The sequence below is a fragment of the Streptomyces sp. NPDC102360 genome, from assembly GCF_044766085.1.
Lineage (GTDB): Bacteria > Actinomycetota > Actinomycetes > Streptomycetales > Streptomycetaceae > Streptomyces.
Window position 1 is genome coordinate 1,250,965 of the sequence record NZ_JBIWLG010000001.1, and the last position, 57,135, is coordinate 1,308,099.

The 57,135-nt window shown below is 71.3% G+C and carries 46 protein-coding genes (2 of these 46 cut by a window edge); 21 read left to right on the forward strand and 25 right to left on the reverse strand.

From position 1 onward, the window contains the following. Positions 1–1,233, reverse strand: the 5' portion of a protein-coding gene (locus tag ACIRHA_RS05690; protein ID WP_403842113.1) for an ATP-binding protein. Its footprint begins 423 nt before the window's first position; the window shows 1,233 of its 1,656 coding nt (coding positions 1–1,233); its start codon is at positions 1,231–1,233; its stop codon lies beyond the left edge, outside the window. 222 nt (positions 1,234–1,455) lie between these two features. On the opposite strand from ACIRHA_RS05690, the gene ACIRHA_RS05695 reads away from it, so the two are divergent. The 3 genes from ACIRHA_RS05695 (at position 1,456) to ACIRHA_RS05705 (ending at position 4,254) form a co-directional block, all read left to right on the forward strand. Next, the gene (locus ACIRHA_RS05695) at positions 1,456–2,280 is read left to right on the forward strand and encodes an ABC transporter ATP-binding protein (RefSeq protein WP_403840234.1); all 825 of its coding nucleotides are present in this window, start codon (positions 1,456–1,458) and stop codon (positions 2,278–2,280) included. Further along, positions 2,270–3,133, forward strand: a complete 864-nt coding sequence (locus ACIRHA_RS05700; RefSeq protein WP_403840237.1) for an ABC transporter permease — start codon at positions 2,270–2,272, stop codon at positions 3,131–3,133. The genes ACIRHA_RS05695 and ACIRHA_RS05700 overlap by 11 nt, the downstream gene beginning before the upstream one ends. 62 nt (positions 3,134–3,195) lie before the next feature. After that, positions 3,196–4,254: an ABC transporter substrate-binding protein gene (locus tag ACIRHA_RS05705; RefSeq protein WP_403840239.1), complete on the forward strand. Its 1,059-nt coding sequence runs from the start codon at positions 3,196–3,198 to the stop codon at positions 4,252–4,254. A gap of 28 nt (positions 4,255–4,282) precedes the next feature. Here ACIRHA_RS05705 and ACIRHA_RS05710 read toward each other — a convergent pair whose 3' ends face one another. Beyond that, on the reverse strand, positions 4,283–7,462 hold the full coding sequence (locus ACIRHA_RS05710) for a cytochrome P450 (protein ID WP_403840242.1): 3,180 nt from the start codon (positions 7,460–7,462) through the stop codon (positions 4,283–4,285). 132 nt (positions 7,463–7,594) lie between these two features. Here ACIRHA_RS05710 and ACIRHA_RS05715 point away from each other — a divergent pair, with 132 nt between their 5' ends. Then, positions 7,595–8,272, forward strand: a complete 678-nt coding sequence (locus ACIRHA_RS05715) for a PAS domain-containing protein (RefSeq protein WP_403840244.1) — start codon at positions 7,595–7,597, stop codon at positions 8,270–8,272. A 58-nt stretch (positions 8,273–8,330) separates the two neighbouring features. On the opposite strand, the gene ACIRHA_RS05720 is transcribed toward ACIRHA_RS05715, so the two are convergent. The 8 genes from ACIRHA_RS05720 to ACIRHA_RS05755 form a co-directional block, all read right to left on the reverse strand. Beyond that, entirely contained in the window at positions 8,331–9,755 is a 1,425-nt protein-coding gene (locus tag ACIRHA_RS05720) for an MFS transporter (RefSeq protein WP_403840246.1), read from the reverse strand. A 164-nt stretch (positions 9,756–9,919) separates the two neighbouring features. Beyond that, positions 9,920–11,362, reverse strand: a complete 1,443-nt coding sequence (locus ACIRHA_RS05725) for an aminopeptidase P family protein (RefSeq protein WP_403840248.1) — start codon at positions 11,360–11,362, stop codon at positions 9,920–9,922. Continuing rightward, positions 11,359–12,228: an ATP-binding cassette domain-containing protein gene (locus ACIRHA_RS05730; protein ID WP_403840250.1), complete on the reverse strand. Its 870-nt coding sequence runs from the start codon at positions 12,226–12,228 to the stop codon at positions 11,359–11,361. The genes ACIRHA_RS05725 and ACIRHA_RS05730 overlap by 4 nt, the downstream gene beginning before the upstream one ends. Next, positions 12,225–13,118, reverse strand: a complete 894-nt coding sequence (locus tag ACIRHA_RS05735; protein WP_403840252.1) for an ABC transporter ATP-binding protein — start codon at positions 13,116–13,118, stop codon at positions 12,225–12,227. Before ACIRHA_RS05735 ends, ACIRHA_RS05730 begins: the two co-directional genes overlap by 4 nt. Beyond that, positions 13,115–14,110: an ABC transporter permease gene (locus ACIRHA_RS05740; RefSeq protein WP_403840254.1), complete on the reverse strand. Its 996-nt coding sequence runs from the start codon at positions 14,108–14,110 to the stop codon at positions 13,115–13,117. The genes ACIRHA_RS05735 and ACIRHA_RS05740 overlap by 4 nt, the downstream gene beginning before the upstream one ends. Further along, complete coding sequence (locus ACIRHA_RS05745) at positions 14,110–15,069, reverse strand: ABC transporter permease (protein ID WP_403840256.1); 960 nt, start codon at positions 15,067–15,069, stop codon at positions 14,110–14,112. Before ACIRHA_RS05745 ends, ACIRHA_RS05740 begins: the two co-directional genes overlap by 1 nt. Positions 15,070–15,075: 6 nt before the next feature. After that, positions 15,076–16,779 (reverse strand): ABC transporter substrate-binding protein, encoded by a 1,704-nt coding sequence (locus ACIRHA_RS05750; protein WP_403840259.1) that lies wholly within the window; start codon positions 16,777–16,779, stop codon positions 15,076–15,078. Positions 16,780–16,850: 71 nt separating this feature from the next. Further along, positions 16,851–18,812, reverse strand: coding sequence for a glycoside hydrolase family 127 protein (locus ACIRHA_RS05755; RefSeq protein WP_403840261.1), 1,962 nt, complete (start codon positions 18,810–18,812; stop codon positions 16,851–16,853). A gap of 151 nt (positions 18,813–18,963) precedes the next feature. Here ACIRHA_RS05755 and ACIRHA_RS05760 point away from each other — a divergent pair, with 151 nt between their 5' ends. From ACIRHA_RS05760 to ACIRHA_RS05790, 7 genes are all read left to right on the forward strand, one after another. Next, entirely contained in the window at positions 18,964–19,596 is a 633-nt protein-coding gene (locus ACIRHA_RS05760; protein WP_403840264.1) for a helix-turn-helix domain-containing protein, read from the forward strand. Positions 19,597–19,699: 103 nt separating this feature from the next. Beyond that, the gene (locus ACIRHA_RS05765) at positions 19,700–20,893 is read left to right on the forward strand and encodes an NAD(P)/FAD-dependent oxidoreductase (protein WP_403840266.1); all 1,194 of its coding nucleotides are present in this window, start codon (positions 19,700–19,702) and stop codon (positions 20,891–20,893) included. Then, positions 20,890–21,222: a (2Fe-2S)-binding protein gene (locus ACIRHA_RS05770; RefSeq protein WP_403840268.1), complete on the forward strand. Its 333-nt coding sequence runs from the start codon at positions 20,890–20,892 to the stop codon at positions 21,220–21,222. Before ACIRHA_RS05765 ends, ACIRHA_RS05770 begins: the two co-directional genes overlap by 4 nt. A 91-nt stretch (positions 21,223–21,313) precedes the next feature. Continuing rightward, the gene (locus tag ACIRHA_RS05775; protein ID WP_403840270.1) at positions 21,314–22,810 is read left to right on the forward strand and encodes an FAD-dependent oxidoreductase; all 1,497 of its coding nucleotides are present in this window, start codon (positions 21,314–21,316) and stop codon (positions 22,808–22,810) included. Continuing rightward, positions 22,807–23,763, forward strand: a complete 957-nt coding sequence (locus ACIRHA_RS05780; protein ID WP_403840272.1) for a dihydrodipicolinate synthase family protein — start codon at positions 22,807–22,809, stop codon at positions 23,761–23,763. The genes ACIRHA_RS05775 and ACIRHA_RS05780 overlap by 4 nt, the downstream gene beginning before the upstream one ends. Then, on the forward strand, positions 23,763–24,764 hold the full coding sequence (locus ACIRHA_RS05785; protein ID WP_403840275.1) for a proline racemase family protein: 1,002 nt from the start codon (positions 23,763–23,765) through the stop codon (positions 24,762–24,764). The genes ACIRHA_RS05780 and ACIRHA_RS05785 overlap by 1 nt, the downstream gene beginning before the upstream one ends. A gap of 107 nt (positions 24,765–24,871) precedes the next feature. Continuing rightward, the gene (locus ACIRHA_RS05790) at positions 24,872–26,263 is read left to right on the forward strand and encodes an amino acid permease (protein ID WP_403842115.1); all 1,392 of its coding nucleotides are present in this window, start codon (positions 24,872–24,874) and stop codon (positions 26,261–26,263) included. Here ACIRHA_RS05790 and ACIRHA_RS05795 read toward each other — a convergent pair. Both ACIRHA_RS05795 and ACIRHA_RS05800 read right to left on the reverse strand, forming a co-directional pair. Then, complete coding sequence (locus ACIRHA_RS05795) at positions 26,251–27,594, reverse strand: 6-phospho-beta-glucosidase (RefSeq protein ID WP_403840277.1); 1,344 nt, start codon at positions 27,592–27,594, stop codon at positions 26,251–26,253. The two genes, ACIRHA_RS05790 and ACIRHA_RS05795, sit on opposite strands and share 13 nt — an antisense overlap. Further along, on the reverse strand, positions 27,591–28,340 hold the full coding sequence (locus ACIRHA_RS05800; RefSeq protein WP_403840280.1) for a DeoR/GlpR family DNA-binding transcription regulator: 750 nt from the start codon (positions 28,338–28,340) through the stop codon (positions 27,591–27,593). Before ACIRHA_RS05800 ends, ACIRHA_RS05795 begins: the two co-directional genes overlap by 4 nt. Before the next feature lie 166 nt (positions 28,341–28,506). Here ACIRHA_RS05800 and ACIRHA_RS05805 point away from each other — a divergent pair, with 166 nt between their 5' ends. Both ACIRHA_RS05805 and ACIRHA_RS05810 read left to right on the forward strand, forming a co-directional pair. Further along, entirely contained in the window at positions 28,507–30,621 is a 2,115-nt protein-coding gene (locus ACIRHA_RS05805; protein WP_403840282.1) for a phosphocholine-specific phospholipase C, read from the forward strand. 112 nt (positions 30,622–30,733) lie between these two features. Further along, positions 30,734–31,630, forward strand: a complete 897-nt coding sequence (locus tag ACIRHA_RS05810; protein ID WP_403840285.1) for an aminoglycoside phosphotransferase family protein — start codon at positions 30,734–30,736, stop codon at positions 31,628–31,630. A 6-nt stretch (positions 31,631–31,636) separates the two neighbouring features. On the opposite strand, the gene ACIRHA_RS05815 is transcribed toward ACIRHA_RS05810, so the two are convergent. The 3 genes from ACIRHA_RS05815 to ACIRHA_RS05825 form a co-directional block, all read right to left on the reverse strand. Continuing rightward, positions 31,637–32,728, reverse strand: a complete 1,092-nt coding sequence (locus tag ACIRHA_RS05815; protein ID WP_403840288.1) for a mechanosensitive ion channel family protein — start codon at positions 32,726–32,728, stop codon at positions 31,637–31,639. 206 nt (positions 32,729–32,934) lie between these two features. Next, the gene (locus ACIRHA_RS05820; RefSeq protein ID WP_403840290.1) at positions 32,935–34,104 is read right to left on the reverse strand and encodes a hypothetical protein; all 1,170 of its coding nucleotides are present in this window, start codon (positions 34,102–34,104) and stop codon (positions 32,935–32,937) included. Continuing rightward, a complete protein-coding gene (locus ACIRHA_RS05825) occupies positions 34,101–35,312 on the reverse strand; it encodes a hypothetical protein (RefSeq protein ID WP_403840292.1) in 1,212 nt (403 codons plus the stop codon). The genes ACIRHA_RS05820 and ACIRHA_RS05825 overlap by 4 nt, the downstream gene beginning before the upstream one ends. A 279-nt stretch (positions 35,313–35,591) precedes the next feature. On the opposite strand from ACIRHA_RS05825, the gene ACIRHA_RS05830 reads away from it, so the two are divergent. Further along, positions 35,592–36,503: a YceI family protein gene (locus ACIRHA_RS05830; RefSeq protein ID WP_403840294.1), complete on the forward strand. Its 912-nt coding sequence runs from the start codon at positions 35,592–35,594 to the stop codon at positions 36,501–36,503. A 237-nt stretch (positions 36,504–36,740) separates the two neighbouring features. Here the strand turns inward: ACIRHA_RS05830 and ACIRHA_RS05835 are convergent, their stop codons facing one another. Next, positions 36,741–36,917 (reverse strand): hypothetical protein, encoded by a 177-nt coding sequence (locus ACIRHA_RS05835; RefSeq protein ID WP_403840296.1) that lies wholly within the window; start codon positions 36,915–36,917, stop codon positions 36,741–36,743. A gap of 134 nt (positions 36,918–37,051) precedes the next feature. After that, complete coding sequence (locus ACIRHA_RS05840) at positions 37,052–37,876, reverse strand: SAM-dependent methyltransferase (RefSeq protein WP_403840298.1); 825 nt, start codon at positions 37,874–37,876, stop codon at positions 37,052–37,054. A gap of 136 nt (positions 37,877–38,012) precedes the next feature. On the opposite strand from ACIRHA_RS05840, the gene ACIRHA_RS05845 reads away from it, so the two are divergent. Continuing rightward, a complete protein-coding gene (locus ACIRHA_RS05845) occupies positions 38,013–38,873 on the forward strand; it encodes a GNAT family N-acetyltransferase (RefSeq protein ID WP_403840300.1) in 861 nt (286 codons plus the stop codon). Between the two features lie 60 nt (positions 38,874–38,933). Here the strand turns inward: ACIRHA_RS05845 and ACIRHA_RS05850 are convergent, their stop codons facing one another. Both ACIRHA_RS05850 and ACIRHA_RS05855 read right to left on the reverse strand, forming a co-directional pair. Next, positions 38,934–39,710, reverse strand: a complete 777-nt coding sequence (locus ACIRHA_RS05850; RefSeq protein WP_403840303.1) for a crotonase/enoyl-CoA hydratase family protein — start codon at positions 39,708–39,710, stop codon at positions 38,934–38,936. 14 nt (positions 39,711–39,724) lie between these two features. Then, positions 39,725–42,007: a glycoside hydrolase family 3 N-terminal domain-containing protein gene (locus ACIRHA_RS05855; RefSeq protein WP_403840305.1), complete on the reverse strand. Its 2,283-nt coding sequence runs from the start codon at positions 42,005–42,007 to the stop codon at positions 39,725–39,727. A 189-nt stretch (positions 42,008–42,196) separates the two neighbouring features. Between ACIRHA_RS05855 and ACIRHA_RS05860 the strand changes: the two genes are divergently transcribed. Together ACIRHA_RS05860 and ACIRHA_RS05865 are read left to right on the forward strand one after the other, a co-directional pair. Next, positions 42,197–44,080, forward strand: coding sequence for an ABC transporter ATP-binding protein (locus ACIRHA_RS05860; protein WP_403842118.1), 1,884 nt, complete (start codon positions 42,197–42,199; stop codon positions 44,078–44,080). Between the two features lie 275 nt (positions 44,081–44,355). After that, complete coding sequence (locus tag ACIRHA_RS05865; RefSeq protein WP_403840306.1) at positions 44,356–47,118, forward strand: AAA family ATPase; 2,763 nt, start codon at positions 44,356–44,358, stop codon at positions 47,116–47,118. A 229-nt stretch (positions 47,119–47,347) separates the two neighbouring features. Here the strand turns inward: ACIRHA_RS05865 and ACIRHA_RS05870 are convergent, their stop codons facing one another. Genes ACIRHA_RS05870 through ACIRHA_RS05880 form a run of 3 tightly spaced genes read right to left on the reverse strand, consistent with a single transcriptional unit; the run spans position 47,348 to position 50,559 of the window. Further along, positions 47,348–48,547: an FAD-dependent monooxygenase gene (locus ACIRHA_RS05870; protein ID WP_403840308.1), complete on the reverse strand. Its 1,200-nt coding sequence runs from the start codon at positions 48,545–48,547 to the stop codon at positions 47,348–47,350. Between the two features lie 16 nt (positions 48,548–48,563). Next, on the reverse strand, positions 48,564–49,814 hold the full coding sequence (locus ACIRHA_RS05875) for a DUF3500 domain-containing protein (protein ID WP_403840309.1): 1,251 nt from the start codon (positions 49,812–49,814) through the stop codon (positions 48,564–48,566). Between the two features lie 22 nt (positions 49,815–49,836). Next, entirely contained in the window at positions 49,837–50,559 is a 723-nt protein-coding gene (locus ACIRHA_RS05880) for a FadR/GntR family transcriptional regulator (protein WP_403840310.1), read from the reverse strand. 91 nt (positions 50,560–50,650) lie between these two features. Here ACIRHA_RS05880 and ACIRHA_RS05885 point away from each other — a divergent pair, with 91 nt between their 5' ends. Beyond that, positions 50,651–51,520, forward strand: a complete 870-nt coding sequence (locus ACIRHA_RS05885) for a fumarylacetoacetate hydrolase family protein (protein WP_403840313.1) — start codon at positions 50,651–50,653, stop codon at positions 51,518–51,520. A gap of 10 nt (positions 51,521–51,530) precedes the next feature. Here ACIRHA_RS05885 and ACIRHA_RS05890 read toward each other — a convergent pair whose 3' ends face one another. The 3 genes from ACIRHA_RS05890 to ACIRHA_RS05900 form a co-directional block, all read right to left on the reverse strand. Next, positions 51,531–52,793, reverse strand: coding sequence for a hypothetical protein (locus ACIRHA_RS05890; protein ID WP_403840316.1), 1,263 nt, complete (start codon positions 52,791–52,793; stop codon positions 51,531–51,533). Positions 52,794–52,963: 170 nt separating this feature from the next. Then, positions 52,964–54,355: an MFS transporter gene (locus ACIRHA_RS05895; protein ID WP_403840318.1), complete on the reverse strand. Its 1,392-nt coding sequence runs from the start codon at positions 54,353–54,355 to the stop codon at positions 52,964–52,966. A 10-nt stretch (positions 54,356–54,365) separates the two neighbouring features. Further along, entirely contained in the window at positions 54,366–54,977 is a 612-nt protein-coding gene (locus tag ACIRHA_RS05900) for a hypothetical protein (protein WP_403840320.1), read from the reverse strand. A gap of 123 nt (positions 54,978–55,100) precedes the next feature. On the opposite strand from ACIRHA_RS05900, the gene ACIRHA_RS05905 reads away from it, so the two are divergent. From ACIRHA_RS05905 to ACIRHA_RS05915, 3 genes are all read left to right on the forward strand, one after another. Then, positions 55,101–56,015 (forward strand): LysR family transcriptional regulator, encoded by a 915-nt coding sequence (locus ACIRHA_RS05905; protein ID WP_403840323.1) that lies wholly within the window; start codon positions 55,101–55,103, stop codon positions 56,013–56,015. Positions 56,016–56,096: 81 nt separating this feature from the next. Then, complete coding sequence (locus ACIRHA_RS05910) at positions 56,097–56,441, forward strand: GNAT family N-acetyltransferase (RefSeq protein ID WP_403840325.1); 345 nt, start codon at positions 56,097–56,099, stop codon at positions 56,439–56,441. 44 nt (positions 56,442–56,485) lie between these two features. Further along, positions 56,486–57,135, forward strand: the 5' portion of a protein-coding gene (locus tag ACIRHA_RS05915; protein ID WP_403840327.1) for an aspartate/glutamate racemase family protein. The gene runs 40 nt beyond the window's last position; 650 of the gene's 690 nt are visible here — the first part of the coding sequence; the start codon lies at positions 56,486–56,488; its stop codon lies beyond the right edge, outside the window.

Here is a 57,135-nt window from a genome sequence, read left to right on the forward strand (position 1 = left end):
GCCCGAGGGCAGGTGGGTGCGGTCGGAGAGCCGCAGTGTCACGCCGCGTTCCGAGGCGATCGCCGACTTTCCAGCCAGCAGGGCCGAGACCATCGGCATTCGGATGCGCTCCGCGACCTCTCCGGCCGAGGCCCGCCGGGCGCGGGTGAGGCCGGCGACGTAAGCGCGGGCCCGCCGCGACATGTCGAGGTCGAGGTAGCCGAGCACGGTGTGCAGACGGTTGGCGTGCTCGTGGTCCTGAGCGCGCAGCGCGTCCAACAGGCCCTTGATGGAGTCGAGTTCGCGGCCCAGCAGTTCCACCTCGGTACGGTCCCGGAGGGTGACCACCGAACCGCCGTCGGGCGTCGGCATCCGGTTGGCGATCAGCACCCGGTTCTCCCGGACGGTCAGCAGGTCCCGGCCGGTGACCTGCCCGGTGATGACATCGCGGGAACGGCCGGGCGGAAGCACGTCCTTGAGGTCGCGGCCCTCCGTGTCGTCCTCGAGCGCGAGCAGCCGGGCGGCCTCGTCGTTCACCAGCCGCACCTGTTCGTGCTCGTCCAGCGCGATGACGCCTTCCCGTACGGCGTGCAGCATCGCCTCCCGCTCCGACAGCAGCGCGGAGATGTCACCGACCGAGACACCATGGGTGCGCTTGCGCAGGACGCGGGCCACCACGAGCGCGGCGCAGGCACCGACCGCGAGCGCCGCGCCCGCGTAGCGCAGCAGCCCCGGCAGAGCGGCCATGAGCTGCTCCTGCACACCGGAGTACGCGATGCCCACCGACACCGCGCCGATCACCTCGCCTGCGCGGTCGCGCAGCGGCACCTTCGCGCGCGCCGAGGTGCCCAGGGTGCCCCGGTCGATCTGCAGCACCACGTGCCCGTGCAGCGCGAGGGACGGGTCGGTCGACACATGGTGGCCCACCTTGCGCCCGTCGGTGTGCGACCAGCGGATCCCGCGCAGATCCATGACCACGACGTACAGCGCGCCCGTGGCCTCCCGGGTGCGTTCGGCCTGCCGCTGCACCGGCCCCCGGGGCTCCGGGGCGCTCGTCAACAGGCCGGAGGCGATGGCCGGATCGGCCGTCGTGGTCTCCGCGATGGCCAGGGCCTGGTGCTCGGCCTGATCGTCGAGCTGCGTGCGCAGTGGCTGCAGGAAGAGCCCCGTCAGCAACAGCAGGACGCCCGTGGTGATGAGGAGCTGCGCGAGCAGCACCTGCGCGAACACCTTCCTGGGCCAGCCGATGCGCATGCGGGCCACGATGACACCTGCCTTCGGGAACTCTCCCGCGGGATCGGACGTTTCGCGGGGCGAACGCACCGTAACCTCAGGTGTTTTGGCCGGGGAAGGCCCCGGGCGCCGGCTCGTGCGCGAGCCGTCGGCACAATGAGCAGAATCCCCCGCAACAGGCACAAGCGGCGGTTGCGGGCCAATACTTCCCGGCCGGCGTCGCCGTTCCTAACGTTCCGCGGCATGACAAGCGTGCCAAGTCCATCGAGTCCGGCCATCGAACTGCGCGGTGTCCGCAAAGCCTTCAGTACTCCGTCCGGTGCCCTGCACACCGCGGTCCACGACCTCGACCTGACCGTCGAGCAGGGCGCGTTCGTCGCCGTCGTCGGCCCCACCGGCTGCGGGAAGTCCACCACCCTCACCCTGGTCAGCGGCCTGGAGGAACCGACGGAGGGCGAGGTCATGCTGTCCGGCTCGCCGGTGCGGGGCATCGACGAGCGGGTCGGCTTCGTCTTCCAGCAGGACGCCGTCTTCCCCTGGCGCACCGTGCTGTCGAACGTGATGGCAGGTCCCCGCTTCCGCGGTGTGCCGAAGGCGGAGGCCAAGGACAGGGCCCGTGAGTGGCTGGCCCGTGTCGGCATGAGCGCCTTCGAGGACCGGTACCCGCACCAGCTGTCCGGCGGCCAGCGCAAACGCGTCGCCCTCGCCTCCACCTTCGTCAACGACCCGTCCATCCTGCTCATGGACGAACCCTTCTCCGCCCTCGACGTGCAGACCCGCGCCCTGATGTCGGACGAGCTGATGGAGCTGTGGGCCGGCACCGGCGCCTCGGTCGTCTTCGTCACGCACGACCTGGAGGAGTCCATCGCCCTCGCCGACCAGGTCGTCGTCATGACCGCGGGCCCGGCCACCGTCAAGGAGATCTTCACCATCGACCTGCCACGGCCCCGCCGCGTCGAGTCGATCCGCCTGGAGCCGCGCTTCGTCGAGATCTACCGCGAGATCTGGTCCTCCCTGGGCGAAGAAGTCCGCATCACTCGCGAAAGGGGCGCCCAGCATGCCGCCTGACACGACCCTCGCCCCCGCCGCCCCGGCCCTCAAGTCGGCGCGCGCCGAAGAACGCGCCCGGGCCGCACGGCGGCGCCGCGGCATCGTCCTGCTGTCGCGGGCCGCGCTGCTCGTCTTCGTCCTGGGCGTGTGGGAGTGGTTCTCGCGGGCGGGCGTCATCGACCCGTTCAACTTCTCCATGCCCTCGAAGATCTGGGACCAGATCCAGCAGTGGGCCCTGCACGGAACCCCGCAGGGATCCCTGCTCGAACAGATCTGGTACACGCTCTACGAAGCCCTGCTCGGCTGGGTCATCGGTGTCATCGGCGGCGTCGTCCTGGGCATCGCGCTCGGTCGCGTCCGCTTCCTCGCCGACGTCATGGGCCCCTACATCAAGGTCCTGAACGCGCTGCCCCGCATCGTCCTCGCCCCGATCTTCCTCATCTGGTTCGGCCTCGGCCCGGCCTCGAAGGTGGCCTCCGCCGTCGTCCTGGTCTTCTTCCCGGTCTTCTTCAACGCCTTCCAGGGCGCCCGCGAGGTCGATCGGCACATCATCGACCACGCCCGCATCCTCGGCGCCCGCGACCGTCAGGTCACCTTCCAGGTCGTCATCCCCGCCGCCACCTCGTGGATCTTCACCAGCCTCCATGTCAGCTTCGGCTTCGCCCTCATCGGCGCCATCGTCGGCGAGTACATCGGCGCCACCAAGGGCATCGGCCTGCTCGTCTCCGCCTCCCAGGGCACTTTCAACTCCGCGGGCGTCTACGCGGCGATGGTCATCCTCGCCGTCGTCGCGCTGCTCGCCGAGGGCCTGCTCACCTTCCTGGAGAACCGGCTCTTCCGCTGGAAGCCGGCCAGTGACGACGCCCGCTAGCAACCGCCCCCGGCGCATACCCCCGTCCCCCGCATCGCCCGTTCATCCGTCAGGAGCCGCACATGTCCCGTCGCACCCTCACCACCAAACTCACCGCCGCCACCGCGGTCCTCGCGGCCCTCGCCGCCCTGAGCGGCTGCGCCGACGAGGTCTCCTCGAAGTCCGCCGACGCCGGCGGGGGAGGCGGCAAGGGCGGCAAGGTCAAGATCATGGTGGGTGGCATCGACAAGGTCATCTACCTGCCCGCGATGCTGGCCCAGCGCCTCGGCTACTTCAAGGACGAGGGCCTCAACATCGAGCTGCTGAGCGAGCCCGCCGGTATCGACGCCACCACCTCGCTCGTCGCCGGGAACGTCCAGGGCGTCGTCGGCTTCTACGACCACACCCTGGACCTGCAGACCAAGGGCAAGCAGGTCGAGTCCGTCGTCCAGCTCGCCAGAACCCCCGGTGAGGTCGAGGTCGTCTCCAACAAGGCGGCGGGCAGCCTGAAGTCGCCCAAGGACTTCGCCGGCAAGAAGCTCGGCGTGACCGGCCTCGGCTCCTCCACCGACTTCCTGACCAAGTACCTCGGCGTCCACGACGGTGTCTCCACCGACAAGTTCACCAACGTCGCCGTCGGCGCCGGCCAGACGTTCATCTCCGCCCTGAAGAAGGGCTCGATCGACGGCGGCATGACCACCGACCCGACCGTCGCCCAGATCCTGGACAAGAAGCTAGGCAAGGCCGTGGTCGACATGCGCACCCCGGAGGGCTCCCAGAAGGCGCTCGGCGGCCTGTACCCGTCCTCCAGCCTGTACATGAACACCGACTGGGTGAACGAGCACAAGGACACCGTCCAAAAGCTCGCCAAGGTGTTCGTGCGCACCCTGAAGTGGATGTCGGCGCACAGCGCGAAGGAGATCGCGGCCAAGATGCTCAGCGACTACGCGCAGGGCGGCGAGGGCCTGTACGCCCAGGCCATCGACAGCACACTGCCCATGTTCACCCAGGACGGCCGGATGCCGGCCGACGGACCCGCCACCGTGCAGCGGGTCCTGAAGTCCTTCAACCCGAACCTGAAGAACGCCACCATCGACCTGAAGAAGACGTACACGACCGAATTCACCGACAAGGCCAACTGAGCGGCCGCCCCCGGGAGGACGTGAACGCTCAGCCCCCGTACACGTCCTCCACGTAACGGCCCTCCGCCATCAGCGTGGTGAGCCACTGCTCCGCGGCGGCCTCGTCGGTGTCCGGTGTGCGGCCGCGGTGCAGTGCGCGGAACGCGGCGCGCACGCCGGGCGCCATGCGGGCGCCGTCCCCGCACACGTACACCCGCGCCCCCGCGTCGAGGAGGCGGCCGATCTCGGCGGCCTCGGCGGCGATGCGGTGCTGGACGAAGGCGTGGCCGTCCACCGGGGCGTCGCTGAAGACGGGGCGGAGCGAGACCGCTCCCGAAGTGTCGGCGGCGCGGAGTTCCTCGGCGTGCATGAAGTCCCGTTCGGGGTGGTCGCAGCCGAAGTAGAGGAGAGCGGACGGCAGTTGGGTGTGCTGTGCCGCCCGGTCGGCGACCACTCCGCGGAACGGGGCCAGGCCGGTTCCCGCGGCGATCATGATGACCGGCTCGGTGGTGTCCGGCCCGATGCGGAAGGCGTCGCGGCACGGCTGGATCCGGCCGAGGACGGTGTCGCCGGGGCGAAGGGACGCCAGGTGGTGCGAGCCCGTGCCCCGGTAGCGGCCGGTGCCGGAGGCCGCGGGTGCGTCGAGCACGGACACCATCAGGTCCACGTGGCCGGGGAGTTGGACCGGGCTGGAGGAGACGGAGTAGTGGCGCGGGCGCAGCGGCGGCAGCAGCCCGAGCAGCAGGTCCCAGCCGAGGACGTCGCGCAGCGCCGGGTGGTCCTCGACCAGCTCCAGGAAGGTGCGGGGGTCGTCGGCGGGCAGCTCCCGCAGCGCGGCTGCCTCCGGCGGGCAGGGGTTGGCGGCGGCGAGCGCGGCCACCTCGTCGGGGCCGGGACGGTGCTGCAACTCGACGTAGTGCGTGAGGAGTTCGCGGACGGTCACCGGCCGGTCGAGGGGCAGGGCGGCGCGGCGCGGGCGGGCGTCACGGATGTCGAGCAGCGTGTCCGGGTCGAGACCGAGGACCTTCAGCGCGCGGTCGACGAGCCCGTCCTCGTGCGCGGGCAGGACGGCAAGGTGGTCGCCCGTCCGGTACGACACACCATCGGGCAGCGCGAGCCGCACGAACCGCTTCACGCGGGGATGGCCGGGCGCCGTGAGGTCGCGCGCCTCGGTGACGGTGAGCGGAACGAGCCCGTGCCGGGCCGCCGCCGTGTCCAGCGGCCCTCCGGCGATCTCGCGGATCTCGTACGGAGTGGTGGGCCCGGCGGGGGCGTTCGCGGCGGTGGCCTCCGGGTCGCCGTACCGCTCAAGGAACGCGGTGCGCAGGTCCGTAGTGAAGGTGCGGACGGTGCCGCCGAGGTCGCCGGAGGCGTCGGCGGCGGCCCGCTCGCACAGCCGCTCGGCGCCGAGCGCGGCCAGGCGCTCGTCGATCCGGGTGGGGAAGTGCTGGTAGGTGGCGGCCCAGTTGCGGTCGCCGACGCCGAGCACGGCGTACGTGACACCCTCGGTGGGTGTGCCGGAGTCGAGCAGCCGGGCGGCGAACTGTCCGGCGTCGTCGGTGGGCCGGCCGTTGTAGGACGCGGCGACGATCACCACGGGCCGGTCCGTCGGAAGCCCGTCCGCGTACGTGTCCAGCGGGGCGACCTCGCTCTCGCAGCCGAGCGCGGCGGCCTCGTCGGCGAGCTGGGCGGCGAGCCCGGCGCAGGTGCCGTAGTTGCTGCCGTGCAGGAATAGGGCGCGGGTGCCGGGGAGTACGCGGGCCGGCAGTGTGTCGTTGTGCGTGCCGGGCCGTTCGGTCGCGGCGGACGCGCCGGGCAGCGGTGCGTGGACACGGTCGGCCGGGGTGCGCGGCGCGAGGGTGAGGGTGAAGCCGTCCGGCTTCAGGGTGAGGGTCTCCTTCACCGTCAGCTCGTAGTCGGCGTGGTCGACCAGGCGGTAGCGGTGCACGAGCATCGCGAGCAGCATCGTCGCTTCGTGCAGTGCGAACTGCCTCCCGATGCAGGCCCGTTCACCGGTGCCGAAGGGCTTGAAGGCGTGCGGGGAACGCGCCGCCTCCGCCTCCGGCGTGAACCGGTTCGGGTCGAAGCGCTCCGGGTTGTCGCCCCACACCGGCTCCCGGTGCAGCATCGGCGCCAGCACGGTCACACCCTGCCCGGCGCGCAGCGGGATGCGGCCGCCGAGCAGTGTGTCCTCGCGGGCCTCCCGGCTGAACGCGGCGGCCGTCGGCCACAGGCGCAGCGCCTCGTTGAGCACCTGCCGGGTGTACGTGAGCCGGCCGATCTCGTCGAAGTCCGGCTCCGGGTCCGTGGTGTCACCCCACAGGGCGTCCACCTCGCGGCGTACGAGATCGAGGACGGCCGGGTTCTTGGCGAGGTAGTACAGCGCGAAGGACATGGCGCCCGACGTCGTCTCGTGCCCGGCGATCAGGAACGTGATGACCTGGTTGCGGATGTTGGCGGTGTCCAGGGTGGAGCCGTCCTGAGGGTGCTCGGCCGTCAGCATCAGGCCGAGCAGGTCGTCGGTGTGCCGCTCGCCGCTCTCGACGCGCGCGCTGATCACGTCGTCCACGACCTGCGCGAGATAGTCGGCGTCGGCGCGGAACGCCGCGTCCGCGGCCTCGTAGTCGCCGCCGGGCACCCGCGCCAGGCGCTTCATGCTCCACTCCAGGCAGCGCACCATCGCCTCGACGAAGGGGTGCGGCTCGCTGCTGTCGAAGGACGCGAAGTCGTAGCCGAACCCGGCGAGCCCGATGGTGTCGAGCGTCATCCGGGTCATGTCGCCGGGCACGTCGACCGGGCTGCCGTCACCGGCGGCCACGTCCCAGGACTCGACGAGGCGGCGCGCGACCTTGTACATCACCGGGTGGTACGTACGCATGGAGCCGAGCGCGAAGGCCGGCATCAGGATGTCGTGGGCGCGCGCCCAGTTCGGCTCGTCGTTGTAAGCGGTGAACAGGCCGTCGGCGGCGAACTCGCGGACGTTGCGCAGCGCGGGCCCGATGCTCTTGGCGAAGCGGGTCTCGTCGGCGAGTTCGGTGACGAGGCCGAGGTCGGAGACGAACAGGGCGTCCCGGCCGTGCATCCGCCGCACCAGCTGCGGACCGTGTTCCCGCATCAGGCCCATGATCTGCTGCAGCGGTCCGGGGCCGAGTCCGGTGGCGGTGACGTCGACGACGGGTACCCCTGCGGCGGCGTAGGCGCTGTCGTCGGGTGTGGGGGAGACCGGCATGGTGGGGGGCCTTTCACGGAAGGAGAGCCTGCGGCTTCCAGCTTGATCCGCTCACCCTGCTGGTCAGGGCCGGTTCACTACATGATTGTGTAGTGGCTGACGGTGTATCGGACTTGTGCCGGGGCGCCGTCCATGGCATTGCCGCGAGGCGATACGTACGGACCGCGGGAGGCGACGGTGGACACCGGGGATGCGGTGGTGTGGCGCAATCGCGCGATGGTGCTGTTCGACCGGATCCCGATGCCGGTCGCGGTGTGCGATCCGCACGGCACCGTACGGCTGGTGAACGCCGCGTTCGCCCTGGAGTGGGGCACCACCGCGGGCCGTCTGAAGGGCCGCCCGATCCTCGACCTGTTCGCACCGGTCGATGAGGCGCAGGTCGACCGGATCGCCCGGGCGCAGAAGGCGCGCCGCCGCTCGCGCTACACGGTGGTGGTGGACTGGCTCGGCGGCGACGGGGTGCGGCGCCGGGGCGAGTTGATCGTCGACACGGTGAGCGAGACCGCGCACCGCGTGCCCGACCTGCTGGTGACCGTACGGGTCTTCGACGCGGCGGCCGTGCCCGACCGGACGCCGCCACCGGCCACGCGGCCGCACCCGCAGGAGGCGCGGATCCTGGCCCTGCTGGCCGCGGGCGCCACCACGGCCCGCGCGGCCCGCGAGACCGGCCTGACGACGGACGGCGTCACCTACCACCTGCGCCAACTGTCGCGCCGCTGGGGCGCGTCGAACCGTACGGAACTGGTGGCGCGGGCGTATGCGGAGGGCGTGCTGGTGGCGGGGGTGTGGCCGCCCAGGGCCGCGTCGTGACACGCGAAAGCCCGGGCCGCCCACGATCGGGCGGTCCGGGCTTGTACGCAGACGGTGGCTACGCTGGGCTCTCGCCCGCCTCCAGTGCCCCCAGGTCCACGTTCTTCGTCTCCTTGCTGCACAGCAGCGCGACGAGGGTGAGGACGGCCATCGCCGACAGGTAGACGCCGACCAGCCACGGAGAGCCGTCGCCCGCGTCCCACAGCGCCACCGCGATGAACGGGGCGACGGCCGCGCCGAGCACGGAACTGACGTTGTACGAGATGCCGGAGCCCGTGTAGCGCACGGACGTCGGGAACATCTCCGGGAGCAGCGCGCCCATCGGGCCGAAGGTCAGGCCCATCAGCGTGAAGCCGAGGACCAGCCACAGCACCACGCCGAGCGTGCCGAGGCCGATCAGTGGCACCCACACCAGGCCGAACACGAAGATGCCCGCGGTGATCCAGGCCAGCGTCTTGCGGCGGCCGTACTTGTCGGCAAGCGGGCCGGAGATGAGCGTGAACGCGGCGAAGAAGACCACGCCGAAGATCAGCATCAGCACGAAGGTCGTGTAGCTGTAGCCGAGGCCGGGCACGGCGGCGCTCTTCGCGGTGCGGCCGTAGCTCAGCGAGAACGTCGTCATCAGGTAGAAGAGCACGTACGTCGCCAGCATCGCGAAGGTGCCGAGGATCAGCTGCTTCCAGTGGTGCCGGAACACCGTCGCCAGCGGCAGCTTGCGGACCTGCTTGGTCTCCTGCGTCTTGGTGAAGACCTCCGCCTCGACCAGGCGCATCCGCACCCACAGGCCGATCGCGACCATCACGGCCGAGAACAGGAACGGGATCCGCCAGCCCCACGACAGGAACGCCTGCGACGGCTGCGAGGGGTCGGCGCCCGCCGCGGACGGCAGGAGGGCGGCGATGAGCAGGAAGAGGCCGTTGCCGACGATGAACCCGAGCGGCGCGCCCAGCTGCGGGAACGTGCCCCACAGCGCCCGCTTGCCCGGAGGCGCGTTCTCGGTGGCGACCAGCGCCGCGCCGCTCCACTCGCCGCCGAGCGCGAAGCCCTGCGCGAGCCGCATCAGTACCAGGAGCGCCGTGGCGGACCAGCCGATCGACCCGTACGTCGGCAGCACGCCGATCAGGAAGGTGGCGATGCCCATCGTGAGCAGCGAGACGACCAGCGTCTTCTTGCGGCCGAGCCGGTCACCGAGGTGCCCGAAGAAGGCCGCACCGATCGGCCGGGCCACCATCGCCGCGCCGAACACGGCGAACGACGACAAAAGCGCGGTGGTCGGGTCGCTGCTCGGGAAGAACAGTGCGGGGAAGACGAGTACGGCGGCGGTCGCGTAGACGTAGAAGTCGTAGAACTCGATCGTCGTCCCGATGAGGCTGGCGATCAGGACCCGCGAGCGCGGGTTGACCGGCGCGGCCGGATTCGGGCCGGAGGCGGGTGACGGCGCGGCGGACGTGGCAGGGGCCGGGCCGGTGGCAGAAGCGGACATCTTCGGGTCAATCCCAGGGGTGTTGCGGTGTGCGTCCACCGGCGCTCGAACGCCGGCGACCCTCGTACCGGTCGGACGGTACGAGGATCGCAACCCTTTCACGTGTCTCACTCACCGGTAATCGGTGTTCGATATATGAGACATATAAACGAGGGGTGGCCCGCTTACGCCGCCATCCAACGCTCCAACCCGGCCGCGTCCAGCGGCAGTTCCGCCGACAGCACCTCCGAACCGGACTCGGTCACCAGGATGTCGTCCTCGATACGCGCCCCGATGCCCCGCAGCTCCGGCGGCACCGTCAGGTCATGGGCGTGGAAGTACAGGCCCGGCTCGACCGTGAGCACCATGCCGGGGGTCATACGGGCGCCCTGGTACGCCGCGTAGTCGGCGCGGGCGCAGTCGTGCACGTCGAGGCCGAGATGGTGGCCGATGCCGCACACCAGATAGCGGCGGTGGTGCTGGCCCTTGGGGGAGAGCGCCTCGTCCACGGAGACCGGCAGCAGACCCCAGTCGTCCAGGCCGCGCGCCACGACCTCCATCGACGCCGTGTGGAAGTCGGCCCAGTCCCGCCCCGGGCCCACGGCGTCGAGCCCGGCCCGGTGCGCGCGCTCCACCAGGTCGTGCACGGAACGCTGGGCGGAGCTGAAGCGGCCGGAGGCCGGGAAGGTGCGGGTGACATCGGCCGTGTAGTAGCTGCGGGTCTCGACGCCCATGTCCAGGAGCACCGCGGCGTCCTCGGCCACGGGCCCGTCGCAGCGCACCCAGTGCAGGGTCGCGGCGTTGCGGCCGCTGCCCACGATCGTGGCGTAGCCGGGACCGTTGCCGTACGTGCGGGCGTAGCGGTCGAAGGTGCCCTGGAGCCAGCGCTCGCCGCCGCCGCGCACGGCCGCGGGGAACTCGCGGACCACCGCCGCGAAACCCTCGACCGTACGGTCCACGGCCTCGCGCAGCTGACCGATCTCCCACGCGTCCTTGACCATGCGCAGCTCGGAGAGCGTGCGGCCGAGGTCGGGGGAGGCCGCGATGCCGTGGCGGCGGGCCGTGTCGGCATCCAGCGGTCCTGTGAGCAGCGGGCCCTGCTGAGTGCACGCGACGAGCGCTTCGTCCAGGGCGCCCAGCGGCGCCGTCTCCACGCGCAGCGCCTCGCGCCAGTCGTCCAGACCGGGGGCCGGGCCCACCCACAGTTCGCCGTGCGCCGCGTCCGCGAAGAAGCCGCTCTCGCCGGGGCGGGCCGGCGGCGGCAGATACAGCACCGCGTCGTGACCGCCCGGCGCGGGACGCAGCACCAGAACTGCGCCCTCGACCGCGCAACCGGTCAGCCAGTAGAAGTCGCTGTCGGGCCGGAAGTCGTACGCGGTGTCATTGCTGCGTACCGGGGCCCGTCCGGCGGCGACCACGAGCGGCCGCCCGGCGAACTCGGCACTCAGGCGCGCACGGTGCGCGGCGGCCGCCTCCGCGACGCCCGGCACGGTCGGCGGCGTACGGTCGGCCTCGGCCCAGCCCTGGCCCATGTAGGCGGTGAAGCCGGGCAGCTCGGCCAGGCGCGGCATCCGGGGGTCCGGGGTGCTCGACCTCGGCACGGAGGTGGCGGGGGTCGTCTCGGTCATGCCGACTCCACTCCTTGGGTGGTCCGGGGAGCGGCACGCCGGCGGCGGTCCCACTCCGGGTTGATGCGCGGGATCGCCCCGAGCAAGGTGCGGGTGTACGCGTCCCGCGGCCGGTCGAAGACGTCCGCGGCGCGGCCGGACTCGACGATACGTCCCTGGTGCATCACCGCCACGCGGTGGGCGATCCGGCGGACCACGGCGAGATCATGGGCGATGAACAGGTACGAGAAGCCGTTCTCCCGTTGCAGGCGCAGCAGCAGGTTCATCACCTGGGCCTGCACCGACACGTCGAGCGCGGACACCGCCTCGTCGCAGATCACCAGCCGCGGTCCGACCGCGAGGGCGCGGGCGATCCCGATCCGCTGCGCCTGCCCGCCGGAGAACTGCGCGGGATAGCGCAGCGCGTGATCCGGATCGAGGCCGACGCGCTCCATGAGCTCGCGGGTGAAGGCGCGGCGGCCGCCCGGGACCGGCAGGTGCTGGTAGTCGAGCGGGGCGGTCAGGATGCGTTCGACGGTGTGCCGGGGGTTGAGCGAGGAGAACGGGTCCTGGAACACCACTTGTACGTTGCCGCGGAAGCGGGCGAGCGCGGCGCCGTTCGCGTGTGTCACGTCCTCGCCCGCGAACTGAAGGGTTCCGGCCGTGGGCTCCATCAGCTTGGCCACCAGGCGCGCGGTGGTCGACTTGCCGCTGCCGGACTCGCCGACCACGGCGAGCGTCTCGCCGGGGTGGATGTCGAGGCTCACGTCGTCGACCGCGGTGGTGACGGACGTACGGCCGAGTGAGCCGCGCGTGGTGAACGTCTTGGTCAGCCCGCGGGCGCGCAGCAGCGGCGCGGGTCCGGAGCCGGAGTGGTCGGGGGTCACCGGGGGTCCTCCTGTGCCGCGCCGAGAGGTGTGAGGTCGGCGAGCGTGCCGCCGGGCTCGGCCAGTTCGTCGTCGATGCGGGGGATCGCGTCCAACAGCTTGCGCGTATAAGCGTGTTGGGGGGTGCAGAAGACGTCCTCCGTCGTCGCGTACTCCAGTTGCTCGCCGCCCCGCATCACCAGCACACGGCCCGCCAGGTTGGCGATCACCGCCAGGTCGTGGGTGATGAACAGCATGCCGGTGCTGGTCTGTTGCTGGAGTTCGGTCAGGAGCGTGAGGATCTGGTCCTGCACGGTGACATCGAGCGCGGTGGTCGGCTCGTCCGCGATCAGCAGCGCCGGCTCGCACACCAACGCCATCGCGATCATGACGCGCTGCCGCTGGCCGCCGGAGAACTGATGCGGAAAGTGGTCCACACGCTCGGCGGGCCTCGGGATGCCGACCTGGCCGAGCGCCTCGACGGCCTGTCTGCGTGCCGCACGCCGCGAGCCGCCGCGGTGGCTTCGGTACGCCTCGGCGATCTGCAGACCCACCGTGTAGTAGGGGTTGAGCGAGGACAGCGGGTCCTGGAACACCATCGACATCGCGTCACCGCGCAGCCGACGCAGCTCCCGGTCGGGGCGGCCGAGCAGCTCGCGGCCCTGGAGGCGGACGCTGCCGCTGGTGCGGGCGCCGCGCGGCAGCAGGCCCATCACCGCGAGCGAGGTCATGGACTTGCCGCTGCCGGACTCGCCGACGATGCCGAGGGTCTCGCCCCGCTCCACGGTGAACGACAGATCGCGGACGACGTCGACGGGCCCGCGCCCGGTGGGGAAGGTGACGGTCAGCCCCTCGACCGTCAACAGGCCGTCCGTAGCGCTTCGTTGGTCCGGTATCTCGGTTGTCATCATGACGCGGTGATCCTCACGCGCGGGTCCAGGAAGGTGTACAGGACGTCGACGACGAGGTTGCCGATCACCACGAAGAAGGCCGCGAGGAGCGTGACCGACATGATGACCGGCTGGTCGTTCTTGGCGATCGCGTCGGAGGCCATCTTGCCGACGCCGTTGAGCCCGAAGACGGTCTCCGTGATGATCGCCCCGCCGAGCAGCCCCGCGAAGTCCATGCCGAACAGCGTGGTGATGGGCGTCAACGCCGGGCGCAGCGCGTGCCGGCGCATCAGCAGCGCCGGGCGCAGGCCCTTCGCACGGGCGGTGCGCACGAAGTTCTCGGAGAGCGTGTCGATGACGTTGGAGCGGGTCAACCGGGCGTAGAGACAGGCGTATCCGGTGGCGAGCACGATCCACGGCATCAGATACGACTCGAACCACATCTGCGGGTCGTCGCCGAAGGAGACCGCCGCCGGGAAGGGCAGGATCCGCAGTTTGACCACGAGCACGTACTGCAGGGCGAGCGCCAGCACGTAGTTGGGGATGCTGGAGCCGCCCAGCGCGAGGCTCATCGCACCGCGGTCCCACCAGGTGCCCTCTTTGACGCCGCTCAGCAGACCGCAGGCGACCCCGGCGAGCAGCCACAGCACGGCCGCGCCGACCGCGACGGTCGCGCTCACGGGAAGGCGCTGGATCACCATGTCCCAGACGGACTGGCCGCTTTGGAAGCTGTAGCCGAGGCACGGGGCGTGGCAGTGCACCAGGTTGGCGCCGCTGCCGTAGTCGCGGCCGACGACGATGCCGCTGAGGAAGTCCCACAGCTGCGTGGCGAACGGCAGGTTCAGGCCCAGGGACGACCTGATGGTCTCGATCCGCTCGGCGGTGCAGGTCTTGCCGCAGATCATCACGGCCGGGTCGGGGGAGAGCTGGAAGAAGATGAGATACGTGAAGACACAGACGGCTACGAGGATGAGCGCCACCCAGGCGAGACGCCCGGCGAGGTAACGGGCCATCAGACGGCCTCCCCGGCGTCGAGGGCGTGCCGGATCCGGTCGCCCAGCACGGTCAGCGAGAGCACCGTGCCGAACAGGAAGCAGCCGGGGATCGCGAAGTACAGGGGATCGACCTGGTACCAGGAGACCGAACTCGCGATCATCTGCCCCCAGGACGCCGTCGGCGGAGTGACACCGACACCGAGGAAGGACAGGCCCGCCTCCGTGCCGATATAGCCCGGTACCGACAGCGTCGCCATCACCAGGATCGAGTTGCGCAGATTCGGCAGGATCTCCTTGAACACCAGCGGCCACTTGGCCGCGCCCGACGCCCTGGCCGCCTCGACGAACTCCCGCTCGGCCAGCGCCAGCGTCTGCCCGCGCACCACGCGCGCCAGATACGGCCAGCCGAACACGCTGAGCACGACGACAAGGAGCGGCGCCCGGCCGCTGCCCGGCAGCGCGGACAGGATCGCGATCATGAAGATGAGCGCGGGGAACGCCATCAGGAAGTCCATGAGCCGGGAGATCACCGTGTCCACCCAGCCGCGCAGGAACCCGGCGAGCACCCCGAGCACCGTGCCGATCGCGGTGGTGATCAGCGTGGCCGCGACGGCGATCAGGAGCGAGGTACGGGCCCCGTAGGCGATCCGCGCCAGGATGTCGCGGCCGTTCTGCGGCTCGACGCCGAACCAGTGCTCGGCGCCGATCCCGCCGAACGAACCGCGTGGCAGTCCGCCGATGTCGGTGTCGACGGCCGCGCGGTCGAAGGCGTCGGGACCGTGCCCCGTGATCATGGTGAGCAGCGGGGCGAACAGTGCCATCAGGACGATGAGGAGCAGGAAGGCGGTGCTGAGCACCGCCCCGACATCACGGGACAGGGCTTGCAGCACCCGGCGCCCGGTGGAGCCGGGCAGTTCGGTGCCCGGCGGCGCGCCGGCTGTGCCCGGCTGCGCCTCGTGGAGGACTGAAGTCGACATCGCGGGCTACTTCTTCGGGTCCGCGAGACCGACGGAGACGAGGTCGACGCCGCCGGAGAACGACTGACTCAAGTACGCGCCCGCGATGTTGTCGCCGGTGACGGAGACGACCTTGGTGTAGTGCAGCGGCACGATCGGCGCCAGCTTCATGATCTGCCCGTCGAGCTTGCCGTACGCGGCGTTCTGCGCGTCCGGATCGCTCATCGCCTCGATCGCGTCCATCCGGTCGTTGATCTTCTTGTCGTCGAGCATGGCGATGTTCGGGTTGCCGCTGTCGGAGATGTTGCGGCCGTCGAACAGCGGCGGCAGGAAGGTGCTGCCGCCCGGCCAGTCGGGGCACCAGCCGGTCAGCGCGCCGTCGTGCTGTTGCGAGGGTGTACCGATGACCTCGTAGAACGTTGACGTGTCAATGGTGTTGACCTTGACCTTGATGCCGACCCGCTTCAGGGCCTGTTGCACCGCGACGGCCGTGGCCTGCTCCACACCGGCCGCGCGGGTGTCGAGCGTGAACGTGAAGCCCTTGGCCTGCCCCGCCGCGGCGAGGAGCTTGCGGGCCTTGCCCACATCGCCGGTGCCGCCCTTGCTCGGGTACATGTCGGTGGCGTCGCGGCCCGGCACGACCGGCGGCTCGATGGAGGTGGCGACGGTCGCCAGCGACGATCCACCGTGCGCATCAACAGTTGTCTGCTTGTTGACCGCGTACTCGATGGCTTGACGGACCCGTACATCCTTGAGCGGACCCTTGCTCGTGTTGATGCTCATGTACGAGGTGCATCCCGTCATGCCCGACAGGGTGCGCTGCTTGAGCTGCGGGGTCTGGATACGGGAGACACTCGCGGGCTGGAGCTGGGCGGTGCCGGTGATGGCGTTCGCGTCGGCGCCCTGCCCGGCGATCAGACGTTCGTCGATGGTCGCCGGGTCCAGACCGAAGGTCCACACGAAACTGTCCGGCTTCGCGTCCCGCACCTCGTCCGTCGACCGCTTCCACGCCTTGTTGCGTACGAGGACGAGCTTCGAGCCGTGCTGATAACTCTTCAGCTTGTACGGGCCGGAGGCGATGGGCTCACGGTCGAAGGCCGCCTTGGTGCCGGTGCCCTTCGGGAACGGTGTGAACGTGGGCTGTGCGGCGATGTAACCGAACTGCGCCGTCGCCTTCTTGAGGTGGAAGACGATGGTGTGCTCGTCCGGCGTCTCGATGCTCGACAGGCCACCCGACTTGTACGGGCCCTTATAGTCGGCCGGCGCCTTGATGTACTGCTTCGCGTACGGCGAACCGATCCCCGCGTCCGGGTCCCAGGCGCGCTCGACGCCGAACTTGACGTCCTCGCTGGTGATGCCGGAACCGTCCTGGAAGGCGGTGCCGGACTTCAGCTTGAACGTCCACGTCTTGTTGTCGTCGGACGGCTTGCCCGCGTCGGTGGCCAGGTCACCGACGATCTTCGTCCCCTTGGCGCCGGGGGCGGCCACCTGGGTGGTGAGGGTGCGATAGATGAGGCGATAGAAGTTGTTGACGCCGCCGTCGAACCCGCGCGCCGGGTCGAGATGGGAGAAGTCGGCGTTGGCCAGGACGTGCACGGTGCCACCGGTCGCGGCGGCTGCGCCGGGGTCGGCCTCCTTGGCGGCGGACGCGCCGCCGCCCTTGCAGGAGGAGAGCGTGAGGGCGAGCGCGGTGCACAGGACGGCGGCGGGCAGGGCTATGGCTTTTCTCATGACGCCTTCTGGAGAGGGGGAAGGGTAAGAGGGGCGAGGGGGAGGCGGAGAGGAAGGGGCAGGACCGGCGGTCAGGCGCGCCGGATCCACACCCGCATGGGTGCCGCCTCGCGGTTGCCCCACAGGAAGTAGGGGACGAGGGTGAGCCCGGTGCTCGCGGCGGCGGTGGCCGTACGGGACGGGTCGGTGCCGGTCAGCACGGGATACAGCTCGGCGGACGTAGGGAGTGAGACGCCCGCTTCCGCGTCGAGGACGACGGCGCCCTCGAAGTCCGAGTCGGTCCGGGGGCGGGCGGCCGCGACCTGTGCCACGTCGAGCGTCACGTCGTCGATGTCGACGCCGCAGTCCTGCTGTTCGACGCAGTACACGAGGGGACCGCGGGCGACGGCGATGGAACCGCGCGTCGCATCCAGATAGGGGTGGGAACCATGGGCACGCACGTCCATCGGCAGCCGCAGCACGAGCTCGTCCCCGTCCCGCCAGACACGTCGCACACGCACCCAGCCATCCGCCACACCGGGGTCCACGGCCTCCCCGCAGACGGTGAGCCGCACGGCGCCCGCGTCGGCCCAGCCGGGCACGCGCAGGGTGAGGGCGCAGGGCCGCTCCGGCGCCGCACGGACCGTCAGGCGGACCTCGCCGTCCCACGGATACCGGGTCACCATGTCGACCGCCAGCTCCTGGCCGTCGATCCGAGCCGTGGCATACCCCGCGATCACGAGCTCGTCGGCACGTTCGGCCGCGAGGTGCTCGCCGAGCTGGGACATCCAGCGCACGATGTTGGGCGGGCAGCACGGGCACCCGAACCAGGGGCGGCGCAGCAGCTCCCCGTCGGCCTCGGCGCCGCTGCGCTGCTCGTGGTCGGCGCGGCGCTGCAACGGGTTGTCGTAGAAGAAGGCGCGGCCGTCGGCGGAGGGGCCGACCGCGAACGCGTTGTAGAGAACGGTCTCGAACGTGTCGAGGTAGCAGGCATCCCCGGTGGCCAGGAACATCCGCCAGCCCCACTGCATGGTGGCGATCGCCGCGCAGGTCTCGCTGTAGGACCGCTCGGAGGGCAACTCGTAGCGGTCGCCCACCGCTTCGTCGGAGTGCCGGCTGCCCAGGCCCCCGGTCACGTACAGCTTCGTGGCGGTCATGTCGGCCCACAGCCGCGTCAGCGCGTCGAACAGCGAGTCGTCGCCGGTCTCCAGTGCCACGTCCGCCGCGCCCGCCGCGAGATACGCCATGCGCACCGCGTGCCCGGTCACCGACGGCAGTTCGCGCAGCGGCACCTCGTCCTGGAAGTACGAGGGCGGGAAGACGCTGTGCCGCAGCCCGCTGCGCCGCCCCTGCCCGCGCCGATCGACGAAGAGCCGGGCCTGCGTGAGGTAGGCCTCGTCGCCGGTCTCCCGGTACAGCTCCACCAGGGCCATCTCGACCTCGGGATGCCCGCAGACGGCCTCCTCGCCGCCAGGCCCGAAACGTTTCACCACGAGATCGGCGAAGCGCACGACGACATCGAGCAGCCGCCGGTCTCCGAGGCGCCTGTGGGCGGCGATCGCGGCCTGGGCGAGGTGGCCGAAGGTGTAGAGCTCGTGTCCCCAGGCGAGGTCGGACCAGGGCTCCTTGGCCTGGTCGGGGTCCTGGTAGTAGGAGTTGAGGTACCCGTCGGGAGCCTGCACCCGCTCGAGAAGCGCGACGACCTCCTCGTAGAACTCACGCAGGAGGCCCTCCAACTCGCCACCCGCGCCGTCCAACTCGCTGCGCGTGCCCTCCAACTCACCGCTCGTGCCCGCCAGTTCGTATACGAGCCCCTCCAGCGTCTTGTGGACGTCGGTGTCGAGGAACGGGTACTTCCCGCGGAACGCGAGGGGCCCGCTCTCGTCCGGCAGAAGCCTGCGGAGGTTGTCCACATTGCCCGCCGCGCGGAGCTGCTCCACCGTGTGCGGCAGAGTCTCCTCGCGGTTGCGGCGCTGCCAGTCGGCGAGGAGACCGCCGACGATCGCGACCTGTGAGCCGGGAAGGGGGCGGAGACGTTCAGAGGGGTGCCGCACGTTCAGTCCTCCAAGTGGCGTGTACTTGGGTGCTGTTGCGCCGAATGAATCGCAAGCGTGAAAACGAACGAGAACCGTTCGGGTCAGTAAACGCGTTGTGCGGCATAGTGTTCGTCAAAGCGAACGCTGTCAAGGGAGTCAGGGAGAGGCTATGGACGTTCCTCAGGAGTCGGTCCGCGACATGGTGGCGGCCAATCTCCGCCGTGCGAGGACACAGCGAGGCCTGTCGATCTCGGAGCTCTCGCGGCGCTCCAAGATCGGCAAGGCGACGCTCTCCCAGCTCGAATCGGGCACAGGAAACCCCACCATCGAGACGGTGTTCAGTCTCTCGCGCGCCCTGGAGATGCCCGTCTCCGACCTCCTGGAGACACGGGCGCCGGGCGGCCTGACCGTCGTGCGCGCCAAGGAGGTCGAGGTGCTCAGCGGCGCGGGCGTCGACCTGCGGCCGCTGCGTCGGATGGACTTCGGCGACCTGGTCCTCGAGGTGTACGACCAGGTCGTACGGGCCGACAGCAGGCAGGACTCGCTGGGCCACGTCGGCACCGAGCACACCATCGTGCAGACCGGCCGGCTCCAGGTCCGCGTGGACGGCGACGAGGTCGAGCTCGGCCCCGGCGACTACGTGGGCTTCGACGCCACGCTCCCGCACTCCTACACGGCGCTCGACGGCGACGTGCACTCGGTGCTGCTGCTCCAGTACCGACCGCACGAGCACGCGCACTTGGGGATCCCGCACCCGAAGCCGGGCACCACCGACCCCGAGTCCGCACCCGAGAACGAGTGATGGCTACAAGTATTTTTTGATCACCCCTCCCGAACCCGTTGACACCCGCTGAAGGGCCGTCCTAGCCTCCGAGCTGTTCGATGAAGCGAACGGAGGCGGTTCGATGTACGGAACGCGGGCGGTCATTCTCGGGGCCGGAATCGTCGGAGCCGCCTGTGCGCGGGAGTTGGCCCTCGCGGGCTGCGCCACCACGGTCGTCGACCGCGGCCGCCCGGCCGCCGCGACCACCGCGCACGGCGAGGGCAACATCCTCGTATCCGACAAGGGCCCCGGCCCCGAGCTGGAGTTGGCGCAACTGTCCGGTCGCCTGTGGCCACAGATCGTCGACGAAATATCGGAACACGCCCCCGATGTGCGCGACTTGACGGAATGGGACCCCAAGGGCGGCATCGTCGTCGCCACCACCGACGACGGCGCCCGCGAACTCGCCAAGTTCGCCGCATCCCAACGCGCGGCAGGGGTAAGGGCCGAGCCCCTGGACGCCGCCTCCCTCGCCGCCGCCGAGCCGTACGTCACCCGCGAGCACACAGCGGCGTTCCACTACCCCGACGATGCCCAGGTCCAGCCCGCCGGCGCGGCGGCCGCCCTCCTCTCCGATGCCCTACGCGCAGGAGCGACCCTGCGCACCCACCGCGAGATACACGGCGCGGTCACCCGCGCCGACCGCCTCACCGCCGTCCGCACTTCGGCCGGCGAGCTCATCGAGGCGGACATCTTCATCAACGCGGCGGGCCCCTGGTCGGGTGAACTGTCCACCCGCCTCGGCGCCCCCATCGACGTACGCCCCCGCCGCGGCGACGTCCTCGTCACCACACCCCTCCCGCCCACCGTCTTCCACAAGGTCTACGACGCCGACTACGTGGGCGCCGTCGGCAGCAGCGCCGAGGACCTGCAGACCTCCGCCGTCGTCGAATCCACCCGCGCGGGCAGCGTCCTCATCGGCTCGTCCCGCCGCCGCGTCGGCTTCGACGACCGGCTCCGCCCCGACGCCCTTTCCGCGATCGCCGCCAAGGCGCTGCGCCTCTTCCCGTCCCTCGCGGACGTGTCGGTGATGCGAGCCTACGGCGGCTTCCGCCCCTACGTACCCGACCACTTGCCCGTCATCGGGCCCGACCCGCGCCTCGCCGGGCTCTGGCACGTGGGCGGCCACGAAGGCGCGGGCATCGGCCTGTCCGTCGGCACCGCACGCCTCGTGCGGGACCTGCTCCTGGACCGGCCGACCGAGATCGACGCGACACCGTTCCGGGTGGACCGGCCCGCCGTCCTGGGACGCACGGAGAAAGGCAGGGCGGCATGAGCCCACGACGCATACCGGCGGCGCACGACTCCGTCGGGCGCAGCGAGACACCGCTCACGATCACCGTCGACGGGGAGCCCGTCGCCGGGATCGAGGGCCAGTCCATCGCGGGCATCCTGCTCGCCTCCGGCCGCCGCTCCTGGCGCACCGGGCGCACGGGCGCGCCCCGTGGTGTCTTCTGCGGCATCGGCGCCTGCTTCGACTGCCTGGTCACGGTCGGCCCCGAACGCGACGTCCGCGCGTGCCGCAGGCGGGCGCGGGACGGGGACGAGGTGCGTACGCAGACACGCGAAGCCGGGGCCGGGGCCGGGGCCGAGGAGGGACTGTGACGCAGAACGACGACTGGATGGGCATTTCACGTCACAGTCCCCGAACCGCCACCCTCACCCCAGCCCCCAACCTCACCCCCACGGAGGCCACATGACACGCCACGTAGTGGTCGTAGGCGCGGGGCCGGCCGGGCTCGCCGCCGCGGATGCCGCGCTCGGCGCGGGCGCGCGGGTCACCCTGATCGACGAGGCCGAGCAGCCCGGCGGCCAGTACCACCGGATGCTCCCCGAGGCCTACGCCGCCGACCGGCCCGAGCGCCTCCACCACGGCTGGCGCGCCTTCGACGAACGCCGCCGCCGGGTCCTCGCCCATGCGCGCTGCGCCTGGTGGTCCGAAACCGCCGTGTGGGCCCTGGAGCGCCCCGATCCGGCGGAGCCGGGACCGCCGCGTGTGCACGTGCTGCGCGGCCCGGTCGACGGCGGCGGCCGGGACCGGCACACGCTCGACCCCGACGCGCTGGTGCTCGCGGTCGGCGCTCATGACCGTGTACTGCCCTTCCCCGGCTGGGAGTTGCCCGGCGTGTACACCGCGGGCGCGGCGCAGGCGCTGGCGAAGGGGGAGCGGGTGGTGGTCGGCGACCAGGTGGTCGTGGCCGGGAGCGGGCCGTTCCTGCTGCCGGTGGCCGCGTCGCTGATCGAGGCCGGGGCGCGGGTGCGGGAGGTGCTGGAGGCGAGCACCCCGGCAACCCTTGCCCGTGGCTGGGGTCGGCGCCCTTGGGAGCTGGCCGCGCAGGCCGGGAAGGCCTCGGAACTCGCCGAGTACAGCGCACTGTTGGCGCGGCACCGGGTCCCGTACCGCACCGGACGTACGGTCGTCGAGGCGCGGGGCGACGGGTGTGTGGAGGAGGTCGTCACCGCTCGGCTGCGTGCCGACTGGTCGGTCGTGCCCGGCAGCGAGCGCACCGTTGCCGTGGATGCCGTGTGCGTCTCGCACGGGTTCAGTCCGCAACTGGAGCTGCCGCTCGCCGCGGGGTGTGCGCTGCGCGCCACCCCGGCGGGCGAGTTCGTCGAGGTCGACGGCGACCAGCGCACCACCTGCCCCGGCGTGTACGCGGCCGGGGAGATCACAGGCATCGCCGGCGCGCCCGCCGCCCGCGTGGAAGGCGCGCTCGCCGGGTGGCTCGCCGCGGGTGGCGACCGGAACACCGTCACCGTACGCAGGCTGCGGACCAACCGTGACCAGGGCCGCGCCTTCGCCGCCCGCCTTGCCCGTGCGCATCCCATCGGGGCGGGCTGGTCCGGGTGGCTGCGGCCCGAGACCGTGGTGTGCCGGTGCGAGGAGACGGACTACGCCACCGTGTGCCGCGCCGCCACCGACGAGGCCACCGCCGCTCCGCGCGCCGCCAAGCTCGCCACGCGAGCAGGGCTCGGGCCCTGTCAGGCGCGGATGTGCGGACCCACCGTCGCCGAGATCGGTGCTCGTCTGCGCGGGCCCGACGAGGGCGACCGTGACGTCGCGGGTCTGCCTCCGGCCAGCGAACACCGGCGGCCCATCGCCCGTCCGATCCGGCTCGGCGATCTGGCCGGAGCCCCCGAAACCACTGCCACGTCCCCCAGCAACTCCCTTACAGAGGAGAGCAGTTCATGAGCGGCAAGAAGCAGCAGAAGAAGGGCTCCATCGGTCTCGGTGGCGTCGTCGTCGCCACCGCCCTGCCCTATTACGAGGACGCCACCGCCCCCGCCGGGCTCGCCGTCGACTACGACCGTTACGCCGAGCACTGCCGATGGCTCATCGACAACGGCTGCCGTGGCGTCGGCCCGAACGGGTCCCTCGGTGAGTACTCGTCCCTGACGGATGAGGAGCGGCGGAAGGTGGCCTGTACGGCGATGGAGGCCGTCGGGGACGACGGTGTCGTGGTGGTCGGTGTGCACGGCGTCGGGTCCCACCAGGCGAAGCACTGGGCCGAGGTCGCGGCCGAGGACGGGGCCGACGGTGTGCTGTGCCTGCCGCCAACCCTGTACCGGGCCAACTCGCGTGATGTCATTGACCACTTCGAAGCTGTGGCCTCCGTCGGCCTGCCGGTGATGGTCTACAACAATCCCTTCGACACGAAGGTGGACCTCACGCCGGATCTGCTCGCCGAGATCGCGCAGATCGACAACATCGTCGCCGTGAAGGAGTTCTCCGGTGACGTGCGGCGGGTGCTGGAGATCAAGGAGAAGGCGCCTGATCTTGAAATCATCAGTGGGGCTGATGATGTGGTGCTCGAAAGTCTGCTGATGGGGGCCACCGGGTGGTTCGCCGGGTTCCCGAACGTGTTTCCCGCCGAGTCCGCGCGGCTCTACGACTTGGCGCTCGCGGGCAAGCTGGAGGAGGCGCGGGCGCTGTACGAGCCGCTGGTCGCCGCCTTCCGCTGGGACTCGCGCACCGAGTTCGTGCAGGCCATCAAGTTGGGGATGGAGCAGGTCGGCCGGTTCGGCGGGCCCTGCAGGCCGCCGCGCGGTGCGCTGCTGCCCGAGATGCGCGAGCAGGTCGAGGCCGACATGGCCCGTGCGATCGCCTCGCTGGAGAGCACGTCCGAGAAGCAGGGGGCCCTCTGATGCGGTCCGTCCGCACACTGAGTGCCGTCGACTCGCACACCGAGGGCATGCCCACCCGTGTCGTCACCGGCGGAGTGGGCCCCATCCCCGGTGACACCATGGCCGAGCGGCGTACGTACGCACTGGAACACCTCGACGAGCTTCGCCGGTTCCTCGTCGACGAACCGCGCGGACACGCCGCGATGAGCGGCGCCATCCTGCAGCCGCCGACCCGCCCGGACGCGGACTGGGGTGTCCTGTACATCGAGGTCAGCGGCTTCCTGCCGATGTGCGGGCACGGCACCATCGGCGTCGCCACCGTGCTCGTGGAGACCGGGATGGTGGAGGTGAGCGAGCCTGAGACCGTCGTCAGGCTCGACACGCCCGCCGGGCTCGTCGAGGCGCGCGTCGCCGTACGCGATGGTGTCGCCGAGCAGGTCACCCTGCGCAATGTGGATGCCTTCGCGCTGGAACTGGATGCCACCGTGAAGGTGCCCGGGTACGGGGAAGTGCGCTATGACATGGCGTACGGCGGGAACTTCTACGCGATCACCGAGCTGGATCAGCTCGGTCTGCCCTTCGACCGGGCCCGCAAGGACGACATCCTCAAGGCCGGACTCGCCATCTCCGACGCCATCAACGAGCACAACCGGCCGCGGCATCCGCTGGACCCGGTCATCGGCGGCTGCAAGCACGTGCAGTTCCTCGCCCCCGACTCCACCGCCCGGCACTCGCGCAACGCCATGGCGATCCAGCCCGGCTGGTTCGACCGCTCGCCGTGCGGCACCGGCACCTCGGCCCGGATGGCGCAGCTGCACGCACGCGGCGAACTCCCGCTGCACACCGAGTTCGTGAACGAATCGTTCATCGGGACGCGGTTCACCGGCCGGCTCGTCGGCGACGCGAAGGTCGGTCAACTGGACGGCGTCGTACCGGAGTTCTCCGGTCGCGCGTGGATCACCGGCACGGCCAACTACCTCCTCGACCCGAGCGATCCCTTCCCGCACGGCTTCGTGCTCTGACACCCCAGGGCCGCGCACACCTCCCAGGAGCCACCGTGTCCCGTACGACAACCAACCCACCCCGCGACCCGGCCGGGCCCGGCGGCGGACTCCTCTCCCGCGCCGGCATCTTCCGCCTCAAGCCCGTCGACGACTCGGAGGAGGAGACCAGCGGCGGACTGCGCCGCACCATGGGCCTGTGGCAGCTCGTCGCCCTCAGCCTCGGCGGTCTGGTCGGCGCGGGGGTCTTCTCGCTGGCCGGTGTCGTGGCCAATGAGGACGCCGGACCCGGCGTGATGCTCTCGTTCCTCATCGCCATCGTGGCCAGCGGCGCGGCCGCCCTCTGCTACGCGGAGTTCGCCGGCACCATCCCGAAGGCGGGCTCCGCCTACACCTACTCCTACGCCGCCCTCGGCGAGTTCGTCGGCTGGGCGATCGGCTGGGACCTGCTGCTCGAGTACACCGCGATCGTGGCCGTGGTCGCCATCGCGGTGTCCGGGTACTTCTCGTACATCCTGGAGCACGTCGGCATTGACGTGCCCAGTTGGATGCTGGGCGCTCCCGGTACCGGCTCCGGTCATCGCGTCGATCTGTTCGCGCTGCTGTTGTGTTTGTTGCTTGCCTTCGTGCTGTCCCGGGGGACGAAGGAGTCGGCGCGGTTCGAGACCATCCTTGTCGTCGTGAAGCTGGGGATCGTCGCGCTCGTGGTCGTCGCCGGGGCCTTTCACATCAAGTCCGGTAACTACACGCCGTTCCTCCCCTATGGAGTAGGAGGCGCGTTCACCGGAGCCGCCACCGCGTTCTTCGCCGTCTACGGGTACGACGCCATGAGCGCGGCCGCAGAGGAGAGCGCCGAGGCGAAGAAGGTGCTGCCGAAGGCCATCCTCGTCTCGCTCGGCATCGCCGCGTTCATCTATCTCGCGGTGTGCGTCGTGCTGCTCGGGATGCAGAACTACAAGGACATCGATGTGGCCAGTCCGTTCTCCAGTGCCCTGGGGGCAGTTGGACTCGGCGGGCTCGGGCTCGTCGTGGCCGTCGGCGCTGTCATCGGCATCACCACGTCGGCGTTCGCCAACATGCTTGCCGTGTCACGCGTCTGGTACTCGATGAGCCGCGACGGGCTGCTGCCGCGCTACTTCGCGCGCAACCACCCGCGCAGGCACGTGCCCACGCGGGTGATCTGGCCGGTCGGCATCGGCTCCGCGCTGATCGCCGGGTTCCTGCCCATCCGGGAGGCCGCCGACCTCACCAACATCGGCATCCTGATGGCGTTCATCGTGGTGGCCATCGCCGTTGTTGTGCTGCGCAGGACGCGGCCCGACCTGCCGCGCACCTTCCGTACGCCGCTGGTGCCCTGGGTCCCGGCGATCGGTGTCGCGTTCTCCGTGTGGCTGATCAGCAACCTGGACTGGGTGACGTGGGTCCGGTTCGCGGTGTGGATGCTGATCGGGGTCGGGGTCTACGCGGCGTACGGGTACCGGAACTCGGTCGAGCACCGGGAGGCGCGTCAGCGGAGGTAGCCGAGGCCCGGGTGCGCCTGCCGGTACGCGTCGACCAGGCGGCGCGCCACGTTCGCCGAGTCCACCAGCGGATGCAGCGCGAACGCCTTCACCGCCGTCGCCCGCGAGCCGGAGCGGGCGGCGGCGAGGACCTCACGCTCGACCGCCTTCACCGATGTCACGAGGCCCATGGCGTGTCCCGGCAGCGGGTCGACGGTGACGGGGTGCGCCCCGTTGGCGTCGACCAGGCACGGGACCTCGATCACCGCGTCGGCGTCGAGGCCCGAAAGGGCCCCGCGGTTGCGGACGTTGAGGATCAGCGTGGCGCGCTCGTCGCGGGCGATGGCGCGCATCAGGTCGAGGGCCACCTTCTCGTAGCCGCCGGACTCGGTGAGGGAGGCCTCGTCGCGTTCGCCCGCGCCGGCCGCCTCCCGGTTCTCCGCCATGTACGTGGCCTCGCGCTCGGCCCGCGTCGCGTCCCACGTCTTGAGCGGTGGGGCCGCCGGGTCGCGCATCCGGTCGTAGAAGCGGGACTGCTGCACGTGCAGGAACGCGCCGCGCGTCAACTCCGCTTCCTGGTAGGCGTGTACGGCCTCACGGTTGAAGTAGTAGTAGTGCAGGTACTCGTTGGGGATCGAGCCCAGCTCGCGCAGCCACTCCGTGCCGAACAGCTTGCCCTCCTCGAAGGAGCCGAGGAGTGCCTCGTCGGCGAGGAGGCGGGGGAGTTCGTCGCGGCCGTTCACCTTCAACCCGCGCAGCCAGCCCAGGTGGTTGAGGCCCACGTAATCGACCCACGCGTCCTGCGGATCGGCGCCGAGCGCGCGTGCCACGCGCTTGCCGAGGCCGACGGGGGAGTCGCAGATGCCGATGACCCGGTCGCCCAGGTGATCCGCGAGCGCCTCCGTGACCAGGCCCGCCGGGTTGGTGAAGTTGATGAACCAGGCGTCCGGGGCGAGTTGGGCGATGCGGCGCGCGATCTCCTCGACGACCGGCAGCGTCCGCAGCCCGTACGCGAGCCCGCCCGCGCCGACCGTCTCCTGGCCAAGCACGTCCTCGGCGAGCGCGATCCGCTCGTCCGCCGCCCGCCCTTCGAGGCCGCCCACCCGGATCGCAGAGAACACGAAGTCCGTGCCGCGCACCGCCTCGTCGAGATCGGTGGTGACGGTCACGGAAGGCGCGTCCGGCACCCCTTCGGCCTGCTCGGCCAGGACCCGCGCGATCGCGTCGAGGCGCTGCCCGTCGAGGTCGTACAGGGCGACCTCGGTGACGCGGCCCTCCGCGTGGTCGGTGAGCAGGGCCCCGTACACCAGCGGCACGCGGAATCCGCCGCCACCGAGAATCGTCAGTTTCATACCTGCACTACTTTCACGCCGGCCTCCGTGAGCGCTGCACAAGTGGGCGCCGGGGCGGAGGAGTTGGTCACGAGAACGTCGAGGGAGTCGGGGCCGCACACCTTGGCCATGCCGGTGCCGGGGAACTTGGAGGAGTCGGCGAGGAGCACCGTCCGGTCGGCTGCCGCGATCATGGCCCGCTTGACCGGGACCTCCACCACGGTGGTGTCCATCACCTGCCCGTTCGGGCGGACGCCGCTGGTGCCGAGGAACAGCCAGTCGGCGTGCAGCTGGCGCAGGTTGTCCTCGGTGAGGAAGCCGACCAGGGAGCGGTACTCGCGGCGCAGCATGCCGCCGAGCAGCACCAGGTCGATGCCGGTGTCGTCGGCCAGCTCCTCGTACACCACCAGGTTGCTGGTGATGACGGTGAGCCGCCGGCCGTGCAGCTGGCGGGCCAGGCGGTACGCGGTCGTCCCGATGTCGAGGAGGACCGACTGGCCGTCCGCTATCAGGGACGCCGCATGCTCGGCGATGGTGTCCTTCTCGGGGACCCGTACCTGCGCGACCTCGGCGAAGGGCTGGTCGCCCTCCTCCATGACGGCGCCGCCGTGCACGCGGGTGAGGAGTCCGTCCTCCTCCAGTTTCACCAGGTCGCGGCGGATGGTCGCGGGGCTCACGGTGAGCTGCTCGGCGAGTTCGGCGACGGACGCGGGCCCGCCGGAGCGCAGCGCACGCAGGATCAGGTGGTGTCGTCGCTCTGCCAGCATGCGGCGCACACTACTCGTCAAATTCAAGCAATTCCATGCTCATTTTTGTCCAGAGCTTGATTGTGTGGTGCCGACATGAGTTCATCCGGTGCTCACCATCCGTACTGTCTGCACTCGTAGCGTCCCTGCGTACCCCCCGTCGCCACCGAACCCAGGAGCCGCCGACATGACCGATCCCCTCTCCAGCCCCGTGTCCCGGCGTCGCGCCCTCGCCCTCGGTGCGGGCGCGCTCGGCGCCGCGGCGGCGGGCTCGCTGCTGCCGCCCTCCCTTCAGCGGGCCCTGGCCGCCGAGCCGCCGTCCGGCGGGCTCGACGCCATCGAGCACGTGGTGATCCTCATGCAGGAGAACCGGTCGTTCGACCACTACTTCGGCATGCTGCGCGGCGTCCGCGGCTTCGGCGACCGCAACGCCGTCCAACTCGCCGACGGAAAGCCCGTGTTCGAGCAACCGGACGGCGCGAAGAGAGTCCTGCCGTTCTCCGTGCGCGCGGCCGCCGAGGCGCAGCAGCACGACCTGCAGTACATCGACGCCCTCAACCACGACTGGAACGGCGGCCACAAGGCCTGGAACAACGGCTGGATGAACCAGTGGGTCTCCGCCAAGACCGCGGCGACCATGGCGTATTACGACCGCTCCGACATTCCGCTGCAGTACGAGCTCGCCGACACCTTCACCATCTGCGACGCCTACCACTCGTCCATGCACAGCTCCACCAGCCCCAACCGCAATTACCTCTGGAGCGGAAACTCCGGCGACGAGCCGTCCGGCGTGCGCGCCATCGGCAACGACGCCTACGACGAGGGCACCCACAAGGGCTACGACTGGCCCACCTTCGCCGAACTCCTGGAGAAGGAGGGCCGCAGCTGGCAGACGTACACCGAGTGGGAGAACTTCACCGACAACCAGATCGAGTTCTACGCCTCCTTCAAGGCGGTCGCCCGCAAGGTGCTGGCCAAGACCGGCGGGCACACGTACATGGAGTCGTTCTACGCGCTCGTCCGCAAGGCGGACGACGCCGGTGACACGGCCGAGCGGAAGCGGCTGCTCGGACTCCTGGAGGAGGGCGTCAAGGCGCTCACCAAGGCCGAACGCAGCCTGTTCGAGCGCGCCCTGCGTCGCGTGCCCACCGGCACCCTGGCCGAGCGTTTCGCCGCCGACGTCGCCGCCGGGAAGCTGCCCGCGGTCTCCTACCTGGTGCCGTCCGCGGTCGACTCCGAGCACCCCAGCGTCTCCGTGCCCGCCGCGAGCGCCAGCGTCCCGTACAAGGTGCTCGACGCGCTGGCCTCGCACCCCGACGTGTGGCGCAAGACCGTCGTGCTCATCAACTACGACGAGAACGACGGCTTCTTCGACCACGTCCCGCCGCCCGTGCCCGAGCCGGGCGAGCCCGACGAGTGGTGGCTGGGGCAGCCCACCGGGCTCGGCATGCGCGTGCCGATGCTGGTGATCTCGCCGTGGTCGGTGGGTGGTTACGTGTGCTCCGAGCTGTTCGACCACACCTCCGTCAACCGCTTCCTGGAGAAGTGGACCGGCATCGAGAACCCCAACATCACGCCGTGGCGCCGCCGGATATGCGGCGACCTGACCTCCGCCTTCGACTTCGACACCGCCGAGAAGCAGCCCGCCGTGCACAATCCCGGCCCGGTGCCGCCGGCCGCCGCCCGCTGGAAGCCGAGCCCGCCGGCCGAGCAGAAAATGCCGGTGCAGGAGCCCGGCACCCGGCCCGCGCGCCCGCTGCCGTACCAGACCGACGCGTACGCGCGGATCGACGAGGGGCGCGTCGAGGTCACCCTCTCCAACACCGGTACGTCCAGCGCCCACTTCGCGCTCTACTCGTACGAGGGCGAGTTCGACGTGCCGCAGCACCGCGACGTCTCCGGCACCCGCGCCCTGACCGTGACACCGGCAAAGGACCGCTACCGGTTCACCGTCACCGGCCCGGGCGGCTTCCGCCGCGAGTTCGCGGGCCTCGCCGCGTCCACCGCGGAGGTCACGTCGACCGTGCGCGCCAAGACCCGCGAACTGCGCATCACGCTGGCCAACCACGGCACCGAGGCCAAGGTGTTCACCGTCCGCCCGCAGGCCTACGTGCGCGCGGCCGACGCCGCGCCCCTGACCCGGCAGATCCGCGTCGCGCCCGGCGACCGCACCACCGTGACGCACCCCGCCGCGAAGACCCACGGCTGGTACGACCTGATCGTGCGCTGCGAGAACGAGCCCGACTTCGCGCGGCGCCTGATGGGCCACATCGAGAACGGGCGGCCCTCGGTCTCCGGGTGATACCGGGGCCCTGCGTCCTGCGGGCGGGGAAAACCGATCGTCGGGAACGGACACCAGCGGTTACGCTCGCGCCCGTTCCCGACGAGGTCCGGACCCGCCGCGAAAGGTGACCATGGGCGTACGCAAGCTGCACCAGGACGAGCCGGACATCGACGAGGACCTCGTCCGGGCGCTCGTCGACGAGCAGTTCCCGCGGTGGGCGGGCCTGCCCCTGAAGTACGTCGACTCGCACGGCACGCAGAACGTTCTGTACCGGCTCGGCGAGGAGTGGGTGGTGCGGCTGCCGCGTCTGGCCGGCGTCGAACCCGAACTGGCGGACGCGCGACGGTGGCTCCCGTACCTGGCGGCCCGGCTGCCGGTGCCCGTGCCGGAGCAGGTGGCCGAGGGGGAGCCGGGGCACGGCTTCCCGTGGCCGTGGGCGGTGCACCGCTGGCTGCCCGGCGAGAACCCGGCCGTGGGGCGGCTCGGCGATCCCGAGGCGCTGGCCGGGGATCTGGCGGGCTTCGTCACGGCGATGCGCGCGATCGACACCACCGGGGCACCGGAGGCGTACCGCGGGCGGCCGCTCGCCGAACGCGCCGACGGGACCCGCGAGGTGACCCGCCGTCTGGCCGGGACGATCGACTCCGCGGCGGCCCTCGCCCTCTGGGACGAGGCGGTGCGCACGCCCGGCGCGGTCCGCGACGTGTGGCTGCACGGGGACCTGCAGCCCGGCAACCTTCTGGTGTCGCAGGGCAGCCGGCTCGGCTCGGTCATCGACTTCGGGTGCATGGGCACGGGGGATCCGGCCGTCGATCTGATCGCTGCCTGGTACGTCCTGGGCGGCCCGGAGCGGCGGATCTTCCGCGAGGCCGTGGCGGTCGACGACGACGCGTGGGTGCGGGGGCGCGGCTGGGCGCTGACCATCGCGGTGCACGAGCTGGCGTACTACCGGGACTCGAACCCGTTCATGGCGCGCACCGCGACCCGCGTGGTCGGCGAGATCCTCGCCTCCGCCGACCACGACTGAAGGGCGCTAGACGGGCGGCGCGAGCGGGGCCTCGTGCGCGTCCCGCTGATGCGGGATCACGACCGAGGGGCTGCCCGTCGTCAGCGCCACCGTCCGTGCCGGAGACGGAATGCGGATGCCCTCCGCGCGGAAGCGCGCGTGCAGCCGCTTGATGAACTCGTGCTTGATCCGGTACTGGTCGCTGAACTCGCCGACGCCCAGGATCACGTTGAAGCTGATCCGGGAGTCGCCGAAGGTGTGGAAGCGCACGAGCGGTTCGTGCTCCGGCACGGCGCCCTCGACCTCCTTCATCACCTCGGTGACGACCTCGACCGTCACCCGCTCCACTTCCTCCAGGTCGACGTCGTAGCCGACCCCGGCCAGCACGCTGAGGGTCATCTCCTGCTCCGGGCGGCTGAAGTTGGTCATGTTCGTGCCCGACAGCTGCGTGTTCGGGATGATCACGAGGTTGTTGGAGAGCTGCCGCACCACCGTGTTGCGCCAGTTGATGTCGACGACATAGCCCTCCTCGCCACTGCTCAGCCTGATGTAGTCACCGGGCTGCACGGTCTTGGAGGCCAGGATGTGCACGCCCGCGAACAGGTTGGCGAGGGTGTCCTGAAGGGCGAGTGCCACGGCCAGGCCGCCCACACCCAGGGCGGTGAGCAGCGGCGCGATGGAGATCCCCAGCGTCTGCAGCACCACCAGGAACCCCATCGCGAGCACCACGACCCGCGTGATGTTCACGAAGATGGTCGCCGAACCCGCCACGGCCGCACGGGACTGCGCGACCGCCCGTACGAGCCCCGTGATCACCCGCGCCGCCGTCAGCGTCGCCACGACGATGAGCAGCGCCGTGAGCGCCATGTTCACATTCCGGCCCGTACGCGGGGTGAGCGGCAGCACCTCGGCGGCCACGGCGGCGCCCGCCGTGACCGCCGCCCACGGCACCAGCGTGCGCAGCGCGTCGACGATCACATCGTCCCCGGCCCACCGCGTCTGCCCGGCGCGCACGCCGAGCCAGCGCAGCAGGGCGCGCAGCAGCAGCCCCGCCAGCAGACCGCCGATCAGGGCGACACCGGCGAAAATCAGGTCGTGGAGTTCGACGCCGCGACTCAACGGGCACCGCCCGTGCGGGGGCCGAACGCTGTCAGTAGGGCATCGAGGGCGGATATGTGATGTTTCGTCACGTGATACCTGCTCGGTCGGGGACAGGGGCGGCGGGCCGGAGCCTCACCTATTCTGCACAAGCTTCTCGCATCCCGGACCCAACTCCGTTGCTGCCCCCTTACGTAATGCCGATGATCCGTCCGCCACGCGCGGCCCTACAACCGTTCCACGGCGCGGAACGCAGACAGGCGTGCCAGTAACCGGCGTGCGGGCGGCGTCAGTTCGCTCACTGGCAGCGGGGCGCCGCTGTTCAGGCGGCCGAGCAGAGCGCCCAGTTCGCGCGCCGTCAGGCCGGTGCGTGTGATGTGTCCGCACGCCGCGACGAGGCGGTGCCCGCCGGCCGGCATCCACACCACACGCTCCGTGGCCCGCACCGCGTCGTCGTCGGTGAAGTAGCCGGGCCGGGTGGGCGGCGGCACCGGGCGCAGGCCCCCGTCCGTGGCCTGCCGCAGCACCTCGCGGGCCAGGCGCCGGTGGAGCGGCGCGGGACGGGTCTCCTGGCGGAGGTGGTGCAGCGCCGCGGCGAGGGGCGGCGGGAGGGTGCCGGGCAGGTCTTCGGGTGACTCGTCGGCCGGTACGAGGGTGTCGACCGTGCCCCACGTCCCGTGCGAGGAGGACGGGCCGATGAGCGGTGCGGGTGCGCGCGGGACGGAGACGTGCACGGTCGTGGCGGGGGAGCGGGGTCCGTGGAGGGTGTGTTCGTGGCCGGCGGGCCAGTAGAGCAGGTCGCCGGGGGCGGCCGTAGCGGTCCAGCGCCGCTTCTCCGGTCCCGTGAGGCGGATCCGGTGGTGGCCGTGGAGGACGTAGAGGAACGTTGCTGCGCGGGGCTGGGAGGGCGAGGGGCGTGGTGGCTCGGACGTTCCGTGGCACAGCGTCGTGCCGATGGGTACCAGGGGCCGGCCGACCGCGTCCCACAGGCCGGTGAAGAAGGCCCGCTCCCTGGCCCACAGCGGATGGTGCCCCGCGTGCAGCTCCCGGACGACGAGGGTGAAGGGGGCGCCGCCCAACTGCCGTTGGAGGCGGCGGTCGTAGGCGGCGAAGGAGCCGTCCTCCGGCCGGGGCAACAGATCACCGGGGTCGGTGAGGCGGCGCGGCCCCACGGCGAACCGGACCCGTTCGTCGTCGTCCGCCGTGGTGTGGTGTCCGGCGGCGACGGCGCCCTCGAAGACCTCGTGGCGGTCGAACGGAGCGGCGGGGCCGGGGGTGCGGCTCGGGCGGAGCAGGGCGGGCCGGCGGTCCCAGTGGTCGGCCGCGAGGCGTTGCCAGTCGATCGACCGGTCGACGGGTCCGAGGACGTCGACCGGGGTGGCGGCGCCCGCCGTCACGGGTGCGGCTCCGGTGGCGCGATCGCGACGGCCCGTGAACGGCACAGCTCGCGGAGCACGCCGTGCAGGTGAGGAGAGTCGTCGGACAGCCCCGACGACCGGGCCAGGTCGGCCACGGTGGTGTCCTGGTGTGTCGTGCGCAGGCGGCTGAGCACACGGTCGGCCGCACGGCCCCGCACCGGCCACACCTGCCCGTTCGCCGCCCACAGCGCGTCATCGGCACCGGTGGCGACCCGGATGATCTCGCTGACGCACAGTAATCGGTGCCGGGAGGTGAGGGGCACGGCGGGCCGTGGCGCGGGCGCCGGATCGAGCCCCGCGGCGGAGCGCAGCCCGGCCCAGCGCGCGAGCAGGGCCCGCTCGACGCCCGGATCGGCGAGCGTGTCCGCCAACGGGCGGGCTGAGTAGGCGAGTTGGGTGGGAAGCGTCAGCCGCCCGTCGGCTCTCGCGGGCAGCGGATGGGGGAGTGTCACCGGGGTGTCCGGGTGCGGACCGTGTCTTCGCAGCAGGGTGCGGACGGCCTCCGTGACCAGTGGCAGGGCCGAGGCCGTGCGGGCGGGCACGCTCACCCGCAGCGTCGTGCACGGTCCCGTACGGTGATCGAGGTGCCGGCTTCCGGCGGGCCAGTGCACCAAGTCACCTGCCGCCGCGTGGAGTTCGTACTCGGTGCCGGTGTGCTCGGGGCGCACCCGTACGGTCAGCTGGCCGTCGATGACCCAGGTGAGGGAGGCGGCGCCGGGGTCGCCCGCCTCGGCGACGGCGTGGTGCCGGTCGCCGACGGCCAGCTCCGCGGCCACCGGGACCACGGGCCACCCGACGTACCGCCAGAGCCCGGCCAGCGCGTCCCGTACCCGCGACCACGCCGAGAAGTCCCGGTGCAGGGGATCGGCGGCGGTCAGCAGCCAGCCGTCGCCGCCGAGCAGGGGCGCTGAGGCGAGGCGTGCGACGTAACCGTCGAGGTCCCGGTCGGTCCGGCCGGGCAGCAGCGGGCCCGGCTCGGACAGGAAACCGTCGGTCGTGGCCAGGTGCAGGGACTCGGGGTGCGCGGCCGCCATGAGGAAGAGCGCGTGGGCGTCGGCCGGGTCGATGCCCAGCACGGGTGCGTCGGAGACGACCACCGGCTCCCTGGCCCAGTGTGTCTCGGCGAAGCGCCGCAGGGCGGGCCCGTGGGGTGCGGTCCTGCGGGCGGAGGTGTGCCTTGACTTCATCGGGTGGGGATCTCCTCGGTCCCACGTGGGGGTGGCGCCGGGTTCGCGACCTTGCCAGAGCGCTTCCTGCTTCGTCAACGCTTTGCGGAGAACCAGTGAACACGCGCGAGGAGGGAGAGGAGGAGGGTGACGTCCAGAGGGTAGTTGGGGCCGGAAAGGTGTGGGTCTTGTGAATTGGCGGGTTCGCGCCTGCCGGAATACGCGGCTCCGCCCGATTTGGGCAGGCCGGGCGCATGGCATGGTGGGCGCGCTCGTTCAGATGTCCAAGAAAGGCCCCTCATGCCCCTCGCATTGTTCCGTCGGAAGAGCGCCGGTTCGGCAGGGCGGGGAGGTGGTCCCGTCCACTCCGTGCCGCAGGGGGCGGGCGGCGTGCACTGCGAGGTGACCGACCCGTTCGGTCAGCCCATGCCGGGCGCCGATGTCACGATGACCCAGTCGCAGACCGGGCGCGTCTCCGTGAAGGCCACGACCGACCCCTTCGGTCTGGTCTTCGTCACGCTGCAGCCCGGCCGCTACAGCGTCCTGATCGCGGCCGAGGGCCTGGAGCCGTTCCAGCAGACGGTCGAGGTCGTCGAGGGCGAGACGCTGCCGCTCACCGGCATCCAGCTGCACGTGGGCCGTTCGCCGGAGCTGCCGCAGCCCGGCACCTGGATGTTCGACCCGCCGCACACCGCGATCCGCTTCATCGCCAAGCACGTCGGCATGGCCCACGTCCACGGCCGCTTCACGCGCTTCGAGGGCGGCATCCAGATCGCGCCCGACATGGCGGACTCGCGCGTCGAGGTCCGCATCGAGGCCGCGTCGATCACGACGGGCAACAACACCCGCGACAACCACCTGCGTTCCGCGGACTTCCTGGACGTCGAGAACTACCCGTACCTCCACTTCAGTTCGGACCGTTTCATCTACCGCGGCGGATCCAAGTGGACCGTCCAGGGCGCCCTCACCATGCACGGCGTGAGCCGCACGGTCGACCTGGAGACCGGCTACCTCGGCGTCGTCAACGGCGGTTACGCCGAGGAGCTGCGCTGCGCGGCCCTCGCCACGGCGGAGCTGCACCGCGAGGACTACACCCTGAACTGGCGCACGATGCTCGCCAAGGGCATCGCGGTCGTCGGCCCCACGGTCAAGCTCGAAATGGACCTCCAGGCCATGTACCGCAGCGCGGACACGCCCACGCCCCCGGAGTAGGTAACTGCTGGGCGCACCTTGATTACGGAGCGCAGCGCGATGCGGCAAGAGGACGGCACCCCGCCCGTTCGCGGCCGGATGACCTCTATGGAAGGCTGATGGGCGAAATGCCCCATTCCTTCCCGGGAGGTCCCATGTCCTCGAAGCGTCGTCGGAAGAAGAAGGCGCGCCGCAAGCACGCGGCGAATCACGGCTCCCGTCCGCAGTCCTGACTGCGGGAGCGGCCGCGGGGTGGGGTCACGCGCGCTGCGCGACCCCACTGCCGATCGCGGACGCCCACTCCGTGACCAGCGACTCGTACTCGGCGCGGTCCTCGGGGTTCAGGTGCCCACCCGTGCGTGCCCACAGGTCACGAATCTGCTCGTTGACCACGTCGGCGGACCGTACGGCGCGTGAGGCTGGGATGGCGGACATGTGAAAGAGCGTAGGGGATCCGCACGCCTATTCGCTGCGGTCCGTCACGTGGCTATCGCCATGTGTGAGTTTCGTCATGCATGTCGGCGTGATGACTCCTGTCCCGGTCAAGTCACCTGGCCCCGTACGCCACTTCAGCTCTTGCGGCCCACCGCCCCGTACATCGGCACCGGTGATCCGTCCCGGTCCTCGTCGACGGCCAACTCCGGGTGCCAGTCGGGGAGCCAGACCACGCCGGGGTCCACCAGCTCGAGTCCGGTCCCGGTGAAGAACTTCGTCATCTCCTCGTGCGTGCGCGGGGCGAGGGTGATCCCGCCGGCCGCGTACATGTCGATCGTCTGCTGAGTGCGCGACGGGTCGTAGTCCGCGGCCACATGGGACAGGGCGAGGTGGCTGCCCGAGGGCAGGGCGTCCACGAAGGTGCGCACGATGTCGTACGCGCCCTGCTCGTCCGGGATGAAGTGCAGCAGCGCGATCAACGACACCGCTATCGGGCGCTCGAAGTCCAGGATCTCCCGGGCCAGTTCGATGATGCGGTCCGGTTCGCGGGCGTCGGCCTGGACGTAGCGCGTGACCCCCTCCGGAGTGCCGTGCAGCAGCGCCTCCGCGTGCCGCAGCACGATCGGGTCGTTGTCGACGTACACGACGCTCGCCTCGGGCGCCGCGAGTTGCGCGATGCGGTGCAGGTTCGGCTCGGTCGGGATGCCGGTGCCGATGTCGAGGAACTGGGTGACACCGCCGCGCGCCGCGAGCATCCGGGTCGCGCGGTGCATGAACCAACGGTTGTGCCGCGCCGCGTACTTGGCCGTCGGCTCCAGCGTGGTGATCTGGCGGCCGAGCTCCTCGTCCACCGGATAGTTGTCCTTGCCGCCGAGGTACCAGTCGTACACCCGCGCCGGGTGCGGCCTGCTGGTGTCGATACGCGGCGGGGTGGGGGATGTGTCGGGCGTCGAGGGCATGGGTGGCTGCAACTCCCTGGTCGTCCGGGCATGATCGAGCGCGTGCACGAGCATCCTGCCGTATGTGTGCGAAGTGTGCGGCCGCAATGGGAGAGGATGCCGGGGCGGAGTGGAATCCGAGACAGGAGCACCGCGCATGAGTGACGTCCCCCAGCTTCCCGCACACCTCGACATCTCCCGGGCCACGCTCGCCGACTGGCCGGTGATCCGTGGCTGGGCCGCCGACGAGGGCTGGAACCCCGGCCTGGCGGACGGGCCCAGCTTCTTCGCCCAGGACCCCGACGGGTTCTTCCTCGGCCGGATCGACGGCGAGCCGGTGTCCGCTGTCTCCGTCGTCAACTACGGGGACGCCTACGCGTTCCTGGGCTGCTACCTCGTCCGTCCCGACCTGCGCGGACTCGGCCATGGCATCGCCACTTGGAGGGCGGGGCTCGCGCACGCGGGCGGGCGCACCGTCGGGCTCGACGGCGTCGTCGCCCAGCAGGGCAACTACCGCAAGTCCGGCTTCGAACTCGCCCACCGCACCACCCGGTTCACCGGGATTGCGAGCGGTGGCGGTGCGCCCGGTCCCGGCGACGGTGTCGTGCCGGTCGAGGGCGACCTCCGGCCCCTGCTCGCGTACGACAGTGCCTGCTGTCCGGCGGACCGGCCGCGCTTCCTGGAATCCTGGCTGACCACGCAGGGACACACGGTCCGTGCTCGCGTCGTCGGCGGACGCGTCACCGGGTACGGCGTGCTGCGCGAGGGGCTCGACATGCCGCGGATCGGGCCGCTGTTCGCGGACACGCCGGACGACGCCCGTGTGCTGTTCGACGCGCTCGCTCCGGCGGGGCGACCGGTCGGCCTCGACGTGCCCGCGTCGAACCCGGCGGCCGTCGCCCTGGCCGAGGAGCGGGGGCTGGAACCGGGGTTCGAGACGGCCCGGATGTACACCGGGCCGGTTCGGGCGTTCGCCGAGGAGCGGGTCTTCGGCGTGACGACCCTTGAGCTCGGGTGAGGCGACAACTCCTGGGCCGGGAAAGGGGTGCGGGGCTACGAAACGGTATGGGGGAGGCGGTCAGTCGTTCTCGAACGACCCGTGCCGCCCTGCCCCCGCCGCGAACCGGCCCGCCCCTTCGGTCGCCCCGCCCAACACACCCATGCCGTAGCGGAGTTCGGTGTTCATCGCCGCCGCCTCGTCCCGGCCGTGCTGTTCCCGCAGGGACGCCCGGTCGCTGCGCAGGCAGTCCTGCGGGAACGCGGCGATCTGCGCGGCGAGCGCCTCCGCCGCCGCGCGGGAGCCGCCGGGCGGCACGAGGCGGTTCGCGAGACCGATCTCGTACGCCTCCCGCGCCTCGACGGGGCGGCCGGTCAGGATCAGGTCGCTCGCGCGGCTCTCACCGATGAGCCGGGGGAGGCGGACCGTGCCGCCGTCGATGAGCGGAACTCCCCAGCGGCGGCAGAAGACACCGAACACCGCGTCCTCCTCCGCCACCCGCAGATCGCACCAGAGGGCGAGTTCGAGGCCGCCCGCCACCGCGTGCCCCGCCACGGCCGCGATGACGGGCTTCGTCAGACGCAGGCGGGTCGGGCCCATCGGCCCCGCCGTGTCGTCGGTGAACTCCGCCACCCGGTTCCCGCGCTCCGTGCCGATCGCCTTGAGGTCCGCTCCCGCGCAGAACGTGCCGCCCTCGCCCCACAGCACGGCGACCCGCGCCCCGTCGTCCGCCTCGAACGCGCGGAAGGCCTCGGCCAGTTGAGCCGCCGTCGGACCGTCGACCGCGTTGCGGGCCTCGGGGCGGGACAGGACGACCGTGGTGACGTGGCCTGCGCGTTCGACGCGGACGGGAGGCATGGGGACCCTTTCGGCTAGCTGACCGTGAGCTTCAGCTTGGCATCCGCCGTCGAGCTGTTCCCCACGTACAGCTCGAACGTGCCCTCCTCGACGCGGAATTCGCCGCTGGAGTCGTTCGTCCAGAAGCCGAGGTCCTCCGCGCCGAGCTGGAACCGGACGGTCGTCGACGCACCCGCGTCCAGCGTGACCCGCTTGAACCCGCGCAGTCTGCGCACCGGTTGGGTGAGCGAGGCCGCCACATCGCGTACGTACAGCTGCGCGACCTCGTCGCCGGAGCGCGAGCCGGTGTTGCGGACCTCGACCGACACCTCGAAGGTGTCGCCCTTGCGCAGGGCGCCCGCCGCGATCGAGGAGCGGCTCAGCTTCGGTGTGCCGAAGGCGAACGACGTATAGCTGAGGCCGTACCCGAAGGGGAACTGCGGCGTGGGCGGCAGGTCCAGGTACTTCGACGTGTACTTGTTGTCCTTGTCGTACGGTCGGCCCGTGGACTCGTGGTTGTAGTGGATCGGGATCTGGCCGGTCGTGCGCGGGAAGGAGACCGGGAGCTTGCCGCCGGGGTTCACCGCGCCGAACAGGACGTCCGCGATCGCGTTACCCGCCTCGATGCCCGGGTGCCAGGCCTCAAGGACGGCCGGTGCGCTGTCCAGCCAGTCGCCGACGGTGAACGGCCGGCCGCCCACCAGCACCACCACGAACGGTTTGCCCGTCTCCGCGATCGCCGCGATCAGCTTCTCCTGCGCGCCCGGCAGCGAGATGTCGCTGCGGGCCGCGGCCTCGCCGCTCATCGACGGCGGCTCGCCGACGACCACGATGGTGACGTCCGCCGACGTGGCGGCGGACACCGCGTCGGCGATGCCGCCGGTGTCCTTGCCCTCCGGGTCGACCCCGCGCGCGTAGGTCACCTTGGCGTCCGGCGCGGCCTTCTTCACCGCGTCGAGCACCTTCACCGACGGGAACTTCTCGGCCGACGCGGGCACCACCCACGTACCCAGCAGATCCGAGGAGTCGCCGAAGGGGCCGACGACGGCGAGGGACGTGAGCGACTTCTTCAGGGGGAGCGCGGCCTGTTCGTTCTTCAGCAGGACCATGGAGCGGGACGCCGCCGTGCGCGCGGCCTTGCGGGCGTCGGCCGACGGCTCGTTGATGGCCTTCGACTCCTCCACGTACGGGTCGTCGAACAGGCCGAGTGCGTACTTGAGGCGGAGCACGCGGGCCACCGCGTCGTCGATCCGCCGCTCCTGGATCTTCCCGGCGCGCACCAGCTTCTTGCCGTTGGTGAGGAGATTGGTGCTGGTCATCTCCATGTCGACACCGGCGTTGAGGGCGAGCCTGGCCGCGTCCGCGCCGTCCTCGGCGAAGCCGTGCGCGATCAGTTCCTGAACGCCCGTGTAGTCGCTGACGACAAGTCCCTCGAACCCCCACTCCTTCTTGAGGATGTCGGTGAGCGTGTGCGCGTTGCCGTGCGCCGGGACGCCGCTGATGGTGTTGAAGGAGGCCATCACCGTGGCGACGCCCGCGTCCAACGCCGCCTTGAACGGCGGGAGATAGAGGTTGCGCAGGCGCGACTCGGACACGTCGACCGTGTTGTAGTCGCGGCCGCCTTCCGCGCCCCCGTAGGCCACGAAGTGCTTGGCGCACGCGGCGACGGTGTCCTTGGAGCCGTAGCCCGAACCCTGGTAGCCCTTCACCTTCGCCGCCGCGAACCGCGCGGTCAGATACGGGTCCTCGCCGGTGCCCTCGGCGATGCGGCCCCAGCGCGGCTCGTGCGTGACGTCCATCATCGGGGCGAACGTCCAGTGCACACCGTTGGAACGGGCCTCCTTGGCCGACACCTCGGCGTCCGAGCGGGCCACATCCGGGTCGAAGCTGGACGCCTGGGCGAGCGGGATCGGGAAGTTGGTCCAGAAGCCGTGGATCACGTCCAGGCCGAGGAGCAGCGGGATGCCGAGCCGGGACTCGTCGACGGCGATGTGCTGCAGCTCGTTGGTCGTCTTCGCGCCGAAGATGCTGAACACCGAGCCGACCCGCCCGGCCCGCGCCGCGTCCTCGACCGCCTTCGTCGTGCCGGAGCCCGGATTGAGGTCGTAGGACCAGGGGAGCTGCTGGAGCTGGCCCAGCTTCTCTTCGAGAGTCATACGTGCGAGGAGGCTCTGGACCTTGGCCTCGTGCGCCGCGTGCGGTGCGGTGGGGGCCGTCGCGGCGGCGTATGCGGTGGCGGTCTGGCTGGTGGTGGCGGCGCCCGCGGCCGCGGTGACACCGATGGCGGACAGCAGGGTACGTCTGCGCAGCTCCGGCATGCCTTCGCTTCCCGATCGTGCGGGGCCCACAACTCGTGTAATGGGCACAAGAATTGAAGCGAAGTTACGTTCCGGTTACGCGAGGGTCAAGAGGTACGACCGGGGTGTCGGCCCGCGTTCGATCACGTCCGCGCGACCCCGACTGTTGACCTCAAGTTTGGTTGAGGTCATAACGTCTTCGGCATGAGCATGGAGACCACAGCCTGGACGCAGCTGCACAGCGTCATGAATGCCCAGGACGGCGGCCCGAAAGGCCGCCCCTTCGCCCGCGCGACCCTTCGCAGGATCGCCGTCTTCGCCCGGCCGCACCGGCGCCGCATCGCCCAGTTCGTGTTCCTGAGCATCCTGACCGCCCTGCTCGCCGTGGCGACGCCGATGCTCGCGGGCACGGTGGTCAACGCGATCGTGGGAGGCCACGACGAGGGCCACGTCATCCGCCTCGCCCTCCTCATCGCGGTCATCGCGCTTGCCGAGGCGGGGATCGGGCTGCTCGCCCGCTGGCTCTCCGCGAACCTCGGCGAGAGCCTCATCCTCGACCTGCGGACGGCCGTCTTCGACCATGTACAGCGCATGCCCGTCGCCTTCTTCACCAGGACCCGCACCGGAGCCCTGGTCAGCCGCCTCAACAACGACGTGATCGGCGCGCAGCGCGCCTTCAGCAACACACTCTCTGGCGTGGTCGGGAACGTGGTGACGCTGATCCTGACGCTGGCCGTCATGCTGACGCTGTCCTGGCAGATCACGCTGCTCGCGCTCGTCCTCCTGCCGGTCTTCGTGCTCCCCGCCCGCCGCATGGGCTCGCGCATGGCCCGCCTCCAACGGGAGGCCGCCGCGCACAACGCGGCCATGGGGACGCGGATGACCGAACGGTTCTCCGCGCCGGGCGCGACGCTGATCAAGCTGTTCGGACGGCCCGGAGACGAGTCGGCCGAGTTCGCGGAACGTGCGCGCCGGGTACGCGACATCGGCGTCCGCACCGCCATGGCGCAGTCGGCGTTCATCACCGCGCTCACCCTCGTCTCGGCGCTCGCGCTTGCGCTGGTGTACGGCCTCGGCGGGTACTTCGCGCTGACCGGCACCCTGAAGGCGGGCGCGGTCGTCTCCCTGGCTCTGCTGCTGACCCGCCTGTACGCGCCGCTCACCTCGCTCGCCGGCGCCCGCGTCGAGGTCATGAGCGCGCTCGTCAGCTTCGAGCGGGTCTTCGAGGTGCTCGACCTCAAGCCGCTCATCGACGAGAAGCCCGACGCCCAGGAGATCCCGGAGGGCCCGGTCGCCGTCGAGTTCGACGACGTGCGCTTCGGCTACCCCTCGGCCGACAAGGTTTCGCTGGCCTCGCTCGAAGAGGTCGCCTCCCTCGACACCCGCGGCGGCGCCGAGGTGCTGCACGGAGTCTCCTTCCGCGCCGAACCCGGTCAGACGGTGGCGCTCGTCGGCTCGTCCGGAGCCGGCAAGTCGACCATCGCGTCGCTGCTGCCACGGCTCTACGACACGGATGGCGGGGCTGTCCGCATCGGCGGCCTCGACGTACGCGATGCCAGCGCGGTCTCGCTGCGCGCCACGCTCGGCATGGTCACGCAGGACGGGCACCTCTTCCACGACAGCATCCGCGCGAACCTGCTGCTGGCCCGGCCCGAGGCGAACGAGGCCGACCTGTGGGACGTGCTGACCCGCGCCCGCCTCGACGCGCTCGTCCGTGACCTGCCGGACGGCCTGGACACGGTCGTCGGCGAGCGCGGCTACCGGCTCTCCGGCGGCGAGCGCCAGCGCATGACCATCGCCCGGCTGCTCCTCGCCCGCCAACGCGTCGTCATCCTCGACGAGGCCACCGCGCACCTCGACAACACGTCGGAGGCGGCTGTCCAGGAGGCCCTCGCCGAGGCGCTCGAAGGCCGCACGGCGGTCGTCATCGCCCACCGCCTGTCGACGATCCGCTCGGCCGACCAGATCCTCGTGGTGGAGGACGGACGTGTGGTGGAGCGCGGCACGCATGACGAGCTCGTCGTGGCGGACGGCCGCTATGCGGAGCTGTACCGGACCCAGTTCGGCGGAGCCGAGGTCGCGGAGGCGGCGTGACGGGTCTGCCGTGGCCACGGTCACGGGGCTCCGCCCCGGACCCCGCTGCTCAATCGCCGCAGGGGCTTAAAGGATGCTGCTCAATCGCCGCAGGGGCTGGATCTGATCAAGCCCCTGCGGCGATTGAGCAGATCCAGCCCCGCCGGCGATTGAGGCGCGGGGTCCGGGGCGGAGCCCCGTGGCGTAGGACCGGTCCAGCGAAACAGCCAATACCGGGGCCGCAACGGCCAGTTGACCACTCCCACCGCAACGTGACCGCGGGTTACCCTGACCGCATGCTGGTGGGTCGCACAGCGGAATGCGCACGGCTCGCGGACCTCGTCGACGACGCCCGCACCGGGCACAGCGCCGCCCTGGTCGTCCGCGGCGAGGCGGGTATCGGGAAGACCAGCCTGCTCGGCTACGCCGAATCCGTGGCCCGCGACCTCACCCGCCTGCACACCCAGGGCATCGAGGCGGAGTGCGAACTCCCGTACGTGGGCCTCGCGGACCTGTTCCGCCCTGTCACCGACCACCTCGACCGCATCCCCGCACGGCAGGCCGCCGCCCTCACCGGCGCGCTGGCGCTCGGCCCGGCCGTCGCCCAGGACCGGTTCGCGGTCGCCGCGGGAACGCTCAGCCTGCTGGGCGCGATCAGCGAGTCCGGGCCGGTCCTCGTCGTCGTCGACGACGCCCAGTGGCTCGACCCGTACTCCCTGGACGCCCTCGCCTTCGCGACCCGCCGCCTGGGCCGCGAGGGCGTGGTCGCCCTCTTCGCCACCCGCGACAACGACGAGACCGCGTCTCGCCTCGCGCCCGTGGAGTCCCTCAGCCTCCAGGGCCTCGACGCCGGTGCGGCCCGCGAACTCGTCGCCGAGGAGGCCGCGGAGCCACTGCCGCCGCACGACGTCCAGTGGCTCCTGTCCGAAGCCCGCGGCAACCCCCTCGCTCTCGTCGAACTCCCCGCCCTGCTCGCCCACGGCGGCCACCGCCCCGACAGCGGCGCCCCGCTGCCCATCGGCGACATCCTCGCCCGCACTTTCCACAGCGCCATCACACGGCTTCCCGGCCCCACCCGGGAGGCCATGCTCCTGCTCGCTGTCCTCGGCCCCCGCCCCCTCGCCGGCACCGAACGGGTACTGCGCGACCACGAGTTGACCTACGCGGACCTCGAACCGGCCGAGCGGGCCGGCCTGATGACGGTCGAGGAAGGCGCGTACGTCTTCCGGCACCCGCTCGTCCGCTCCGGCGTCTACCACGGCGCGACCGCCGTCCGCCGCTGGCGCGCCCACCGCACCGTCGCCCGGGCCCTCCAGGGCGCCCGCGCCCCCGCCGCGCTCGAACGCTATGCCTGGCACCTGTCCGAATCGGGCGCCGACCCCGACGAGGACGTCGCCGCCGCACTCGCGAAGGCGGCCTCCGGCGGCCCCGCCAGCCTCACCTACCCGCTCGCCGCCCGCTTGTACGCCCACGCCGCCCGCTTCACACCCGACGACGAGGGCAAGGCGCGCCGCCTCCTCGCCGCCGCCCGCGCAGCCCAGGCCGCAGGCTCCCTCGACGAGGCCGCCGACCTCCTGGACCGCGCCCTCGACCACACCGCACACGAACGCACCCGCCTCGACCTGCGCCAACTGCGCTGCTACGTGGACATCCAGCGCGGCCGCCCCGCCCGAGCACGCGAGCAGCTGCGCTCCGCCGTCGACCAGGCCCGCCGTGTCGACCCCGCGCTCGCCGCCGTCATGCTCGGCGGTATCACCCTCACCGAACTCGCCATCGGCGACCTCACGGCGGCCCGCGCGACCTCCGCCGAGTCGATGCAGCTCGCGGACACCTTCGGCGACCCGGCGGCGGCGCTGCCGGTGCGCCTCCTGCACGCGCTGGTCGAACTCCTCGGCGGCAACGCAGAGGACGGCCGCGCGCTGCTCCACGACCTCGAAAAGCCCCTGGCCGTGCCGGACTTGTCGTTCCCCTATCCGGTGTCAGGAGTGGGCGGCCTCTGCTACCTGGCCACGGAGGAGCTGGCCGAAGGCCACGCGCTCCTCGACCGCGCGGTGCACGCCGCCCGCTCCTCCAGCACGGTCGGCCTCCTCGCCCACCTCCTCGGCACCCTCTCCGTCGTCGAGTTCTGGCGCGGCGAGTGGAACTCCTCGCTCGCCCACGCCGACGAATCCGCCCGCCTCGGCGAGGACACGGGCCGCGTCATCGAGGTGTGCCGCGCGCTGGCGGCCCAGGCCCGCACGGAAGCGGTCCTGGGAAGGGAAGCGGACTGCCGCAGCCACGAGGCGCAGTGCCGCTCCCTGGCCGCGGCCGCCGAACTCCCCATGGACGCGGCACGCGCACGTGGCGCACTCGGCCTCCTCGAACTCGGCCTGGGGCGATACGAAGAGGCGGCGGCCCACTTGGAGGAGGTGCGGGCCTTCTCTCTCGCCAACGGCCGCGGCGACGGCCTCTACCTCTCCTGGGCCGCCGACCTCGCCGAGGCCTACGTCCATCTGCACCGCACCGACGAGGCGTACGAGGTGCTGCGTGTGCTGGACCATGAGGCGGGCCGCGGCAGGCGTCCCATCACCGCCGCGGCGGCCGCGCGCTGCCGGGGCATGCTCGAACCGGCCTACGTCGAGCGGCACATGGACCGCGCTCTCGCCGAACTCGGCGACATTCAGGCCCCGTTCGAGCGGGGCCGCACCGATTTCGCGTGCGGCGAGCTGCTGCGCCGCCTCGGCCGCCGCAGCGAGGCCCGGCGCCGCCTGCAGCGTGCTCTCGTCGCCTTCGAACGCCTCGGCGCGAGCGGCTGGGCGGGCCGCGCCGCCGCCGAACTCCACGCCGCGGGCGGCGACCGCGTCGACTCCGGCCCCACGCCACTGGACGGCCTGACCCCGCAAGAACTCCGTGTGGCCCTGGCGGTCGGCCGCGGCGTCACCAACCACGAAGCGGCGGAACAGCTCTTCCTCAGCGTCAAGACGGTCGAGTTCCACCTCGGCAACATCTACCGAAAGCTGGACGGGGTGCGCCGACGGGCCCAACTCGTGCGCCTACTGAGCGAGTCGGCCCACCCGTGACGCTCCGCTGACGCACGGACAGTGGGGGTGCCCGCGCCGGGCACCCCCCGTCCCCCGTTGTCCCCCGTGGGTTCCCCGTTGTTCCCCCGTTGGTTCCCCCGTGTCGAAAGCCCCCGTGTGCTTTCGTGTCTCCACGATGGACCCGGCCGGGCCCCTGGGCCACGGGGAAAACCCTGGGATCGGGGTCCGGGGCATACGACGATCGGTGTAGGCGGGGCGACGGCGCAGGTCACCCAGGTGTGGCCGACGCGTCGTAGCCGTAGATCCACCCACTGCGCAGCAACGGATCCGCGTCCCCGAGCGCCGCATCCCGGGCCCGCTGCTCCGGGCCGTCCGCGAGGTGGTTGGCCTCGGCGCGGGCGTGGCTCACCTGTTGGAGGCGGGTGGTGCGCGGGATGCGCTCCGCCTCGTAGCGGGCAAGGGCCAGGTCCGGGGTGTCCGGGGCGGCGGTGAGGCAGCGGGCCAGGACCGCCGCGTCCTCCAGCGCCTGCGCTGCCCCCTGGCCGTAGAACGGGAACATGGGATGCGCGGCATCACCGAGAAGGGTCATGCGGCCCAGGGTCCACGAGGGCAGCGGAGGGCGGTCGTAGAGGGCCCAACGGCCGGGGACGGCGCCGGACTTGATGAGTGAGGTCACCCGGTCGTCCCAGTCGGCGAACTCCGCGTGGAACTCCTCGACCGTGGCCGTCGCGCTCCACGACTCCTGCGTCTCGTCCGTCGACGGGGCGAACGCGGCCACGTTCACGCCCGCGCCGCCGGAGATCGGATAGTGCACGAGGTGATGACCCGGGCCGAGCCACAGCGTCTGCGCGCGGCGCAGTGCGAACGTGGGTGCCGCGTCGGCGGGTACCACCGTGCGGAAGGCGCACAGGCCCGAGAAGCGGGGGCGTTCCGGTGCGGCGACCGTCGCGCGGACGAGCGAGTGCATGCCGTCCGCGCCGATCACCAGGTCGGCGTCGGTGCGGGACCCGTCGGCGAAGGTCAGGCGCACCCCGTCGGCGTGCGGCTCGACGGCCGTGCAGCGTGCGCCGAGCCGTACCGCCTCGTCCGGCACCGCCGACCTGAGGGCGTCGAGCAGGTGGGCGCGGTGCGCGGTGTACGTACGCTCCCCGTAGAGGCGCTCGCACACCCCGTCGAGGCGTTCGGCGGACAGCACGGTGCCGTCCTGCCAGCGGCGGAACTCCCACCCCCAGTCGAGGGGCACGGCCCGGCGCAGCGCGGAATCGACCACGCCCAGCGCGCGCAGCGGCCGTATCGCGTTGGGCGCGAGCACCAGGCCCGCTCCGACCTCGGTGAGCGCGGCCGCCTGCTCGTGGACGGTCACGGCCAGCCCGGCGCGGTGGAGGAAGGCCGCGGCCGCCATGCCGCCGATGCCACCGCCCACGATCGCGATCCGCGGTCCCGCCTGCCGCCTGACCCTGGCCCTCATCGTGCGTCCTCCTCGGTCACCGGTGACGCCCTTGTTGCCACTGTCGCACCCAGCTGCGGCCGTAGTCATTGCCGTGCGGCGTACGCAGCACGGTGTGCACGTGGAACGGCTTGGGGGAGTCGTGGTCGAGGAACACCCCGCAGTGGTGGTCGAGTTCGGCGAGGACCACGGGGGACTGGACGCGGTAGTAGAAGACGTCGGCCGGTCCGTGGCCGCCGATCCAGCAGAACCACGTCTCGTCGAGGTGTGCGCGAACCTCGCGCATCCGGGCGGCGCGTGGCCCCGCGGGCAGCGGCTTGTGGAATTCCTCCACGGCTGCCCACACCAACTCCTGTGCAGCGGGCGGCATGTCGCGTACGCGGAGGCCCTCGAAAGGGATCACCCGGTTGTCCTGGAAGGCGCCGGCGAGGTGTCGCTCGTCACCGGGGTGCACGCGGCCCTCGGGCATCGCCGGATCGGCCATCCGCTCATATACGGTCGCCGTGGCGCACTGTCCGGGCGTGAGTGCCGCCATGATCCGCCGGCCCAGCGCGATCCGTTCGGTGAAGGCACTCGCCCCGGCGTGCGGTCCGGCGTCGATCAGGTTCGGCTCCGCTCCGAGGAAAACCGGTCCGATGGCCGAACGCCCCTCCACCACAAGGCAGTTGACCGCACAGTGGTGGCCGAACAGCTGCCAGCCCCACGGCGCGTGCTCGTCCGGAGTCCCGTACAGGGCGAAGTTGTAGCTGAACTCGCCCAGGATGTTCTCCAGGCCCACGACCTCACCGAGGAAGCCGTTGATCCGCATCATCGTGCGGACCTCCTCGTACCCCTCCGGGCCGAGGGACGCCCGTACGAGGGCCAGGGCCGCGCTTCGTACCTCCGGCGGCTGGAATTCGAGCCGCAGGCCGGTGTCGAACTGCAGGAACTCCGGATTGGACCACGTTTGCCACTCCACGGCGTCCACTGGGTGGCGGATCCGGTCCCGGCTCTCCCGGTCGAGCAGGTCGAGCAACTCCCGGGCCGCTGCGGCCATGTCGGCGACGGGCGCCTCCTCGCCCGGCTTCGCCGGTTCGAGGGGGTGGATCCCGTGGCGTACCGCGCCGTCCTCGGTGATGCCCGTGAAGGCGTTCTTGTAGAACGGCCGCCATCCCCGGATCAGCTGACCCGTGAAGGTGCCCTCGGTCCGCGCGAACTCCCGATAGGCGTACGGATCAAGGCCCTTGAGTGCCTCGATGCGCGGGTGGCCCGCAGGGAAGAGGTGGTCGCGGTACTCGGCGGACGGCATGCGGTGTCCCTCCCGGTCGGGCCTACGCGGTCGTGTTGTGCCGGGTCACGGCGGTGCGCACGGCGGCTTCGTCGCCCGCGGCGATCGCCTCGACGAGGTCCTCGTGCGCCCGGCACCGCTCCGCCCGGTAGCGCTGCGAGGCCTCCGTGTCCTCGTCGAGACGGGAGGAGGCGGCGGAGTTGAGGTGGCCCAGCGTCCCGGTGTAGACGGCGGCGGCCATGCGGTTGGGGCAGATCTCCGCGATCCGTTCGTGCAGGGCCCAGTTGGCCCGCATGAACGCGTCCCAGTCCGGCGCCGTACGCAGCCCGTCCAGGAGTGTGCGCAGCTCGGTGACGTCCGCGTCCGTACGGCAGCGGGCCGCGCCGACGTCGACCAACACCTCAAGATGGTCGCGGAGTTCGATGGCGTCGGCGACCGTCTCCGGTTCGTCCCGCACGTCGAGCAGCGTGTGGCGAAGACGAACGACCGGCCCGCGGTCGGCGACGAAGAGGCCGCCGCCCCGGCCGGGACGGATCTGGAGCGCCCCGCGGTCCCGCAGGATCCGCACCGCCTCGCTGACCGTCGAATACGCGTAACCGGTCTCCTCCCGCAGGGAGTCGAGGGTGCCCACGGGGTCCCCGGCCGTGAGGCCCAGTGAGCGGATCCGGGCGTCGAGGTCGGCGGCGAGCTGCTCGGCGCGCGTGCGGCGGGGCGCGGAGCCGAGGCCGCCGAGAACCGCTTGTCGGGCCGCTGGTACGTCAGGCATAGTCGCCATCGAAGCACAAACCTCCGAACCTTTAAAGGGATTGAACCTTTACTGGACGGCTCGGAGGATCTCTCCGGACAGGGAGCAGTGCATGCGCATAGTGGGTATCCGGCGGCCGGGCACGGGGACGGGCACCGAGGTGGCCCAACTCTCCGACGACGGAGGGGAGATCACGGTCCTCGCCTCGCTGGAGGACTTCTGGCGCGACCCGTCGGGCCACCTCGCCGCGGGCGCCGAGGGCCCGGCCTTCGCAGCCCCGTCCGTGACATGCGTGCCCCCGGTGCTGCCCGACGCCCGCGTCATCTGCATCGGACTCAACTACCTGAAGCACGCGGCGGAGGGCACCTTCCGAGGGCAGGAACTTCCCGAGCACCCCACGCTGTTCGCCCGCTGGACCCGCTCGCTCACCGTCGACGGCGCCGAGGTCCCCGTACCGGCCGGCGAGGACGGTCTGGACTGGGAGGGCGAAGTCGTCGCCTGGGTCGGGGCGCCGCTCGTGGACGCCACCCCGGAGGAGGCGCTGGCCGCGGTCGTCGGCTACTCGACCTTCAACGATCTCACCGCGCGCCGCGCCCAGAAACTCACCTCGCAGTGGATCCTCGGCAAGAACGCCGACCGCTCGGGACCGCTCGGACCCCTGGTCCCGGCCGCCGAAGTCGGCGACCTGCGCGCCGGACTGCGCGTGGTGACCCGGGTCAACGGCACGGTCGTCCAGGACGGCAGTACCGACGAGATGGTGTACGGGGTGGGGGAGACGCTCGCCCACATCTCCCGCACGTTCACGCTGCGCCCCGGCGACCTGCTGGCCACCGGTACCCCTTCAGGCGTCGGCTACGCGCGCACGCCGCCGTGGCTGCTGCACCCCGGCGACGTGGTGGAGGTCGAGGTGGAACGGCTCGGATCGCTGCGCAACACGGTGGTCGGCAACGAAGCACGCCACGCCCCCACCGGCGCGCGCTGACCGGCCGCGCTCAGCCGGCCTTCTGCAGTGCGCGGAACTGCTCGAACCACACATTGCGGCCGAGGGTGCCGCCCTCGCCCCGCCGCACGGTCCGGTTGGCGTACAGGGGGTTGAGGATCCACGGCGTCTTCTCGCCGTCCCAGTCCGAGGCCATCGACTCGATCTGAAGGCCTCCGTAGGTCGCCACCGCCAGCTTCCCGGTGTCGCGGAAGGCCTTCATCTGCTCGGTGAGGTAGTTCCTGCTGCTGTTGAACCACTGGGTCATGGAGACGAAGTCGTTCCACTTCTCCTGCGGGAACGGCTGCTGGATGGCGTCCCCGACCACCTGCCAGACCTGCCGGCCCGGGTCCACGTTGTAGCGCTTGGCGAACGCCGGGGACACCGGGTCGTGCATGTGGCCCTTCCAGAACTGCACCAGGGAGAACTCCGTGGCGAGGAACTTCTGGTCCGGACGCAGGGTGGGCACCACGTAGTTGATGTACTTGGCGGCGTTCTGCAGCGACGTGACGTGCGGGTGGATGTCGACGCCGGCGATCTCGGGCGTCTTGTTGACGAACCGCAGCCACCGCTCGGTCGCGGGCGTGCGGCCCGCCTGGTCGTCGAGGTTGTTGAGCGCGCCCATGTAGAGGCTGGTTCCGGAGCCCGCGCCGCCGTGCTGCCCCCGGTACTCGATGACGTGGCGGGCCAGCGCCTCGTAGAAGACGTTCAGGGTCTTGTTGCGCTCCGCGGGCAGCGTTTCCAGGAACGGTTCGTTGCCGATCGTCAGGATGTCGACCTTGCCGAGAACGGCGGCCAGCACCCGGTCCACGAGGGCCAGCAGGTCCTTCAGCTCGGCGCTGCCCGGCGCGGGGAGCGGGCCCTTCGTGGGCCCCAGCGAGTAGGGGAACTTGAGCGAGAGGATCGTCTTGCGGCCGTCACCGTGCGCCGTCAGGAGCGCCTTGACCGCGCGCTGCTGCGTGACGTCCCCGTCGAGGTCGCCCGGCGTCACGGGGACGAAGCCGCGCACCCAGGTGGCCGAGAGCGCCTGCAGTTGGGCGGCGCCGAGGCCGGCGGGGTCCTCGTTGAAGTTCACGCCGAGAGCGCCGTCGGGCGCGCCGCCCGGGACCTTGCCCGCGGCGGCCTTGCCCTCGATGGATTCCGGGGCCGACTTCGACGGCGAACTCTTCGCGCCGGCGGTCTTGGCATCGTTCGAGGACGGTGAGCACGCGGCCGCGAGGAAGGCGGAGCCGGTGACGCCCAGGATCATGCGGCGGGATGTGGTGTGGCGAGTCACTGCTGTCCGTTTCTGTGTGTGGGGGGATCGCTGTCCACTGCACCGACACCGTAGGCACGAAGGTGCGCGCAATTGATCCACTGTGACAGCCCCGCGACATCATCCGGACAACGTCAAAACCCCGGTCACACAAAAACCAACAGGTGTGACCGGGGTGGTGGGACGGCGGATCAGGCGCGGGCCTCCACCGCCGGGGCCGAACCCGGCAGCGGCCGGCCCGCGGACTCGGCCGCGAAGTAGGCGGCCACGGCGCCGATCGCACCCGCCGCCATCAGGTAGTAGCCGGGCACGTTGACGTCGCCGGTGGCCTGCACCAGCAGGGCGTTGACGACGGCGGTCGTGCCGCCGAACAGCGAGACCGAGATGTTGAACGCGATGGACAGGCCGCCGTAACGGATGTCCGTCGGGAACAGCGCCGGGAGCGTGGAGGGGATGGTGCTGTTGAAGCAGAGCAGCATCAGCGACATCAGCACCAGGCCGAAGAAGACCGACATCAGCGTGTTCTGCTGGATCAGCAGCACGGAAGGAACACCGAGCACGATCAGCATGCCGCAGCCGAAGTACAGCACCGGCTTGCGCCCGATGCGGTCCGAGAGCCGGCCGACGAAGGTGATGAGCAGCATGCCGACGGCGAGGACCGAGATCTCCAGCAACTGCGCCCAGGTGGTGCTCACCGACGGGGCGAACTTGTCGATGTACTCCAGCATGTACGTCGTGAGCATGTAGTTGGTGACGTTGAAGACGAGCACGAGGCCCATGCAGATCAGCATCGGACGCCAGTGGTCGGTGAAGACCCGGCGGATCTCCTTGAGCGTCTGGTTGTCCTCGCGGTGCTCCTGCTTGGCCAGGGCGGCCTTGAACGCGGGGGTGTCCTCCAGCTTCAGGCGGAGGTAGAGCCCGACGATGCCGATCGGACCGGAGATCAGGAACGGGATGCGCCAGCCCCAGGACAGCAGGTCCTCGTGCGACATGACGCCCGGCAGCTGGATGACAAGTCCTGCGACGCCGCCGAGGAGGTAGCCGGTCAGGGTGCCGAACTCCAGCCAGCTGCCGAGGAATCCGCGCTTCTTGTCGGGTGCGTACTCGGCGATGAACGTCATCGCGCCGCCGTACTCGCCGCCGGTCGAGAAGCCCTGCACGAGGCGGGCGAGCAGCATCAGCAGCGGGGCGGCGGGGCCCCACGTCTCGTAGCCGGGGATGAACGCGATCACGAACGTGCCGATGGCCATCATGATGACCGTGATCGACAGCACCTTGGTGCGGCCGATCCGGTCGCCGAGCGGGCCGAAGAACATGCCGCCGAGCGGGCGGACCAGGAAGGCGACCGCGAACAGGCCGAGGGTTCCGATCGTGCCGACGGTCTGGCTCGCGCCGGTGAAGAACACCGCGGTGAGCACCGGGGTCAGATTGGCGAAGACGCCGAAGTCGAACCACTCGGTGATGTTTCCGATGGCTGCGGCGCCGACGGCCCTCCTGGTCACCTTGGGGTCGGTCACCAATGTCTCGTCGGCCGGGCCCGCCGTGGTGTCGGGAAGCTCGGAAACGGTGTGCGCGGCTGGCACGTACTACTCCTCAGAATTGCGCGGTACTGCGGGTGGGACGCCCGCACAGGGGCTTCGGGTCTATCCAGTGGACGAGGGGGTGGGGGAGGTGCTGCCGCGGCCGGCGCGCGGTGCGGCCGGCCTCCAGGACGACGCCGGTCGCCGGGAAGACGAGCAGCGCGACCACCGAGGCCACCAGGGCCGTCGCGGTCGTCGGGGAGCTCGCGGGCGCGAGCAGCGCCGTGGCGAGGACCGGCAGGCCGAGGCCCAGATACGTGGCGCCAGGTGTGTGCACACCGAGAGCGGCGCTCGCTCCGGCGCGGCCGAGCCCGTGCCCGAGTCCGGCGAACACGGCGGCGCCCAGGGTCGCCCAGGTCGACGTTCCCGCCGTCAGCGACAGCGCGGAAAGGCTCACCAGTAGTGCGGTGAGGCCGGCGAACTGAGCGCAGCGGCTGCCGAGTTCGGCGGCGAGCGGCTGCGCGAGCGCCGAGCAGACGAGAACGGTCGGCGGAACACCGCAGACGACGGCCGGACCGCACTGTCCCGAGGTGATCAGGGCGGCGGGAACGACGGCGAGGAACAGGCACGCCGTGGCCCAAGCGAGAAAGCGGACGGTCCACACCATGGCGAACAAGGCGCGCATTCCCGTGGGGACGATCCGATTCCGGCGCGGGAAGGGACTCTTGGACAACACCCGGGAAGAGTGCCAGCCGTAACTCATCGACACAATTACACGATCTTGCATGTGACCGTGCAAGATAGTTGGATGATCGATCCCAAGCTGAAGGTACTGCAGCTGGTCGAGGCGCACGGCGGCGTGACCGCGGCCGCCGAGGCCACGGGTCTCAAGCCGTCGACGGTCTCCTACCAGCTGAGGCAGCTCGCCGAGCAGGTCGGCGTGGTGCTGATCGAGCCCGCGGGCCGCGGCATCAAACTGACCGCCGCCGCCCGTACGCTGCTCCAGCACGCGGCCGTCCTGGAGGCGCAGTGGGAGCGGGCGCGCAGCGACCTCGCCGCGATGGCCGACGTACAGACCGGCTCGTTCACCCTCTGCGGGTTCTCCACGGCCGCCACGCGTCTGCTGCCGTCCACCGCCGCGACCCTGCGCGAGCGGCACCCCCAGCTCGGGGTCCGCCTGGTGGAGGCGGAGCCGGCGCGCTGCTTCGAGCTGCTGCTCACGGGCGAGGCCGACCTCGGTCTGGTCGTGGTGACGGCCGACTCGCCGCCCCTGACCGACGAGCGCTTCGAACAGCAGCCGCTCCTCGACGACCCGCTCGACCTCGTCGTCCCGGCCGACCATCCGCTGGCGGCGCGCGAGCGGGTGGTCCTGGCGGACGCGGCCCGCGAGACGTGGATCGTGGGCACACCGGGCACCACGTACCACGACCTGCTGGTCACGGCGTGCATGGCCGCCGGCTTCACGCCCGACATGGGCCACCAGAGCGACGAGTGGGACACCGGCACGGCGATGGTGGCGCACGGCCTGGGCGTGATCCTGGTGCCGCGCCTCGCCCGCATCAACACCGAGTGGCCCGTGGCCCGCATCCCCCTCTCCGGCGAACCCGCCCCCGCCCGCCGCATCCTCGCCGCCACCCGCAAGGGCGGCGCTCGGCATCCGGTGGTGGCGCAGGCGCTCGAGCTGATCACGGCATCGGCATCGAACCTGATGACCGCGTCGTGATCGGCCGAACAACTGGGCGTTCCCGGCCTTGACCTGCGACCGTGGGCTGAGACCCGGTCCGCCCACGACGCAGGAGAGCCCATGAGCGACATCGAGATCCGCGACGACCGTGAGCACGGGCTGCTGCAGGCCCGCTCCGGCGGCGAAGTCGTCGGCCACATCCAGTACTTCGTACTGGAAGAACCCGAGCGGGCCCTCGTCCCGGTGCACACCATCGTGGAGCCGGAGCACGAGGGCAAGGGGATCGCGGGCTCGCTCGCCCGTGAGCTGTACGGCATCGCCGCGGCCGACGCGGTGGCCGTGGCGCCGCTGTGCCCGTTCGTCGTCCGGTGGGCCGAGCGGCACCCCGGCGAGGCGCCCGCCGCCTCCGCCGACCTGCTGCTCGCGGCGAAGGCCGCCCTCGAGGCCGACCCGGACAAGTGGTGAGACGGCCCTGCGCGCGGTGATCATCCGCGCGTAGGGTCCCGGGCATGAACCTGACGCTCGTGCACACCTCGCCCGTCCATGTGCCGGTCTTCGACGCCCTGCGCGACACCGACCACCCGGGCCTGGAACTGCGTCACGTCGTACGCGAGGAACTGCTCGTGCGGGCCGGCGTCGAGGGGCCCGAAGCCGTCGCCGACGAGGTCCGGGCGCTGCTCGAAGCGGCCGTCGCCGACGGGGCGGACGCCGTGCTGTGCACGTGCTCCACGCTCGGCGCCGTCGCGGAGGGGCTCGCCGCGGACGCCGGCGTGCCCGTGCTGCGCGTGGACCGGCCGATGGCCGCGCGGGCCGTCGCCGAGGGGAATGGGGTCTCCCCTGCTCGAACGCAGTTGAGAGCTCGGGGAAGGATCGCCGTCGTCGCCACGGTGCGCAGCACCCTCGGGCCGACGGCCGACCTGGTCGAGGAGGAAGCCGCGCGTGCGGGGCGCGCGGTGGATGTGCGGACCGTGTTCGTGGAGGGCGCCTGGGACCGCTTCCTCGCGGGTGACCGGGACGGATATCTCGCGCTCGTCGCCGGAGCCGTGGACGGCATCGCCGACGCCGATGTCGTCGTCCTCGCCCAGGCCTCCCTGGCGGACGCCGCCGAGCTGACCCGTACCCCGCTGCCCGTGCTGTCCAGCCCGCGGCCCGGACTCGG

Coding starts and splice junctions, on each gene's coding strand:
- ACIRHA_RS05695 (WP_403840234.1), top strand. CDS start 1,456: ATGACAAGCGTGCCAAGTCCATCGAGTCCGGCCATCGAACTGCGCGGT.
- ACIRHA_RS05700 (WP_403840237.1), top strand. CDS start 2,270: ATGCCGCCTGACACGACCCTCGCCCCCGCCGCCCCGGCCCTCAAGTCG.
- ACIRHA_RS05705 (WP_403840239.1), top strand. CDS start 3,196: ATGTCCCGTCGCACCCTCACCACCAAACTCACCGCCGCCACCGCGGTC.
- ACIRHA_RS05710 (WP_403840242.1), bottom strand. CDS start 7,462: ATGCCGGTCTCCCCCACACCCGACGACAGCGCCTACGCCGCCGCAGGG.
- ACIRHA_RS05715 (WP_403840244.1), top strand. CDS start 7,595: ATGGCATTGCCGCGAGGCGATACGTACGGACCGCGGGAGGCGACGGTG.
- ACIRHA_RS05720 (WP_403840246.1), bottom strand. CDS start 9,755: ATGTCCGCTTCTGCCACCGGCCCGGCCCCTGCCACGTCCGCCGCGCCG.
- ACIRHA_RS05725 (WP_403840248.1), bottom strand. CDS start 11,362: ATGACCGAGACGACCCCCGCCACCTCCGTGCCGAGGTCGAGCACCCCG.
- ACIRHA_RS05735 (WP_403840252.1), bottom strand. CDS start 13,118: ATGATGACAACCGAGATACCGGACCAACGAAGCGCTACGGACGGCCTG.
- ACIRHA_RS05740 (WP_403840254.1), bottom strand. CDS start 14,110: ATGGCCCGTTACCTCGCCGGGCGTCTCGCCTGGGTGGCGCTCATCCTC.
- ACIRHA_RS05745 (WP_403840256.1), bottom strand. CDS start 15,069: ATGTCGACTTCAGTCCTCCACGAGGCGCAGCCGGGCACAGCCGGCGCG.
- ACIRHA_RS05750 (WP_403840259.1), bottom strand. CDS start 16,779: ATGAGAAAAGCCATAGCCCTGCCCGCCGCCGTCCTGTGCACCGCGCTC.
- ACIRHA_RS05760 (WP_403840264.1), top strand. CDS start 18,964: ATGGACGTTCCTCAGGAGTCGGTCCGCGACATGGTGGCGGCCAATCTC.
- ACIRHA_RS05765 (WP_403840266.1), top strand. CDS start 19,700: ATGTACGGAACGCGGGCGGTCATTCTCGGGGCCGGAATCGTCGGAGCC.
- ACIRHA_RS05770 (WP_403840268.1), top strand. CDS start 20,890: ATGAGCCCACGACGCATACCGGCGGCGCACGACTCCGTCGGGCGCAGC.
- ACIRHA_RS05775 (WP_403840270.1), top strand. CDS start 21,314: ATGACACGCCACGTAGTGGTCGTAGGCGCGGGGCCGGCCGGGCTCGCC.
- ACIRHA_RS05780 (WP_403840272.1), top strand. CDS start 22,807: ATGAGCGGCAAGAAGCAGCAGAAGAAGGGCTCCATCGGTCTCGGTGGC.
- ACIRHA_RS05785 (WP_403840275.1), top strand. CDS start 23,763: ATGCGGTCCGTCCGCACACTGAGTGCCGTCGACTCGCACACCGAGGGC.
- ACIRHA_RS05795 (WP_403840277.1), bottom strand. CDS start 27,594: ATGAAACTGACGATTCTCGGTGGCGGCGGATTCCGCGTGCCGCTGGTG.
- ACIRHA_RS05800 (WP_403840280.1), bottom strand. CDS start 28,340: ATGCTGGCAGAGCGACGACACCACCTGATCCTGCGTGCGCTGCGCTCC.
- ACIRHA_RS05805 (WP_403840282.1), top strand. CDS start 28,507: ATGACCGATCCCCTCTCCAGCCCCGTGTCCCGGCGTCGCGCCCTCGCC.
- ACIRHA_RS05810 (WP_403840285.1), top strand. CDS start 30,734: ATGGGCGTACGCAAGCTGCACCAGGACGAGCCGGACATCGACGAGGAC.
- ACIRHA_RS05825 (WP_403840292.1), bottom strand. CDS start 35,312: ATGAAGTCAAGGCACACCTCCGCCCGCAGGACCGCACCCCACGGGCCC.
- ACIRHA_RS05830 (WP_403840294.1), top strand. CDS start 35,592: ATGCCCCTCGCATTGTTCCGTCGGAAGAGCGCCGGTTCGGCAGGGCGG.
- ACIRHA_RS05835 (WP_403840296.1), bottom strand. CDS start 36,917: ATGTCCGCCATCCCAGCCTCACGCGCCGTACGGTCCGCCGACGTGGTC.
- ACIRHA_RS05840 (WP_403840298.1), bottom strand. CDS start 37,876: ATGCCCTCGACGCCCGACACATCCCCCACCCCGCCGCGTATCGACACC.
- ACIRHA_RS05845 (WP_403840300.1), top strand. CDS start 38,013: ATGAGTGACGTCCCCCAGCTTCCCGCACACCTCGACATCTCCCGGGCC.
- ACIRHA_RS05850 (WP_403840303.1), bottom strand. CDS start 39,710: ATGCCTCCCGTCCGCGTCGAACGCGCAGGCCACGTCACCACGGTCGTC.
- ACIRHA_RS05855 (WP_403840305.1), bottom strand. CDS start 42,007: ATGCCGGAGCTGCGCAGACGTACCCTGCTGTCCGCCATCGGTGTCACC.
- ACIRHA_RS05860 (WP_403842118.1), top strand. CDS start 42,197: ATGGAGACCACAGCCTGGACGCAGCTGCACAGCGTCATGAATGCCCAG.
- ACIRHA_RS05865 (WP_403840306.1), top strand. CDS start 44,356: ATGCTGGTGGGTCGCACAGCGGAATGCGCACGGCTCGCGGACCTCGTC.
- ACIRHA_RS05870 (WP_403840308.1), bottom strand. CDS start 48,547: ATGAGGGCCAGGGTCAGGCGGCAGGCGGGACCGCGGATCGCGATCGTG.
- ACIRHA_RS05875 (WP_403840309.1), bottom strand. CDS start 49,814: ATGCCGTCCGCCGAGTACCGCGACCACCTCTTCCCTGCGGGCCACCCG.
- ACIRHA_RS05880 (WP_403840310.1), bottom strand. CDS start 50,559: ATGCCTGACGTACCAGCGGCCCGACAAGCGGTTCTCGGCGGCCTCGGC.
- ACIRHA_RS05885 (WP_403840313.1), top strand. CDS start 50,651: ATGCGCATAGTGGGTATCCGGCGGCCGGGCACGGGGACGGGCACCGAG.
- ACIRHA_RS05900 (WP_403840320.1), bottom strand. CDS start 54,977: ATGCGCGCCTTGTTCGCCATGGTGTGGACCGTCCGCTTTCTCGCTTGG.
- ACIRHA_RS05905 (WP_403840323.1), top strand. CDS start 55,101: ATGATCGATCCCAAGCTGAAGGTACTGCAGCTGGTCGAGGCGCACGGC.
- ACIRHA_RS05910 (WP_403840325.1), top strand. CDS start 56,097: ATGAGCGACATCGAGATCCGCGACGACCGTGAGCACGGGCTGCTGCAG.